This is a genomic window from Methylomonas defluvii (assembly GCF_033949435.1).
In the GTDB taxonomy this organism is placed as follows: Bacteria; Pseudomonadota; Gammaproteobacteria; order Methylococcales; family Methylomonadaceae; genus Methylomonas; species Methylomonas defluvii.
In genome coordinates, this window is record NZ_JAXARY010000001.1 from 575,182 (window position 1) to 632,689 (window position 57,508).

Genomic DNA, 57,508 nt, shown 5'->3' on the forward strand with positions numbered 1-57,508 from the left:
TTCCAGATTGTTGGCCTATCACAACGAACAGCAAGCGATTGCTACCTTGTGTGTGCGCCAATACGAGTACCAAATTCCTTACGGTGTCGTGAGATTGGAGCAGCAAAGAGTGGTGGGGATTGAAGAAAAACCCTTGCAAAGCTGCTTGGCCAACGCGGGAATTTATGTGCTGGATCACAGTTTGATTAATAGCATCTCAGCCCAGAAAAAGCTGGATATGCCGACCTTATTAAACCAGCAAGTGGCTGCAGGCGAGATAGTCTCTATGTTTCCGGTCAATGACTATTGGTTGGACATAGGACGCGAAGCCGATTTTCTAAGGGCACAGGGCGAATTCGCCAAGTATTTCTGAATGAGAGGGTTAAAGTTCTCCAAATTCGGGCCGATACATCATTCGAGTTTGAAACAAATCTTTTTAATTCAACACAACACAAAATCTTCGAAGCGCTGAACGTTCTCGAAATTTGGAGGGTAACATCATGGCAATGGTAATCAACACAAACGTCAATTCGTTGAACAGTCAACGTTTTTTAAATAAAACCAACGATTCACTGGCGACATCAATGGAGCGTTTGTCTTCGGGTTTGCGGATTAACTCTGCAAAAGACGACGCGGCAGGTTTAGCCATCAGCGATAAAATGACATCGCAAATTCGCGGTATGACCGTAGCAGTGAGAAACGCCAACGACGGCATTTCGATGGCGCAAACAGCTGAATCCGGGATGGGAGCTATTACCGATACATTGCAACGTATGCGTGACCTTGCGGTTCAAGCGGCCAACAGGGCTGCGGTGAGTGGTTCCGACCGGGACAAACTTCAAACCGAATTTAAACAACTGGGCCTTGAGATTAAAAGGATTATTCAGAATACCGAATTTAACGGTAAAAAAATCTTGAATGGCTCATTGGCGGGTGCTAACTTCCAAGTGGGTGCCAATACCACGACAGACAACCAAGTCTCTGTTACTGTTTCTAACTTGGAAAAAGTTAACAGTCTTAGTGCCTTGTTTGGCGCTGCGGGATATTCGATCGGCTCGGGTGCGGCTTCCGCCAAAGTGAGATCGGCAATTTCAGCTATTGATAGTGCGATCAAAAAGATCGATACTTTCAGGTCAACTTTGGGTGCTATTCAAAACAGGTTCACTACTACTGTAGCCAATCTGCAGTCTTCGATAGAAAACCAAAGCGCCGCCAGATCCCGTATCTTGGATGCCGATTTTGCCACAGAGACATCCAATTTGAGCAAAACGCAAATATTGCAACAAGCCGGTACAGCGATGCTGGCTCAGGCTAATCAGTCCGGTCAATCCGTGTTGAGTTTGCTAAGGTAGTTTTGATTGGGGGGTTGCGGACCGTAACCTCCCGTTTAATACGAAAAGCATAAGGTGAATGTCATGAACAGTGAGATTTCAAATGTGTTAAAGCTATCTCCCGTGACTGTTGCTAAAGCTGATAAGCAAACGGATGAAAAATCATTTGCGGGAGCCAGGGTCGAGGCTGACAAGCGTAACCCTGGTATTTCCGCGTTGCAAAATGACTCGACTGTGTCCTCTTCAGTTTCTAATCAAGATCAGGACAAACAGAATGAGGCCAAACCTTCTTTCGATTCGGTAAAAAAAGCGGCGGATAAAGGGAATTCGTTGCTCCAATCGGTTAACCGTAATCTCCAATTCAAAGTAGATGATTCAACCAAGGAATTAGTGGTGAAAGTCGTTGATAGTGAAACGGGTGATGTCGTGCGGCAAATTCCGTCCGAAGAAATGCTGGCGTTTATCAGAAGAATGCAGGAGTTAGATGGCCAACAAGGCTCTATGATTCAGGATCGTGCTTAGTAAGTTAGTCGGATGAGGAGAGTGTCATGAGCATAGTTTCGTCGACGGGTATTGGTAGCGGTATCGATATTGGCACCCTCGTGTCGCAATTGGTGACAGCTGAAGGTCAGCCGGCACTGAATGCGATACAGCGGCAACAAGACACAACGAATACGCGCTTGAGTGGGTTGGGGACCTTGAAAAGCGCGTTGTCCGATTTCCAGACGGTCGTAAGCAAACTTAAAGATGGGAATCTGTTTAAAACGCATAAAGCCGCGTCTGCCGACGAATCTATCCTAAAAGTCGCGGCGGGTGCAGGATCCGTGGCCGGGTCTTATGCCGTCGAAGTTACTCAGTTGGCGAAGGCGCAAAAATCTATTTCGGGGGAGTTTGCCAACTCGGCTGCCACCGTTGGGACTGGATCTTTGACTATCGCAACCACCGCCGGAGCTTCGTTCAATGTGACGGTTGCTTCGGGCAATAACACGTTGCTGGGAATCAGGGACGCTATCAACAACGCTTCCGGCAATACCTCCGTTACCGCAAGTATCGTTAACGTCGACAACTCGACCGGCACCGGCACGATTTCCAAGTTAGTCCTCACAGCCAAAAATTCAGGACTCGCCAACGCATTTACTGTGACGGGTACCGATGACGATGGTAACAACGCCGATACGTCAGGATTGTCACAAATTTTTTCTTCTAATTTGAGCGCTCAGACAACGGCTACCGACGCTATTATCAAAGTCGATGGTCAAACCGCGACACGAAGCACCAATTCCATAACCGATGTCATCCAAGGTCTGACCTTAGATTTGAAATCTGCTCAAGTGGGTACCAAAGTAAACGTCGATGTTAGTTTGGACAATGAGGCTGTCAATAAAACGCTGACAAGTTTCGTCACTGCGTACAACAAGTTACATACCACTTCCAAAGATTTGGGCAAATATGGTGGAGGTACTGGCGGTAGTAGTTCCGGAAATGGTGCGTTAATCGGCGATGCTACCCTGCGTTACGTGACTTCTCAAGTCAGGCAGGATTCGGCAAATCCGGTTTCTTCAGCAACGGGCAACTATAACTCGCTAGCCATGATCGGCATAAAAATAGATAAAGATGGCGTGATGTCATTGGATAGCACGCAGCTTAACACCGCATTGAGTGCCAGTTTACAATCTGTAAGTGACGTGTTTTCGTCGTCTGATGGCGTAGCGACCCGGCTTTATTCAAAATTGGATAACGTATTGCAATCGGGTGGGCCGTTGGATAGTCAGCAAACATCGCTGAAAAAACAATTGTCAGCATTGGATAGCCGTAAAGCCGACGTGCAGGTTAGGCTGGATAATTTGCAAAAGACTTTGCAAAAACAATTCACAGCCATGGACGTCAATGTAGGTAAATTTAAATCAACCGGTTCTTTTCTAAGTAACTGGATCAGCAAATTGTAATGAAGAGGTTTTCCCATGTACGTTGATGCTCATAGAAAAGGCGCTAGACAATACGCAGAGGTCCATACCTCCAGCAATTTTGGCGAGGAATCTCCCCATCGGCTGATTCAAATGTTGATGGAAGGGTTCTTGGCTCGAATCAATTCTGCTAAAGGTGCAATTACTCACGGGGATATGGAAGCGAAAAGTATCTATATATCCAAGGCAATTGGCATAGTTGGTGGTCTGAACGAGGTGCTTGACCTAGAGCAGGGTGGCGAAATTGCCGTCAATCTTCGCCAATTGTACGATTACATCAACTTTCGGCTGTTACAGGCAAGCAGTGAAAACAGCGAGGACATATTAAACGAGGTAACTGTATTGATGAAAGACGTCAAAGAAGCCTGGGATGCGATTGCCTGATGTCTCTTGATTTCCCGGATCCTAATTTCTTGGAGTGGCAGCAACAATTACAAGGTTTTGCCGACAATATCCAAGAGTGCATACTAAAGGCGGAATGGGAGGGTCTGGCTGATATTTTGGATAAAAGGCAAGTTTGTTTAGAACAGTTTTTTGCGGGCGTAGCGTGCTTGCCAGAGCATAAAAAACTACTTGTCAAGCAAGTAGCTCAGTCGATGCTTGAGCAGGATGCGGTTTTTATTTCTTATATCGAAGAGCAAAAGTCGCTCTCGGCTGCTCAGCAATCAGTTTTGGATCGAGGCCGCAAGGCAATGCAGGCTTATAACAGTTACTAAGTCATCTGATTCAGACTTATCCCCGTTTTCCCCCCCCGGGTCATCCCGTTCCAACACACTGTTCAGTGTATCGATATACCCCTTAATTTCTTGAATGTTGTTCTGGCGGCAATGAAATGCCGCTCCTCTGTGTGTTCTTCTAAGGTTCTCAATTGTTTGCCTGATTTCAGCTTGCAGCATTCTTCGACGTTTTTGTAATCCTTTCGTATATTGAAATAGCGATCCTCAAGTTATCTGATATTTATATATATTATTGATTTAATTTAATTTTTTGTATTTTTATTGGGAGTGTTTTGTATGCGGTTCTTCTAGGTAAAGTATTTCGGAGGGGAGAGTCAAAAAAATGTCGTTCTAATTGGCTTAAGGCTGTTTAATTGGCGAAACGGCCTTTGATCGGGTGTGTTTTAGCCGTTCTTGATGATGCTAATAGCGTATTATTTTTTTAATTATTGAATTTAAAAGGGATTTTTATACATTGGCATGAAAAGTGATTAATGTTTAGTGGCGGCAATAATGCCTATTCCATTTAGTATCAACCGGGAGAACGATCATGCCATCATCAATGGTCATCAATACAAACATCGCGTCATTGAATAGTCAGAAGTTTCTGACGCGGACTAACGATAGCCTGCAAATGTCTATGGAGCGCTTATCATCAGGTCTCAGAGTCAACAGTGCTAAAGACGATGCCGCCGGTTTGGCGATTGCCGACCGAATGACATCGCAAATTCGCGGTATGACTGTTGCTATGCGCAATGCCAACGACGGTATCTCCATGGCGCAAACTGCGGAAGCTGGGATGGGCACAATCACTGAAACGTTGCAAAGGATGAGGGATTTAGCAATTCAGGCGGCCAACAGAGCGGCTGTTAGCGGTGAAGATAGGCAAAAGCTTCATACCGAATTTAAGCAATTGGGTGCAGAGGTTAAAAGGATTATTCAAAATACCGAATTCAACGGCAAAAAAATTCTAAACGGTTCTTTAAAGAATGCGAACTTTCAAATTGGAGCTAACACGGCGGCAGACAATCAAATATCGGTTACGGTATCCGATCTGCTGGCTGTGACAAGTTTAAGCGCGCTTTTTGGTAATAAGCATTCAATTGGATCAGCGGCTACCTCGGGAAATGTGCGCTCAGCAATCAACGCTATTGACACGGCAATCAGAAGAATCGATACATTTCGTTCGAATTTAGGTGCAATTCAAAATCGGTTTTCCACCACTATATCGAATCTGCAATCTTCTATTGAAAATCAAAGCTCTGCACGTTCGCGGATCATGGACGCCGATTTCGCTGCCGAAACTGCGAATTTAAGCCGCAGTCAGATTCTGCAGCAGGCCGGTACGGCAATGTTGGCTCAGGCTAATCAGGTAACCCAAGGTGTATTGCAGCTATTGAAATAAAAGTAGCCGCAGTATTTAGTCTGAATTCACGGTGTATTTGAATAAAGGAATGCTAAGCTGATACATCGCTAGTGAGATTCCGTAAACTTTAATCAAGAAGTAGCAAATGGATGATGAACTTGATCAGGTGAGACAATATGACTTAGGGCCAATAAGCGTAAATAATTTTGGTGAAAAATATTTTTTCAACCTGAATAGAAACAGCTTCGATAGAGTGAGTGCTGGAGTATTGTTTGACGCGAAGTTTGGTAAGGATCTGTTTGCCGAAGATACGCTTAATGTGGTTATCGGCACGGATTCAGGGTTATTGCCAAAATACTTGCAAAGCAAGTTTTTACCAAAGGGTACGCGCTACCTCTTCATTGAGCCGGAAGGCGTTTTACAGGCTTTAAAGCAAAACCAATTGCTTGATGGCTTGGATGAGAAGATTCTGTGTGTTGGTTTGGAGCAATGGCCGGAGGCTATTAAAAATTTCAAAATAAACGACTATTTGTATATCAACGCAGTACGCTCCTACAATGCAATTTGTGCGCAAGACGATTATATAGAGGAGTATGCAGAGCTAAGTTGGCATATCACGGAAGTTCTATCGCAACTGCATTGGCAAATTAGCGTCGAGCTGGGTAGCGAGGCGTTTATTGCCAGACAGATTATTAACCTAGCCGATAACCAACGGCCGGCAAAAGTGCTGGAAAAGGCCTTTGTCGATAAGACAGTATTAATTTTGGCGGGTGGTCCCTCGCTTGATGAGGTTTTACCATGGCTCAGATCGCATCGGAACGACGTTGTGGTTTTTGCGGTTTCCAGAATTTCTCGCCAGTTATTACAAGCCAATATCGAGCCGGATTTTGTGTTTTCGGTGGATCCGACTGATCTGAGCTTTGATATCAGCAAGGAAATGCTCGAGTTCAGCAGCAAACCGATTTTTGTCTATTCCTACCACACTGTCCCCACTTTAGTTAACCAATGGCACGGTCTTGGGTTCTATCTTGGTCCGCGACTACCTTGGCCGTCGCCACTGAATGTAGCGAATATTGGCAGTGCGGGTCCGACGGTGACCAATACTGCGCTGAGCGTGGCGTATCATTTTGGCTTCAAAAGAATAGTGCTCGCCGGCGTAGACTTATGCTTCACCAAAGAAGGCTTCACGCATGCCAGCGGTAGCGACGAGCAACTGGCCGGGCCACGCTTTAATTTGACATCGTTGCAAGTAGAGACAAATGCCGGATTTATGGCGCCTACTAGTTGCGACTTTTCACAGGCTATTCTCTCGCTGGGTTTTCAGGCGAAACAGTTGTCTGGCATGGGATGTCGGATTTTCAATATTTCCGGTGGTTCTGCCAAAGTCGAAAATATCGAGTATTTACCCATATCCGAAATTGAATTTGGGGGTGGCTCCATTAATGTGGCTGAAATCGTAGCCGAGCGCGTTAGCGAATCCGCTGAACATAGTAAATATCACAAACAAATTCTTGATGAATTGGGGCGCGCCCAATTTCAGATCAAAGGAATTGCCCGTCTGGCGGAGAATGCGCGCCGTATCAACGACGAGATGTATAGTGCCGATGGGGTCATTGGAAACTATAAGGATAAAAAAAGACTGGATCAGATCGAGAAGAAGTTTAAGCGTGAACATAGGCATTACAGCAAGTTGGTAAAAAGCTTTGGTATCAGAAGTTTTATAAAGTTGACGAAGGCATTTAACGATGAGGCGTGGAGTGCTGAAGAAGCCAAGCAACTTGGCAATGTTTTCTACGATGCTTACCGGGAAGGTGCGGCGAAATTGATGTGTTTGTTGGATGACGCTGTTGAAAGAGTTAAGGCCAGGCAACAGGAATATGCGGATGTGCCGGATTTTGGTTTGATAATGGAGCAATATCGAAAAGACAGAAGTTTTGGGCGCGCAAGATTTTGGAAAGCTACTGCCGCTGAGGTGCCGGTAGATGTTCGGGCTCAATTTGCCGATTTTGAAAAACGCTTCTTAGATATTGTTCATGATAAACATACTCGGCATTTTGCGAAGGCCAAAAGCCAGGGAAATCTTTCAAGTCTAAAGCAAAGGGCGGGCTTGTTATTCAAGCATAAAAAAATCGAAGAATTGAGTGATTTGCTGATTAGTCTGAGTAAGCATCAGGATCAGCAGGCGGTTGAGCCGTATCGCCATTTGATTACTGGTTACTTGGCCGAATTGCAACACGCATCGGCCCAGGCGCTGGATGCATATCGACAAATTGTTGACGGTGGTGGTGTGTTGGTAGAGCAGGCTCTGATAAGAATTGCGGATATCGGTATCGATAGCGATGACGCTCATACCGCCAATTTAGCGTTACAGTGTTTGTCGCAATTGAATCCCGTCTACTTACCCTTATATGCGGAAATGCAAAGGCTGCATGGCGATGTGATGGTAGCTATAGACGCCTACAATAATTACATCGGCCAATTCCCCAGCGATACGTTGGCGCAAATAAAATTGGCTAACTTGTATACGGAGCAAGGAATCTATGATGCGGCTATCATGATGCTGGATTATATTTTGGCTCAAAAACCTGATCTGGAAGTTGCTCTCACCATGAAGGCTGCGTTGGTTTCCGCTGGATTTTAACTGCGGATGTGGTGCTGTGTGGTCTCGGGCTATTTTTAAAGGGTCAAACTTTTTTCAATATCAATTCCAAAACCAATTTACTGCCGAAATAGGCTAATAATAATGAAGTAAAGCCTATGAGGGTCCACTGAATTGCGCTTTGCCCACGCCAGCCATAGCGAATCCTGCCGAACAATAGTGCGGAAAAAATTATCCAGGCCAGTATCGATAATACGGTTTTATGAACCAAATGCTGCGCAAATAAATCCTCTACGAAAAAGAAGCCGGTGACCAAGGACGCGGTCAAAAACAGTAATCCCGTTGCAATCATTTGAAACAACAGTGATTCCATGGCTTGCAAAGGTGGTAAAGCCAACATAAAGCGTTTGGGGTGGCGATGACGCAATTGTTGATCCTGAACGGCCAATAAAATGGCTTGTAAGGCAGCGATATTTAATAGACTGAATGCCAATATCGATGTCAGTATGTGAGTGCTCATCTGCCAATTGTGGTTCACAATTAGGCGTGGCGTAGCTGGGTAATGAATATCTAAAGCCAGCATGGCTGCAGCGACTGGAAAAATCAACACGCCCAGTTTTGCCACAGGTTTGTCCAGCGAGGCAATTAACAGCAGAAGGCAAATAACCAAGCCTGCCAGCGATGCGGTACTGAAAAAACTGAAGTTGAATCCGTCATGGTTTTGTACGTTTAAGACGGTGTAGGCGCAATGCAAGCCTGCGCCAAGCCAAGCCAGTTGCATGGATAGCCGGTGCTGTTTGGCGCCAAAAATTTCTTTAACGATCAATGTTGCGGCAATCGCATAGCTTAATATCGAAAATAGGCCGGCGGGTGTGGTGTACATGGCGATGGCAGGGGAATAATCAAAAGGTGTTGCGATACGGTTATGTTAAACTAAGCAGACCAATTGTTGTAATCCGTTTGTGTTGGCAGACATCCGCCGGAACCCTAGAAAAATAAAGACGCAGCTATGTTTGATAATTTATCTGATCGCCTCAGTGGCACACTAAAAAAAATTAAAGGCCAAGGTCGTCTGACCGAGAGCAATATCCAGGACACCATGCGCGAAGTAAGAATGGCTTTGCTGGAAGCCGATGTTGCTTTGCCGGTGGTGACCGATTTTATCGATCAAGTTACTCAGCGCGCGTTGGGTCAGGAAGTGCAAACCAGTTTGACGCCTGGGCAGGCAATGATCAAAGTGGTGCAGTCCGAGCTGGTCAAGGTGATGGGTTCGGCTAACGAAGAGCTGAATCTACGGATCAACCCGCCGGCAATCGTATTGATGGCAGGTCTTCAGGGCGCGGGTAAAACGACTACGGTGGCAAAATTAGGTCGCCATCTAAAAGAAAAGAAAAAGAAAAAAGTCGGGGTGGTTAGTGTTGACGTTTATCGTCCTGCCGCGATTAAGCAATTGGAGACGTTGGCCGCCGATGTTGGATTAAAATTTTTCGAAAGCGATGTCAGCGAAAATCCTGTCGATATTGTCAACAGGGCTATAGATGCAGCAAAGCGCCAATTTTTAGATGTGGTAATTGTCGACACCGCCGGACGTTTGCATGTCGATGACGAGATGATGGCAGAGATCAAAGCTTTGCACGCCGCAATCAAGCCGATTGAGACCTTATTTGTGGTTGATAGTATGACCGGTCAAGATGCTGCAAACACTGCCAAGGCTTTTCATGATGCCTTGCCATTGACCGGTGTCATTCTGACCAAGGCCGACGGCGACGCGCGTGGCGGAGCGGCGCTTTCCATTCGGCATATAACCGGTAAGCCGATTAAGTTTATCGGTGTCGGCGAAAAAACCGATGCCTTAGAGCCTTTCTATCCTGATCGGTTGGCCTCGCGTATTCTCGGTATGGGCGATATGTTGTCGCTGATTGAGAATATCGAGCAAAATGTCGACAAAAAAAAGGCCGAGCAATTAGCCAAAAAGCTGCAAAAAGGCAAAAGCTTCGATTTGAACGATCTGAAGGAGCAGCTTGAACAAATGCAGAATATGGGCGGGCTTGGCGCGATGATGGATAAGCTGCCGGGTATGGGTGGAGTGCCCAAAGATATTAAGGATAAAGTCAACGACAAAGATCTGGCGCATCAGATTGCCGTAATCAACTCAATGACCAAACAAGAGCGGCGTTTTCCCGATCTGATTAAAGGCGGTCGGAAACAGCGTATCGCCGATGGTTGCGGCTTGGATTTGCAAGCTGTAAATCGTGTGTTGAAGCAGCATCAAATGATGGAAAAGATGATGAAAAAATTCAGCAAGGGTAATATTGCCAACATGATGCGCGGTTTGAAGAGCAATATGCGCGGCATGAGAATGTGATTATCGTAATTTGTCCTTCACTTATTGTAAAAATCGCGTAGAATAGTTTGATTAAGTTTTTTGATTCAATGTTATTTAAGGTATCCAAATGGTAAGCATTCGTTTGTCCAGAGGCGGCGCTAAGAATCGTCCTTTCTATCATGTTGTTGTTACCGACAGCAGAAGCAGTCGCGATGGTCGTTATATCGAGCGCGTAGGTTTCTTTAATCCGTTGGCTCGCGGTGGTGAGCAAAGATTGGTTTTGGATAGCGAACGCGTCCAATATTGGAAAGCCAATGGCGCCCAACCAACTGACCGCGTCGCTAGATTGATTAAAGACGCCGATAAAGTAGCCGCTTAATTTTAGCTTTGTCAGAAGGGGATTTTTTGAACGTTGGCCAAGTGTCCGGCGTTTTTGGTGTAAAAGGATGGGTAAAAGTCTATTCCTTCACCGATCCCCGTGAAAACATATTGCAGTATTCTCCATGGATTCTGCGAAAAAATAGCCACTTCCAAGAAGTTAAATTGCTTGGAGGTCGGCGGCAAGGCAGTTTGGTCGTCGCAGAGTTGCAAGATATTACTGACAGAGATGTCGCAGCAGGGTTGATGGGCGCGGATATTTTGATTCGCAAGCAACAACTACCCAAAGCGAGCGATGGCGAATATTATTGGGCGGATCTGATTGGGCTGGAAGTACGCAATTTAGAGGGTTGCCAATTAGGCAAAGTTGATCATTTGTTGGAAACCGGTGCTAACGATGTTCTGGTCGTAGTTGACGGGGAGTTAGAGCGTCTGATTCCGTTTTTGCAGCAGAGTACTGTTTTAAAAATTGATCTTGACGAAGGCTTGATTCTCGTCGATTGGGATCCGGACTTTTAACTAAAGGCATGCGTTTTGATGTTATCAGTCTCTTCCCTGAGATGGTATCCCATGCCGCTAGTTACGGAGTAACCGGCAGGGCGATTGAACGAGGCTTGGTCGGTTTGTCGGTTTGGAATCCCCGCGATTACACGCTCGATAAACACCGGACCGTCGATGATAGACCTTATGGTGGCGGGCCGGGAATGGTCATGAAATGCCAACCTTTGCTCGACGCAGTGGATGCAGCCAAACAGCATAATGTTTTGGTTAACCGCAAAGTAATTTGCTTGAGTCCGCAGGGGCGTTTGCTTAGTCAAGAGTTGTTACTGGACGCGAGTTGCTATGATCAATTGATCCTTGTATCCGGGCGCTATGAAGGTATAGACGAGCGTTTTATCCAGCATGCTTGCGACGAAGAATGGTCGCTGGGCGATTATGTCATCAGCGGTGGCGAGCTGGCAGCCTTGATAGTAATCGACGCGGTTACCAGGTTAATTCCTGGCGTACTTGGTGACGATGAATCTGCTAAACAAGATTCGCATTTTGATGGACTGTTGGATTGCCCGCATTACACGCGACCCGAGCATAGCGATATTGGTGACGTCCCTGATGTGTTGCTCGGCGGAAATCACGCCGACATCAAGCGGTGGAGGATGAAACAAGCGTTGGGGCGGACTTGGTCGAGGCGGCCGGATATGCTTGAAAAAGTAACATTAAGCGCAGAGCAGGATGCTTTGTTGAAAGAATTTAGAACTGAAGTTGTTTAATAGGGTGTGGTTATGAGTAAAATTATTGAAGAATTGGAAGCTGAACAGCTGAAAAAAGATGTACCGGAATTCGGACCTGGCGACACTGTCGTGGTGCAAGTTAGAGTAACTGAAGGCACGCGGGAAAGGTTACAGGCTTTTGAAGGCATTGTGATTGCAAAACGTAATCGCGGTTTGAATTCAGCATTTACTGTCAGAAAAATTTCGCATGGCGTGGGTGTTGAGCGTGTTTTCCAAACTCACAGTCCATCAGTTGGCAGTATCGAAGTAAAACGTCGCGGTGACGTTCGTCGCGCTAAACTTTATTATCTGCGCGATTTGGCTGGTAAAGCCGCTCGTATCAAAGAGAAACTTTCTTAATACGCTGCAATCTGGTTCGTTTATAGCGAATCAGGTAATGAGAAAAGGCGGCCTGCTCAGCTGCCTTTTTTTTTGCCGATAGCAAAAGAGAGATGTGATGCCTTTACATATCGTTTGGCAAAATGTTGCGGATGGTGAAGAGTCCCTGCTCGCCGTGCCACTACTCAATGCGGAATTGATATTAACCATGGCTGGTGAAATCATTACGGATGCATCTTGGCACGTTGGCGGAGAGTTAACTAAGACTTTGTCACCACATGCTGTTAGTGTGCAAAGTTATCTGTTAAACCCGATGCAAACCGAACTGCATGTTACCTTGCTAAGCCAGGGTAGCGTGTACGCTAATACGGTTTGGAGTGCGTTATTGGCTATTCCCATCGGGCAAGTGGAAACATATTCGGGGTTGGCGGAAACGCTGGGTTCAGGACCTAGAGCAATAGCGGGGGCTTGCCGAAATAACCCTTATGCCGGGATTATCCCGTGTCATCGGGTGGTGGCAAAGCGTGGCATCGGCGGTTTTATGGGGCAGGCCGATGGCGAGTTTGTGGCGCTTAAACACCGTTTACTCGAGTACGAGCGTGGTTTGGGATTGGACAGGGAATGAATTCGGCGCAGACCATAGAGGCATTCTTAAACGCATTGTGGCTGGAATTCGGATTAAGCGACAATACGCTATCGGCTTACGGCAGCGATCTTAAATTGTTTGCGAAGTGGCTGAAGGATAAGGATATAACCGCTGTTGACGACACGACGATCAAGAGTTTTTTGGCTAACCGACAGCAACAAGGTATAACCAGCCGTTCGTCGGCCAGAATTGTCTCTTGTTTGCGGCGCTTTTACGGTTATTTGCTGCGCGAAGGTAAGATTAATATCGATCCTACCCAATTAATAGACTCGCCACAGCTTGGCCGCACGTTGCCTGATTCATTGTCAGAAACCGACGTCGAATTATTGTTAAATGCTCCGGAAGTTGCCGACAAGTTGGGTTTCAGGGATAGAACGATGCTCGAAATGCTTTACGCCACAGGGCTGCGGGTGTCCGAGTTAGTCGAACTCAAGTTTAGCCAAATTAATTTTCGGCAAGGTTGTGTGCGCATCGTCGGTAAAGGCGATAAGGAACGCCTGGTGCCGGTTGGTGAAGAAGCCATGGATTGGGCGGAACGTTATCTGAATACTGCCAGACAAGCAATCCTGGGAAATAGGCAAAGCGACTATTTGTTTGTTACCACCCGGGGCACTTCTATGACCAGACAGGCTTTTTGGCACATTATCAAACGCTATGCTGTGCGGGCAGGTATCGATAAACATTTGTCGCCGCATACGCTGCGTCATGCGTTTGCCACGCATTTATTGAATCATGGCGCTGACCTTAGAGTGGTTCAGCTACTGCTCGGCCACTCGGATTTATCCACTACCCAAATTTATACGCATATTGCCCAACACCGTTTGAAAGTATTACATACCCAACATCATCCAAGAGGCTAACCATGACTGCATCGATTCATCCCACCGCTTTTATCGAAACCGGCGCCATGTTTGGAGAAAACGTCAGCGTTGGCCCGTTTGCGGTGATAGAGGCGGGTGCGGTAATTGGCGCGAATAGTCGAATAGGTGCGCATGCCGTAGTGCATGCGCATGTCAAAATGGGCGACGGTAATGTGTTACACCCGCACGCTGTACTAGGCGGCTTACCTCAAGATTTGGGGTTTGATGCGCAAACCGAGTCGTGGCTAGAGATTGGGGACAATAACGTATTTCGAGAAGGATTTACCGCCCATAGGGCTACAGTAGCTGGCAGCGCTACCAGGATCGGTTCAGGTTGCTATTTCATGAACAACAGCCACGTTGCCCATGATTGCGCGGTTGGTGACAAAACGATTTTTGCCAATAATGTGGCGATTGGCGGTCATGTAGAGGTGGGGCATAACGTGTTTATGGGCGGGGCGGTAGTTGTGCATCAATTTTGCCGGATCGGCGCTTATGCTATTGTGCAAGGCACTACGGGGATCAACATGGACGTGATCCCGTTTATGCTGATAGGTGGCCGGCCCGCGAAACATTATCGGCTCAACATAGTGGGCTTACGGCGAGCCGGTATAGTAGGTGAGAATTACAAAGTGCTTTCCGCCGCGTTCAGATTGTTGAAAAATAAAAAAAGCCTCGAAGAATTGCAATCTACCGAAGAGCTGCAATACTTAAGGCGTTGGCTGGCGGTCGATTCCAAGCGTGGATTACACGGATTTATCGATGTTACCAACTGAATTCAATAGTCAGGGGCAATGCCGTAGGAATTTAACAAATTAGTTCCGGAGGTCAAAGTGGCAAGCCAGTCAGCTAACAGACAGCAAGATTTATCATGAAAATACAAGTAATCGATAACATCGACCAAATCCAGCCACTGATGTTGATGGCGGAAGCGGATGTTGCGTTTTATTCGGATGAGATCCAAGCTCTTAATGCTGCCGAACAGCTCCAACCCAACATCATTTTGCTGAATTTTGCGTTGCGCGGTAGCCAAACGCCCGACTATACCAACTTGTTATTGGCGGCCAGTCCGACCAGTAATATCGTGATCATCGGCGATGACTTGCATGAAGAGCAAATTCTGCACTGCGTGTTGGCCGGCGCCAAGGGCTATCAGAATAGTCAGTCGCTGGCGGCCTATATCAACAGAATGATCCACGCAGTCGCTACCGGCGAGGCTTGGTTGAGCCGTAAGATCGTTGCTTATCTTCTGGATGCCATCCACCGGAATTATTCGCTGCAAGCAAGCAGCTAAAAGTGTAAACCAGCCTCGAAATAAAAAGTTTGTCCGGCGATGGGCAAATTATAAGGATAACTGGAGGTAGCCGGTTCTTTGCCGTGGCTATCGAACAGGTTCCGAGCCGATGCCGTCAGATCCAGATATCCCATCAGTTTTTTCGCATTTAAAGTTAGGTCGACCGTTTCATAATCTTTTAAAACTCGCGTATCTTCCGGACTGCTAAGGCGGTGACCTATCCAGTTAATTTGGGTTTGAATCTGCCATTTCGGCATAAAATTCCAGGCGAGTGCGGTGTAAACATGATGCTCGGGGACATTGCTAACCCGGGTGTGCGTCGCTTCGCTGCGTGCAAATTGCCAAGCGTAGTTGCCGCGTAGATTCCAATCTGCGTGAAACTTCCAATCCCATTCAAACTCGCTGCCATAGCCGTCTTGACCTGACGTGTTACGCTCGGTTAGCGTGCCGGCGCCGGAAATCGGGCCGCTAATCAAATCGCGGATCTCATAATGGTACAAATTCAACGCGGTTCTCAGATTTTTCGTTGGACGATAATCGAATGCCAGCTCGGTAGTTGAGATGGTTTCCGGGCTCAAAGACGGGTTGCCAAGGAAAAGCGGACTGTTTTGCTGATATTGTTCTACGAAGCTTGGCGCTCTGTAAGCTTGTCCATAGAGCAATTTAGCAGTCAATTCAGAATTGATGTTCCAGACCAACGCAGCGCGGGGGTTCAATGTGCCGCCAAAGTCGGAATAGTGGTCAAAGCGCAAACCGGTGGTCAGGTGCCAGTCCTTGGCAAATTGCCATTCGTCTTGTATCGCCGCGGACCAGATGTCGCGATGATGGTCGTCAATGAATGTGAGAGGGGTTCCAGTTAAGTCTTGTAAACCGCCGGCAACATTGATGGCGGGAAATGCCGATAGCCCGGACCCGTTGATAACACCTACGCCGTAATTGCGCGCTTCCTGAGTGTTCATCTCCTCATAGCGGAAGCCGGCGATCATGCGGATTAAATGATCGGAAAAGCCTTTGTAAATACTGGTTAACTCAAAACTGGGTACAGTATTTTTAAAACCGGCGACAAAGCGTAGCCCCTCTGGAAATAGCACCAAGCCCCTAGTCGATGCCAACTGCTCGGTGACGTTGCCGTCCGCGCCAATTGGTAATATTGCACCGGCTGGAAAACCGTATATATCGGCTGAGACGTCAGTATGCAGAAAGCTGGCGTGGGCTTGCAGTTCCCAGTTCTCTATATCATCCTCGGTCGAATAACGCACATCAGCCAGATAGCTGGAGCCATTACCCTTGCCTTTGTTATCCAGGGCGCCGAATGTGCCGGAGCGAAACCCGTAATCGCTTTCGTTAAAAGCCCAAAATCCCAAATCCCAATGTTTGCGCTGTAAACTGAGATGGCCGTTCCAGCGTTCGTTTTGGGTTTGCATGGGGCCGGGAGCGAGCGATATATTCGTTCCCAACGCTTGGTCGACTTGGGTTTGCGCGTCGGCAGTGATGATTCGCTCGGGATCGACCCCGTTATGGCTATATTGCAGGCTACCCGCCACATCCCAGCCTTGCCATTTACCGCCGTATTGGCCCCAAGTGCTTTTCGTATCGGCATTGCCGCCGCGTGCGCCGACCGTGACACCATCAATATCCGCGGCCTTTTTGGTGACGATATTAATCACCCCCGCGAAGGCGTCCGCCCCGTATAGCGCGGAGCCCGGCCCGCGAATCACCTCGACACGTTGAATATTTTCGACGGGAATAATCATTCCCGCCATATGCGTACCCTGGTAGGGCACGGAGAAACGTGTGCCGTTGAGCATCAGCAAGACTTCGGCATTGGTTTCATTGCGCATGCCGCGCATCGTGTAACTATAGTCGTTAGTCACCGGTTGGATCGTAACATGCATGCCAGGTACGGTTTCCAGCACCTCGTGCAGATCGGTAGCGCCCATCGTGGCAATTTGCTCGGCGGTGATAACGGTGGTCACCGCTGCCGATTGCGATACCGATTTGGCGGTACCCGAGGCAATACTCACTGAGATATTAGCTAATTCCGCTGGCGATAAATCCAGAAAATCGTTGACGGTTTGGTCGGCATAGGCCTGCTGACCAATGAGGCTAAGGACTAGAGAGTGTTTGAAAAGCCGCTTCTTCACTGTTTTCAGCATAGGATTTCTCATAATTCCCGCAGGGGTACCGGCTTGGCAATACCGTAGCCTTGCGCGTAATTCACTCCCAAGGTTTGTAGTAGATCGAAAATACTCTGGTTTTCCACAAATTCGGCGATGGTTTTTTTGCCCATCACGTGGGCCACCTCATTGATCGCTTTAACCATAGTCAAATCCACCCGATCATCCAGTATGTCTTTTACAAACAGCCCGTCTATCTTTAAATAATCGACCGGTAGGTTCTTTAGGTAAGCGAAAGACGATAGGCCACTGCCAAAATCATCCAGGGAGAACGAGCAGCCTTTTTGGCGCAGCGAATCGATAAATTGCCGGGCATAGGAAAGATTGCTAATGGCGGCCGTTTCGGTGATTTCGAAACAAATCTTGTGGGTGGGTATCTGCCATTTGCGGAATTGCTCGTCGATAAAGCCCAGCATGGCTTGGTCCGACAGCGACAAACCGGACAGATTGACCGAACACATTTCCAGACGGTCCAGAAAGCCTGGTGTCGTTGCCAAGTGCTCGAACAAACGGGAGATCACCCAACGATCTAAAGGCGAAGCCATATTGTAGCGTTCTGCGGCAGGTAGAAAAGCACCGGGCGGAATCACCTTATCTTGATCGTCTCGGTAGCGGATTAAGGTCTCGAAATGCAGACCACCACGATTAGCGGCTATGGGTACGATCAATTGACCGAACAGCTGGAAGCGGTCTCGCTCGATTCCCAGGCGGATTTTTTCCACCCATTGCATTTCGCCTTGGCGCAGCGTGAGTTCTTCGTCGTCCGGACTGAATATATGTACTCGGTTGCGGCCTTTTTCCTTGGCGGCATAACAGGCGGCATCGGCTTCTTTCAATACATCAACAGCATTGCCGCAGGCGCGATTGATCGGGGCGATACCAATACTTACGCCGATATTGAAACTGCGATTTTCCCAGGCAAATTGGAAGTCGCATACCGCATTACGTAACTTTTCGCCGGTGATGATGGCTTGTTCCAGAGAACAATACGACATCAGGATGCCAAACTCGTCGCCGCCCAGTCTAGCCAATATGTCCATTCTGCGTACTTGTTGGCGCAGTACTTCGCCGAGTTGCCGTAGTAGCTCGTCGCCCGCCAGATGGCCGCAGGTATCGTTGACGATTTTGAATTGATCCAGATCCAAATAACACAAAACGTGATGGCTGTCGTTGGCTTGCGCCTCCAACACCAAGTTTTGAATATGGATGTCGAATTGGCGGCGGTTGACTAGGCCGGTCAATTCGTCGTGGCTGGCCTGATAAGCGATTTTTTCCGAGAGGCGTCGGGTTTCGGTAATGTCTTCGCAAACCAGCAACAGGTGCGAACGATTGTTTTCGTCTTTCACCAGACGCGCGGTTTCCCTGGCCCAGATGATGTTGCCGTTGCGGCAGATGATGCGGCTTTCCAGCTTATGTACTTGTTCGGGATGATTACGGCAGATTTGGAAGAACTGGTTGCAGTTGCCTATATCTTCGGGATGGGCGAAGTTGAAAATAGAGCAGCCTTGCAGTTCTTCAACGCTCAAACCCAGCTGGCGGGCGCCGAAGCGGTTTACCGAGATGATTTGCCCTTGCATATCCAGGTTAAACACCATGGTCGGGTTGTTGTCGTACAAGGCCTGGAAGTTATTTTTGACACTAATCAAGGCTTTGTTTTGAATCTCCACGGTATCCAGCATACCGTTGAACGCATCGACCAAAATGCCCATTTCATCATTGCTGTGCTTGGCTGCGCGCAAGGAATAGTCGTGTTCCTGGCTGACTTTCTGCGCGGTTTTAGCCAGTTGGGCGATGGGTTTCGCCACCCGGTTTAATAAGGGGGCAGTCAGCAAAAAGGTAATGGATAAAGCCACAAACAATACAATCAGCACCACACCGATAAATTGCAGTTCTCGCCAGAAGGCCGCACTGAGGTCGGAGGATAGAAAAATTCCGCCGACAATTTCGTCATCCAGGCGCATGGGCTGATAAACATAAAGGTTGAGTTTATCGAAATAATTACGCAAGCCATGCGATACGATCGGGCAGGTGGCGGATTGCTTGTCCAGCGAGGTGAACAGCTGACCTCTTTTGGTGTAAACGCACGCGCTGCGCAAATCAGGGAGATTATTCAAGGACACCAAGTTTTCCTTGGCCAAATTGGCGTCGTCGAACATCACTGCAGCCACACTTCGGTTGGCGATCAGGCTGGCTACGGCGATTAAGTCGCTTTGGGCCTTGCGCTTTACTTCGGTGACGTTCACCGTTACCAAAATCACCAAGGCCAACAGCATGGAAAATAGGCTGGAGGTTATGGCGATGCTGAACAATTTGCCTTTGATGGATAGCCGCGAGAAGAATCTACTCATGCTCGCCCCCCTCCACCAGCGTGGCAACTTCGATGAGTTTGGCGCTGACGTTAAAACCGCTTTGCTTCAAAGCCTTGAGGTTAAGGTGCAGTTTGACTTTGCCGTCGTCGAGTGCAAAGCCGATCATGCCGCCGGATTCGGCAAAAAACGGCTCACTACTGACCGTCAGTGATTTTTTCAGCGATCCGACCAGTAATACACCGGGTAAAGCAAGGTCCGCCCGCTGTTCGGGATTGTCGAAATAGACGATGTCGCAATCTTTCGCCTGTTTGGGCGCATCGAATTTGAACAAGCGAATCGGTTTTTCCTGAACGGTCTTGCTCTCCAGCGGGCTCAGCAGACTGCCGAAAGGGTCGTGGCCGATGATACAGATATTAAAGGTGGGGCTGGCTTTTTCCGGCCAAGTGATGAATTTGGTGAAGTTATAGAGATAGGCAGCCTTGACCTTATATTCCAGGTTCAGTTCGTCTGCCGACGACGGCTGACTGACAACGCAACATAGGATTACCCACTTTACGAGCTCAAAAGCGCGCCGCAACGACAATGCGTCATCAGTGGAAAAGACGGAAACCAAGGTTATTCCCTACCGGATAAAATCATCAGGCAAGGATAGTTGAAAAATTATCGGTTGCTGAAAAATCCCCGCAAGGCCCGAATCATATAGGCATGGTCGAGTACGCCGGCACTTTCGCGAATGCTGTGCATGGCCCACATAGGGGAGCCGACATCGACACTGCGGATGCCTAATTTCGCCGACGCTATCGGGCCTATCGTACTGCCGCAAGGTAGGTCGCCGTGATGCGCGTATTTTTGATAAGGCACGCCGGCTTGCTGGCAAACGCGGATGAAAGTCGCCTCTGAAATGCATTCGGAGGCATAACGATGGTTAACATTTACCTTGATGACCGGCCCGTGGTTGACGATAACTTTGTGGCCGGGTTCGTAGGCACCGGGAAAGTTGGGTTGATAGGCATGCGCCATATCCGCGCTAACCATAAAACTATTAGCTAGCGAACGCCGGTAGTCGTCCGGGTTACTGCCTACCGCATTGGCGATACGCTCAAGCACATCCGGCAGGAAACTGCCGGCCGCGCCTTTGCAGCTTTCGCTGCCTATTTCCTCGTGATCGAAAAACGCACAGACCAACGTGCTGTCGGTATCCAGTGTCGGCGCATCCAGCAAAGCCGTCAGTCCGGCATGGCAAGACGCTAAATTATCCAATTGGCTATCGGCATAAAACAGCTGCCCGTCACCCCACAGAGTGCCTTTTTGGGTGTCGTAGGCATTGAGCTCCCAACTTAAAATTCGCTCGGCGGCAATGTTGCCGGCTTGTTCCAGCAATTGCCGAAACCGGTCGGCCGGTAATTGTTGCTCGACACTGGCCGAGAAAATGAGTGGCAACTCACTTTGTTTTTTTAGCTTCAGGCCGTCTTCGTTGACGCCGCGGTTCATATGAATCGCCAGATTCGGCAGACGCAGCAACGGTTCTTCGAAGCGCAGCAGCCGGCTGGCAATGTTGCCGTTTTTATCCAGGTAGGCAATACGGCCTGCCAGACTCAGATCACGGTCAGTAAACGTAGCGAGAATCGGGCCACCGTATACTTCAACAGCCAAACGCAACAGATTGTCCGAGTCGAGCAGCGGCTGCGGTTTGACGCGCAGCCCCGGCGAATCGGTATGGGCGCCAAGTATTTTGAAGCCGGTTTTCGCCAAGGCTTGTTTACCGATGACGAATGCGGCAATTGAAGAATCGTCTCTGATCACATAGTAGCGCCCGCCGCTAGCCAATGACCATGCATCGCTTTCCTGGATGCGTTGGAATTGATGCGCCTGCAATCGTCCTTCTATGCTGGCAACCGCATGCCAAGGGCTGGGGCTGGCGTCGATGAAGTCCAGCAAATCTTGCACTTGTTGCTGAGCGGAGATCATGATTTTTCCAGTGTCAGCGCCACGGAATTAATGCAATAGCGCAGGCCTGTTGGTTGCGGTCCGTCTTCGAATACATGGCCAAGGTGAGCGCCACAGGACTGGCAGGTCACTTCAATTCGCCGCATGCCGTGGCTGTTATCGGGGTGCTGATCCAGGCTTTCCGAGCTCAGCGGATTCCAAAAACTGGGCCAGCCGCAGCCGGAATGGAATTTATGTTCAGAAGTAAACAGGGCGTGACCGCAGCAGACACAGCGGTACACGCCGGCTTCGTCACAATCGGTATATTTGCCGGTAAAGGGCGGCTCGGTACCTTTTTCCCGGCAGACATGATATTGCTCGGGAGTTAGCTTCTCGCGCCAGGCTTGTTCAGTATCGTGTTTCTCGGTCATGGTAGTGTTCCGCATGCTGTAATTAGTGGGCATTGTACCCAGTCTACCTCGGCATCAAAAGCAATCAAAAGCCGGGAATATTTCAGTTCATTGCATCAGGAGGTCCTAATGTTCTTGAGCCGTAAGGTTTTGAAGCATATAACACCACTATAAAAATAATTAATATGCAGAGTGTGTTCATCTAAACAGCAGCGAGGAGAAGGTCATGGCAAGAATTGTAGTGTTGGGTGCGGGGATCGGCGGTGTGCCGATGGCTTACGAAATGAAGGAAACAGTGGGGAATGCGCATGAAGTCGTGGTGATTTCCGATTCGCCGACTTTCCACTTTGTGCCGTCCAATCCCTGGGTGCCGCCGAAATGGCGCAAACCGGAGGATTTGAAAATCGAGCTGGCGCCGGTGATGGCGAAAAAAGGCATCAACTTCATTCAAAAGGCCGCGACCAAAGTCGATCCGGCCAACAACAAAATTGATCTGGCGGATGGCTCTTCGGTTGAATACGACTATTTGATTATCGCAACTGGTCCACGCCTGGCCTTCGATGAAGTACCGGGTTTGGGGCCGCACGGTGGGCATACCTCGTCGGTCTGCCATGTCGATCATGCTGCATTGGCTGCCGAGGATTGGGACAAATTTATGGCCGATCCCGGTCCAATTGTGGTTGGCGCGGTGCAAGGAGCGTCCTGTTTCGGCCCGGCTTACGAATATCTGATGATTCTGGAAACCGAACTGCGTAAACGCAAAATCCGCGACAAAGTGCCGATGACTTTTGTCACCTCCGAGCCATATATCGGCCACCTGGGCCTCGGCGGGGTCGGCGACACCAAGGGTTTGCTGGAAAGTGCGCTGCGCGACAAAACCATTAAATGGATCACCAACGCTAAAGTCGACAAAATCGAAGCCGGCATGATGTATGTCACCGAAGTGGATGAAGACGGTAACGACAAGAAAAAACATGAAGTGCCGTTCAAGCATTCCATGATGCTGCCGGCGTTTACCGGCGTAGATGCGGTGCGCCATTGCGGCGCGGAAGGTTTGACCAATCCGCGGGGATTCGTGATCGTAGATCAACATCAACGTAATCCCACCTACAAAAACATTTACTCGGTCGGGGTCTGCATCGCCTTGCCGCCGGTGGAGAAAACCCCGGTGCCGACCGGTACCCCTAAAACCGGTTACATGATCGAATCCATGGTGACGGCTACCGCCCACAACATCCGCGACGAACTAGCCGGCAAACAGCCGTCGGACATGCCGAGTTTAAGCGCTTTGTGCCTGGCGGACTTGGGCGACACCGGCGTGGCGTTCTTGGCCGTGCCGCAAATCCCGCCCCGAAATACCACTTGGTCCAACCATGGCAAATGGGTGCATCTGGCCAAAATCGGTTTTGAGAAATACTTCATGCGCAAGATTAAAAACGGCATCAGCGAACCATTTTATGAACGCATGATCTTGAAATTCCTCGGCGTGGTGCGTTTGAAATAGCAGGCTATATGTCTATTGATCGTCTGGTAATGGCGTTTGCCGGCTCGTTCGTTCTGATCAGTCTGGCGCTGCGCTGGCGCACTGGCATTCGCCGAATGGGCTGTGGTTTACCGCGTTTGTGGGGGCTAATTTAGTGCAAGCGTCGTTCAGTGGTTTTTGACCGCTAGCGATTATTTTGAAGAAGCTTGGGTTTAAATCGGGCTGTGCATTCTGATAGCTTGGGTCAAAGTGCCGGATCGTTGCCAGACGGCGATTCGGCTGTTTTCTGTTCGGCCTAATCAAACTTAGTCCTCGCACAGAGCATAGCGGTCTACTTTAAATAGGCCGCTACTGTTCGCGACTCCCAACCCCCTTCCGGCAATTCACCCGGTGGATTGACCAGCCAATCCCAACAGGCCAATTGATCGGCATTTTGAAGATAGTCACTCAAAACGGGCCGGTAATCCGTTCGATCAAGCAAGCCGGCGCGGCTATGGCGTTGATCCGCAATTTCCGTGATCAGACAAACCGGCGTTTGCCAGCTATCCAGCCAATATAGGTGGGCAAGCATCAAGGCCTGGCCGAAAGCTTCCAATTGTCGTGGCTCGGCGGCGGTATTTGCCAACCAGTCCAGCGGAAGCAGAGGCAATTGTGTCAGGCAATTGACCGACGCGACCCAACGCGGTTTGACCGCTAACTCGGGCGCTATAGGATTCCGCACCAACGCTGCTGGCGGGATTTGCCGATGCTGAGCCAGCCAGTCCACGATGCCGGTGGCGTCATGCGAATGACAAAACACCCGGTTTGACCAATATTTGGCAAGGCGTCGGCTTGGGTAAGTAAAGGCGATGTCCAGCAACACTATCTGATCGAAATACCGCAATAACTCGGCGATGGGTAGATCGTGTGCGCTGCCACCGCCGATAATCAGGGCTGCGCCACCCGTATCGCCTAGCAATTGTGCGGCACTCAGCAAAGCCTGCTGAGTGGCTTGGATATGCGGTCGCCAAGCCTGGCGACAGCGGCGGTGCCTGACTTGCAAAGCGGCCATTTCCCGAGCGTAACCCAATAAGCGCGCTTCGCGGCTGGCGGTGCGCACGCCCAAATAATGCCAAAACTCTTCCAGCATTAGCTGTGTTGCGTTACAGGTAGTTTAAGGGATAGCGCAGCCACTATTCGTCCAAGCGATGCCCGCAATACTTGCAATGCGCCGCGTCGAAATCGTGGCTGGCGGCGCCGCAATCCGGGCAGGCGCGGTTATCCAGATTCTGGTTTTTGCGGGTGTTGAGCAATTCGGCGCTATAAATGCCGGTCGGCACGGCGATAATGCCGTAGCCCATGATCATAATGGTAGAAGCGATCATCTGCCCGAACGGTGTTTTCGGCGCGATGTCACCATACCCGACCGTGGTGATGGTGACAATGGCCCAGTACACGGCTTTGGGAATACTGGTAAAGCCAGCGATCGGACCTTCGACGACATACATCAAGGTGCCGAACACCACGACCAGGGTCAGCACCGCGTATAAGAACACGGTGATTTTTCGTACGCTATTAACCAAAGCCACCACCAGAATGTCGGCTTCTTCCAGATATTCGGAAAGCTTTAGCACTCGGAAAATCCGTAATAGCCGCAAAATCCGCAAAGTCAGCATGTATTCCGCGCCAGGTAGCAGTAAGCCCAGGTAAGCCGGCAGTATCGATAACAAGTCAACAATCCCGAAAAAGCTGCGGGCATACAGCCAAGGGCGCCGTACGCAAATCAGACGCAACACGTATTCCAACGTAAACAAACCGGTAAACAGCCATTCCGCCCAGAACAGCGCCGTCGCGTAACGTTGTTGAAAATCGGCCACACTGTCCAGCATCACTACCACGATGCTCAGCAAAATCGCCACGATCAAGGCGATATCGAAGCGCCGCCCGGCGGCGGTTTCCGAACCAAACACAATTTGGTTCAGCGCCTCGCGCCACGCGGAAAGTGTCGTGCCTTGATTGTAGCGGTGCTGGCGTTTGGGCTTAGCGGTCATGGTTCTCGATGGTGAACGGTAGGGGAGTGCTGCTTGGCGGGCAAAGTATAAATCCGCCCCGATGGTCGGGCTAACTCAGACAATATTTTGTTTGGCGCCAGCGGTCGATTGTCGGGTTTGCTACAAATGAGCTTGGCTCAAAGCATAGAAAATTCAAGCGTTTATAAGTTGGCACAACCGTTGCAAAAGCATTATTAAAAACGTGAGGTTGTGTTATGAAATCGACCAAAGATATTGCGGAACTGCTGGACGAACCGGCTTGCGAGCATAACAAGAAGGAAAAGTCCGGCTGCGCCAAACCTAAACCCGGCTCGGCGGCGGGCGGCTGCGCTTTCGATGGCGCCCAGATCGCGTTGTTGCCGATTGCCGACGTGGCCCATATCGTCCACGGTCCTATCGCTTGCGCGGGTAGCTCTTGGGACAACCGCGGCACCCGTTCTTCCGGCTCGGAATTGTACCGAATCGGTATGACCACTGATTTGACCGAACAAGACGTGGTGATGGGACGTAGCGAAAAACGCCTGTTTCATGCGATTAAACAAGCCATCGAAACCTACAATCCGCCGGCGGTGTTTATCTACAACACTTGCGTACCGGCTCTGGTGGGCGACGACATCAACGCGACTTGCAAATCCGCCGCCGAACGCTGGGGCGTGCCGGTCGTACCTATTGATTGCGCCGGCTTCTATGGCACCAAAAACCTGGGTAACCGCATCGCCGGCGACGCGATGGTCAATCACGTGATCGGTACCCGCGATCCTGATCCGTTGCCACCCGGCACCGAGCGCCCCGGTATCAAGGTACATGATGTGAATCTGGTGGGCGAATACAACATCGCCGGCGAGTTTTGGCACGTGCTACCGCTGCTCGACGAAATGGGCTTGCGGGTATTGTGTACCTTGTCCGGCGACGCCCGCTTCCGCGAAGTACAAACCATGCATAAAGCCGAAGTCAATATGATGGTGTGCTCCAAAGCCATGGTCAACGTCGCCCGCAAACTACAACAAAGCTATGGCACGCCGTGGTTCGAAGGCAGTTTTTACGGCATCACCGATACCAGCCAGGCTTTGCGCGATTTCGCCCGAGTGATTAACGATCCTGATTTAATCGAACGCACCGAAGCCATCATTGCGCGCGAGGAAAACCGCATCCGCGAAGCACTGGCGCCCTGGCGAGAAAGGCTAAAAGGCAAGCGGGTATTGTTGTTTACCGGCGGCGTGAAAAGTTGGTCGGTGATTTCGGCACTGCAGGATTTGGGGATGGTCGTGGTGGCTACCGGCACCAAGAAATCTACCGAAGAAGACAAAGCGCGGATTCGTGAATTAATGGGTGAAGACACGCTGATGATCGAAGACGGCAGCCCGAAGGCGCTGTTAAAAGTCGTTGCCGATTACAAAGCCGACATTCTGATCGCCGGCGGCCGTAATATGTACACCGCGTTGAAAGCGCGGATTCCGTTCCTGGACATCAATCAAGAGCGCGAGTTCGGTTACGAAGGTTATCAAGGCATGCTGGAACTGGTCCGGCAACTGGCTTTGACTTTGGAAAGCCCGGTTTGGGAAGCTGTGCGGGCGACACCGCCCTGGCGCACCGGAGGCCTGAAAAAATCGGCCACTATCGAGGCGCCAGCAGAGCCTTTAGCGGCTCAGGCGGCATAGCATGGCCGACATCGTCAAACGCAATAAAGCCCTGTCGGTCAATCCGCTAAAGGCCAGTCAACCGACCGGCGGTTCCTTGGCCTGCCTGGGCTTTGATCGGGCGATTCCGATGCTGCACGGCTCGCAAGGTTGCACGGCGTTTGCCAAGGTGTTTTTCGTGCGGCATTTCCGAGAGCCGATTCCGCTGCAAACCACTGCCATGGATCAAGCCAGCTCCGTGTTGGGTGCCGACGAAAATGTCATCGAAGGCATCAAAGCGATTGCCGAAAAATCCAACCCGGCCTTGATTGCGGTACTGACCACCGGTTTGGCGGAAACTCAAGGCTGTGACGTGCACCGTAACGTCCGCGAATTTCGCGACCGTTATCCGGAATACGCTCACGTCGCCGTGGTCGCGGTGAACACGCCCGACTTCACCGGCTGCGTGGAAACCGGCTATGCGGCGACGATTTACGAAATTATCAAAGCTCTGGTGCCGGACGCGGAAACCGCAGGGACCAAGCCGGGCAATCGTCAGCGCCAAGTCAATTGTCTGGTCAGCCCTATGCTGACGCCCGGCGATCTGGAGGCTTTGCGCGATTTGATCGAACAGTTCAATTTACGCCCCGTGCTGGTGCCGGACTTGTCCGACTCGCTGGATGGCAGCCTGACCGACGACGATTTTTCGCCGGTCACCATCGGCGGCACGCCAGTGTCGGAGTTGGTGACTTTGGGTGAAGCTAAAGCCAGCTTGATAATCGGCGCGTCCTTACGCAAGTCCGGTGAGTTGTTGCAGGAAAAAACCGGCGTCCCCAGTTTCTATTTTGATCATCTTTATGGCCTGCAGGCTAACGACGCCTTGATCACTACGCTAGCTGACATCAGCGAAATGCCGGTGCCGCAAAAGATTGAACGGCAGCGCGCGCAATTGCAAGATGCGATGTTGGATACACACTTCATGCTCGGCCAACTGCGGGTGGCTATCGCTGCTGACCCAGATCAACTCAACGCCTTGATTCATCTGGTACAAGGCATGGGTGCGGAAGTGGTGACCGCGATTTGTGCCGGAAATACACCAGTGCTGGCGACGGCACCGGTGGACAGCATCAAGATCGGCGACCTGGAAGATTTGGAAGTTATGGCTAAAGAACGCAAGGCGCAATTGCTGATCGGTAACTCGCATGCCGTGGCTAGCGCCGAACGCTTGGGCATACCGATTCTGCGTATCGGTTTTCCGTTGTACGACATCATCGGCGGTTATCAGAAAACCTGGATAGGCTATCGCGGCACTCGGCAAACCTTGTTTGATTTAGCCAATTTGGTAATCAACTTTGCCCACGAGGAGATCGAGCCTTACTACTCGCCGTATGCGCAAAAACCCGAATCCGAACGTCAAGCGTGCTCGCCGTCATGTCATTAGCCCGCCGCATGCACGTTTTGCATACCCACGAACAGAGGATGCCTATGGAAACCGCTATTAAAGTCGCATTTGCCACTACCGACATGGTGCACGTTGATCAGCATTTTGGCTCAGCCAAATCGTTTGCTGTGTACGCAGTGGATCCGGAGCAGTCCGAATTCATGGAAGCCGCGCAATTTGGCGAACTCGCGCAGGACGGTAACGAAGACAAGTTATCGGTGAAGATTCAGTTGCTGGAAGGCTGCGCGGCCGTGTATTGCCTGGCGATTGGTGCCTCTGCAGTGAAACAAATCGTCGCGCAAGGCATTCAGCCGGTCAAAGTCCACGAAGGCAGCACCGTCAAGGATCTGATCGCGGATTTGCAAGCCGAAATGAAAGCTGGGCCATCCAGCTGGTTGGCCAAAGCCATCAACCTACACAAAGGCCCCAATCCGGAGCGGTTTAACGCGATGGAAGAGGAGGGGTGGGATGAATAGATTGTGCTTAGAGAGCGAGGACGCCTGTAAATAGATGCTTAGGGTGGGCACGGTTTTTGTGCCCACACCGAAAAGAGATTTTGTGTCGCTATCGCGACGGGTTGTTTAGAAGTCGGGTCTCGGCCCGACAACCGAGATACTTTTCTTTGCTTGTCCAAAGAAAAGTATCCAAAAGAAACGACACCCGAAATGCCGCTTTGACCCTGCGCGCCGAAGCGTTTATCGAGGGTCGGCAGAAGGGGCTTCCCAGCCCCTCCGCCAACGCAACGCATCCATGCGCTGCCCCTTCGGGCTGATCTCGATAAAAGCTCGGGTGCTCGGCGCGGCATACGGGATTTAGCGCCTAGCGCGATTAAATGTATTCAAATTGATCAAACATTAAATTAGGAGAACCACCATGGCCCAACCCGCATTAGTCGTCGAAGCAGGCGACCCGTTCATGAACTCGGAAATCGTCGTCGAGATGGTCAAACAACTGCGTGCACTCGATACCTACGACACCTACGAAGGTTGGTCGGAAGAGAAAATTATCGATCCACTCGTGATGACTAAAGAACGCAAACGCGAGATTCCGATTATTGGCGATCCGGACGAAATTACTTTGGCGCGGGTCAAAGCCTATTACAACTCCATTGCCTCGCTGATTGAGAAGAAAGGCGGCTTGATGGCGGTACCGGTCATCAACATCACCCACGAAGGTTTCGGCCGGGCTTTGGTATTGGTCGGCAAATTGATAGTCGTCGATAAAGTCTTGCGCGACGTGCACCGTTTTGGTTTTCCCAGCCTGGAAGATTTGGCCGCCAAAACCGATGCAACCATTGAGAAAGCGCTGGGTTTGATCACAACCTATAGAGAAGTAGCCGAAGCTTGAGGTGTGCGATGAGCGACGAAGAACTGAAAGTATTGGAAAAAGACGTAAAAAAAGCCAAGCGTATTGCTAGTGAGGCTGCCTCGGTATTGCACGATTTGATCGAAGACAGATTGCCGGATGCCTATGGCGAACTGATGGGTATTGCGCAAGCCACTTACGACGCCTGCAAAGCCTGGGATGATGCCAACAAGAAGTTCTTGGCTGCCAGCAAAGAAACGGCTTAGGAGACGATCATGAGCGAATTTGTAACCGGCGTGACCTTTGGCGGCACCGTTTGGATACCGTCTTACGTTACCGACATTAATCAGCGTACTTGTATCGGTTGCGGCCGTTGTTTCAAGGTTTGTCCGCGCGACGTATTTGATTTGGTCGAAAAAGACGAAGCCTTATCAGCCGAAGATTTTGGCGACGATTACGGCGACTTTGAGGACGATGACGATAACAGCATGGTGATGAGCTTGAAAAATGCTGCTGACTGTATTGGTTGCGAGGCGTGCTCCAAGGTTTGTCCTAAGGATTGTTTTACGCATCAGCATAAGGCGGCTTAGCTTGTGTCGCTGGCGCGACGGCCTTTTTAATGTCGGTTCTCGGACCGACAGCCGAGTGACTTTTCTTTGCTTGGCCAAAGAAAAGTCACCAAAAGAAAGGCCACCCCGATGCCGCTTTGATCCTGCGCGCCGCAGCGTTTATCGAGGGTCGGCAGAAGGGGCTTCCCAGCCCCTCCGCCGACGCACCGCATCCCTGCGGTGCCCCTTCGGGCAATTCTCGATAAACGCTCCGGTGCTCGGCGCGGCATAGGGGGGGGAACACCGTCTCTGTGTAGCTGGATTGGATTGCTGTTCTCGAATTGAAAGATTGTTTTCCAGGGGAAGGGTGTGGTCCCGTATTTCGACCCCGAGCATCGCAGTTTTTTGCGGGATTCGCCCGGAGGGGAGCGGCAGGGATGCCGCTCGTTGGCGAAGGGGCAGGAAGCCCCTTTCGCCAACCCCTGCAAAAAACGAGAAGCGCAGGATCAGGGCGAAATCCGGGTGGCTTTTCTTTTGGCTACTTTTCTTTGGCCAAACAAAGAAAAGTAGCCCGCTTGTCGGTGCGGGAACCGACATTAAATACGCCGTCGCGATAGCGACACCTCATTTAAAGCGAACCAAAATAAGGATACTCATTATGCCTCGTCCCGATAAACACGTATTCGTCTGTACTCAAGCTCGTCCGCAAGGCCATCCGCGCGGCTCCTGCACTGCCAGTGGCTGTGCCGAGGTGATGAACGAGTTCATGAACCAAATTCAAGTGCGGAATCTGTTCGAGAAAATCGGCCTAACCAACACCGGTTGCATGGGGCCTTGCATGCTCGGACCCAGTGTGCTGGTCTATCCCGAAGGCGTCATGTACGGCAAAGTGACCAAAGATGACGTCAAAACCATCATCGATCAGCATTTGTTGGGTGGCGAGCCGGTCGCCGCCTTGGTCGCGCCAGCCGAGGTTTGGTAAACCATGAGTCAGCTCGGCTTTTTTGAAGAACGGGTTTTATTCAGTCCGGATGTGCCGGAAGAGGTGAATAAGCTGTTGCAGATGGCGGTGGCCGCCAGTCATGCCGACAAGCCCTTGGCGGAAAAGTATTTCAGACAGGCGCAAGCCTTGGATGGTACTTGTCTGCAAACCTATTTTGCCTTGTATAAGTTCTATTTTTACCAAGGCCGTCTGCTGGAAGCCGAGCTTGAAGTGATGGCGGCACTAAACGAAGCGGCTCGGCAGGGCGGTTTTCCGGCCGACTATCGGCAACTGGGCCGGGAATTGGCGCAGTGGGATATGTACGCCAGCGAAGTCGCGCTGTTTTATCTCTACAGTTTAAAAGCGCTGGCCTTTATCAAACTGCGGCGGCAATTGGATGCGGAAGCCCAGTCCATACTGGTGTTGATGCGCGCGCTCGATCCGGAAGACCGTTCCGGCGCCTCGGTGATTATGGATTTGGCGGATGCAGTGCTGGAGGATGCCGCATGACCAGCGAACAGGTTGCCGAGCAGGTCTCGGCGCGGCGGGCTTTCGGCGAGACAGTCTGTCAACGCATTATAGAAAATATCGTCAAGCTGGGCTTTCCGCTGCAAACCGAACTCAGTTTGCCGAAATTCGATAGCGCCGAGTTCAGTTTAGTCACCGACCCGTTTACCCAAACCCAGGATCTGGTGGGTTATTGGTACAATGCCGGTAAGCAGCGCATCGGTCAGATTAAATTTCATGGCGACGGCAGTTTTTATGCCGAATACGATGTTGTGCAGCCGCACCCGACCAAAAAACAATGGTTCGTCGAGGCCATTAATGCCTGGGGCCAGCAAGACAACATCAAAACCGAAGCAAAATTGCTAGACATCCCGCAATAAGGGGGGGCAATGGCTAACCCAAAACGCTTGTACGAACTGCTGCTGGACTATTGCAGCAGCGATGCCGTGGTGGACAACCTGATGATCGGTTTGGTCTGGACTGTGTGCCAAAGTCAGGGCCGGGCGACCGCCGGCTTGGCGATGAGTCCGGGGCAGAACACGCGCACCTTGCCGTGGTCGGGCACCTTGGTGGGCAAACCGGTGACGGATTTAGCCGCCTGGATTACCGAATGGGAACCGTATAAAGCCACGGTTGCCATGGCAGCTATCAACAGTTGCATCAACGCTCGGCCTTTACCGGATTCGCTGGTGTTGGACAGTCACGACGAACACGCCAATCTGGCGGTGTTCGAGCATTTTTTGCCGCAGCTGAATGGCAAAAACGTGGTGGTGATCGGCCGTTATCCGGGCATCGAACGCTATCAAGACAAAATGCATTTAACTATTTTGGAGCGACAACCGTCCGCCGCCGATCTGCCGGATTCCGCGTGCGAGTTTTTATTGCCGCAAGCCGACTGGGTGTTTTTGACCGCCAGCAGTATTCCGAATAAAACCTTTCCGCGCTTGGTGGAGCTATCCTGTCACGCCAAAACCGTGTTGATGGGCCCCACCGTACCGTGGCTGCCGCAGTTGCATGAGTTTGGCATCGATTATCTGGCCGGGGTGGAAATTGTCGATCAAGCGGCCTTGTATCACACCGCCGCGCAAGGTGGCGGCGTGCGGATCTTTAATAACGGCTTACGCTACCGCGTGGCGGAACTGGCCCCGCAAAGCAGTATTAGCTGGTTGAAGCAGCAAATCGCCGATTGTTTCAACGAAAGAACCCAACTGACCGAAGCGATGGAGCAATGGTATCGCGACGGCAATAAGGCGCGTTTTCCGCAGTACTCGCTGTTGGACCAAATCAACAGCCGGCTGTCGCGCTTGGATAGCAGCTTTAAATCGTTGTGGGACAATTGTGCACCTGGCTAAGCAATGAATAATGCAGTGCCGGAGGCGTTTAATAGCCACCGATTGTTATTGATGTACAAAGGCGATATTAGTGCCTTAACTTTGTTTGCCCAGCAGTCCGGCGGTAGCGTGTGCTTTCCGCAGTCCTTGCCGCCGCTGTCGGTTGCCTTCGATGAAGATGCGACGGTAAACGACGGAAAAATCACCGTGCACCCGGCAACGCTGGTTAACGCCATCAATCGTCTGCTGGGGTTTGATAACGACTTACTCTATGCCGAAGCCGGTTTTAAGGAATACGTCGATACCCCAAAAGGCACCGTCACGGTGTATATGGCGCGTTTCAAGTTGCTGGACCCGCCGCACCGCTTGATGCAGGCTCTGGGATGCCATATGCGCACTTTGCCGGAGTTACGCGGTCGGCCGCCAGCCGAAATGGAGTTGTTGCGCCGGGCTTACACCAAAATGATGGAGGGCTAACATGTTCGATATGATGGATTTTGGCATGGGCGAATTTACGGGCGATAACGGCTCACAGTCACCTGCACCCAACGGTCCGTATATCCCGGAAGCCAGTGAATGCATGCGCTGCGGCATGTGTGTCAGCAGCTGCCCGACCTTTCGCTTGTTCGAAATCGACGCCGAAACGCCCCGGCAACGCATCCGCACCATCAGCAAAATTTTGGTTGAGGATGCGCCGATTAGCGCCGAAGAGCGCACCCATTTGGATAATTGCCTGCAATGCCGCGCTTGCGAAACAGCCTGTCCCAGCCGGATGCGTTACGGCGCGCTGTTCGATCAGGCCCGAGCGAAATTGCAGGAGGCGGCGGCCCACCCTTGGTTAGCCAAGTTGGCGATGTACTTTATCGAACACAAACGCCGGCGGCGGATGTTGTTGCCCTTGCTGTCTTTGTATTTACGTTCCGGTTTACGAAAACCGCTGAGAGCCAGCGGCTTGTTGCGTAAATTAAAATTGGCTACCGCCGAAAGTTTACTTAACGAGCCGGCCTTGGGCAGCTTGGCCGGGATTTATCCGGTCGGCAGGCGGCAGCGTCAGCGCGGACGGGTCGCTTTGTTTACCGGCTGTCTGGCGGAGCATTTCGACCGCGCCACCCAACGGGCCGCAATCAAACTGCTCAATACCATAGGCTATGAAGTGGTGGTGCCGGAAGGCCAAGGCTGCTGCGGCGCCATTCATCAGCACAACGGCTGTTCCGCGCAAGCCTTGAAAGAGAAAAATATCGAAGCGTTTTACCAATTGGAAGTGGACGCGGTGATCTACGTGGCCAGTGGCTGCGGCGCGATGTTGAGTGAGTACGAAGGCGATAATAGCGAAACCGCCGGTTGGTTTGCCAAGCGCCTGCAGGACATCAACGAATTTTTATTGGAACATTGGCCGAAGAACTTGGAGCCTGCTGCGTCCAATATGAATGTGGCGGTGCACGAGCCGTGCAGCCAGCGCAATGTGTTGAAAAACGGCCGTGCCGTGCATGAGCTGCTGCGGAAAATCCCCGGTTTAAATATCGAAGCCCTGCCGGATAATCAACTCTGCTGCGGTGCCGGCGGCAGCTATATGCTCAGCCACCCGGACAACGCCCAGCAACTGCGCCACGCCAAGCGCCAAGCCATCGAAGGCTCCGGTGCGGATGTGGTGGTTAGCAGTAATTTCAGCTGCGCGTTTTACCTCAATGCTGATCGCGCCGAAACCGCGCGCAAGCTAGTGCATCCGATACGCTTGTTGGCGGACAGGGTGTAGGTTTACCACTTCATACCTTGGCTTCATAGCCAATCTTGGCACTGTAGAGTAGCCAACCGCCTAGCGGATACTGCTCAGGTTGCAGTTTGCTAGGCGGGCTGGATCACTGGTAAAGTGGCTGCGCAACCTCTTCAGCGCTCCCTATGACCTGTTTCGATGACCCAAGATGACCGGTAACTATCGATTCCACTTGTACGCGGTGGTTTTGGTCGGCCTCTTTGAGACGTTAGAGGCCTCGGCCGATGTCCTGATTCAGGGCATAGACGGTGAGTTATTAAGGAATGTTGAAATCAGCTTGTCTTTGCGTGAACAGGACTGCAAGGCGCCTGATTGGAAAATCAATAGTCTGTTCCTCAAGGCCGATCAGGAGATCGACGATGCGTTACGCGCGTTAGGTCACTACCACGTCAGCCTAGAAAAAAATCTGGATATTAAGCCCGATTGCTGGCAGGCGCGCTTTGTTATTACGCCCGGCGAGCCGATGCGCGTGACCGCGATTGACCTGCAATTTCTCGGTGAAGCGGTTGACGATCCGGCATTCGCGAGCTTACGGGAAAAGTTATCCGCCAAAGTAGGCAGCCCGCTGCATCACGGGCATTATGAAGCCTTAAAAAAACAAATCGAGGCATTGGCCTTAGAGCGTGGTTACTTGCAAGGCCGCTTTGCCACGAGTCAATTGCGCGTCGATCCTTCTCAAGATCGGGCCGATATTGTGCTGCATTACGATGCGGGGCCGCGTCTTTATTTTGGCGAAGTCAAGATTGACCAGGCTGTTCTTGATCCCGCGTTTGTTGCCAAGTTGGTCAAGGTCAAAACCGGCGAGTATTACGATAGTCATAAGCTAGCCGATACGCACAATGCGCTGTCCAACAGCGGCTATTTCAAATCGGTGGATATTCATCCGGATTTAGCCGGCATAGCCGATAGGCAGGTGCCCGTCATGCTGAGTCTGTATCCGAACAAGCGCCATCATTACGGGATGGGTTTTGGATACGACACCGATAAGGGGCCTTTGGTCAGTGGAACTTATCTCAATCGTTTGATCAATCCGCAGGGCCATTATTTCAACGCCGAACTGGATCTATCGCCGGTCTTGGCTACAGCCGGCGCTGAATACACCGTACCGCTGGATGATCCGCTCAACGACTCCTTGAGCTTTGGTGCGGGTGTGAAACGCGAAGACACGACCAGTTATACCTCGTGGGCAGGGAAATTATCGGCGCGCTTGAAGCACGCATTCACCAGTGGCTGGAAGCAGACATTGTTCATCGACTACAGTTACGAGAAGTATACGGCGGCGAATACGACCGACACGACGCTATTGCTGTTACCCGGCGGCAGTTGGTTGCGTTCGGTATCGGACAATCCGCTTCGACCGACACGTGGCTATCGGTTGGAGTTCTCAGTGGATGGCAGCTACAAAAGCCCGCTGTCCCATATCAGTATGCTGCAAGGGTCTGTGGCGGGCGTGTGGATGCACCCCGTTGGCGACGTGGGACGCATTGTGCTGCGTGGCGAGCAAGGCGCTACGCTGGTGGATAATTTCGATAAGCTACCCACTACCTATCGTTATTTTGCCGGCGGTATGAACAGCATACGTGGTTACAATTACAAAGAACTGGGACCTAAGGACGCTACGGGCGCGGTGGTGGGTGGGCGCTTTTTGAGTGTGGTCAGTGTTGAATATGAACATTCGGTGCTCGACAATTGGGGGGCCGCCGCTTTTATCGATGCCGGCAATGCCTATAATTTGGACGGCATTCAAGTGAAGACCGGTGTGGGTTTGGGGGTGCGTTGGTACTCGCCGATTGGTTTGGTCCGCCTGGATTTTGCGGTGCCCCTGCAATCCGCCGACTCCTCGTTTCAAATCCATTTTGCCGCAGGGACACGTTTGTGAGCCTGTGGCGCTGGTCGATGAGGTGTCTGCGGGGGCTACTCCTGGTACTGGCGTTGCCGTTGCTGCTGTTGGCGGTCGTGCTGGCTATGGCCAACAGCCAGTCGGGAAGTCGCTGGCTGATTCAGCAAGTACTGCCGACCGAGGCCAGTATTACTGACATCGAAGGTACCCTGCTGCATCGTTTGCAGTTGGCAGGGGTGCAGTACCATGCCGATGGCACTCAACTCAAACTCCGCTACCTCTCGCTGGCTTGGTCTCCGCTCGCTTTGTTGAAAGGCGCATTGCAGATCGACGAGATCGCCACCCAAGGCCTGGAATTGACCCTGGAGCCGGATACTCAGAAGGCTGATAACAGCAGCCATTTTGATCCGGAAGCCTCGCTACCCCTCCCGCTGGCGCTGCGCTTGGATAGGTTGACGGTTGACGATAGTACATTCATCCAGTCTGGTCAACGCCACGATCTGCGCAATCTCACGTTGTCTGCCAACACCGAAGGCGGCCGCTTGCATTTGACCCATATGGTCGCTGAGGCAGCGGATTATCAGCTTGGTCTAAATGGTTGGTTGGGCTTGGGCGGTGGCTATCCACTCGTACTAAACGCGACATGTCAGTTTCGTTCGATCGAATATGGCAACTGGCAGGCAGCCAGCAAATTCAGCGGCGATCTGAAGCGCTTGGTACTGGACATCAGTGCCTCAGGCCCGTTCGCTGCGACCTTGCACGGTCAGATTGATGAGCTGTTACAAGCCCCCGGCTTTGCATTGCAAGGCGATTGGGTCGATGCGCGCTGGCCCTTGGTCGGCGATCTTCCGCATTTGACAAGTCCGCAGGGTTCGCTGACGGTGCAGGGTAATCTCTCAGCCTATCAGGCCAAGTTGACCGCCGATGTGCGGCGAGCCGAGTTGCCGGATGCACACGTGGATTTGGTGATGGACGGTGCGCCGACGTCTGCCAAACTCCAACGATTCCTGGTGGCATCCAAGGCAGGCAGCTTGGCTGTTGACGGTACGATTGCCTGGCAAGACGCTGTCCAATTTGCTTTGCATGCGCAAGCCAGAGATTTTAACCCGGCGGTATTGGTGCCGGATTTGCCGGGGCGCTTATCGCTTGATGGGGATGTCGAGGGACGTTTGAACACGGGCGTACCGCAGCTTAAGGCCCAACTGCATCGGCTGGATGGGCAATTGCTCGGTAAACCCTTAAGCGGAGGGGGGCAATTTACACTGGATGGACAGGTCGTGGCGGTCGATCAGTTACAACTGTCGTCAGGTAGCAATCGGTTACACGCTGATGGCCGTTTGGGTCCGGCAGAATCCGCGCTTCGCTTTGATTTGCATACGCCGGCTTTAGCCGGTTTGTGGCCCGGTCTGCGCGGCAAAGCGCATGTTAACGGTCTTCTGCGCGGCGATTGGCATTTGCCGGATATTGAGTTGACGGCGCAGGCGGCGGGGCTTGGCTATGCGCAACAGCAAGTCGGCGCATTTGATCTGACCTTGGATTTTCAGCCAAACGCCCTTAGCCAGTTACAAATGCATGCCCAACATGTACTTAGCGGTCACGACCCAATCGACAGCGTGGCGATAGCCGCCAGCGGCAGTTCAGCAAAGCACAGCGTTAGCCTGGATGTCCGTGCGCCGCAGGGGCAATTGGCGCTGGCGCTGGCCGGCGGCTGGCAAGCACCGCGCTGGCAAGGGGCGTTGCAGGCTTTATCCTTGCAAGTCCCTCGACTCGGTGCCTGGGAATTGCGGCAAGTCGCTGTCTTGACGATAGAGCAGCGGCCTGCCGGTGCCGATGTGCGCCTGGCCGATACCTGTCTGACGCAAGCGAATGCGTTAATCTGTTTGCAGGGCGATTATCTGGCAAATGGCGATCTGAGCGGTCAGGGGCGGGTTAGAGACTATCCGTTGGATTTGCTAAGCGCGTATCTGCCGGCGCATTGGCGACTTTTTGGCAGCTTGGCCGCGACTGCCGAGGTTCGCAAACGCGGGAGCGGTTTGCAGGGTGATTATCGATTGGCGCTGGCAGACGCCGGCGTGTCGCTGCCGGTGGGTCAGAACGGGTTGGTGGTGCCGTTTCGTAAGGCCATTCTGTTCGGCAATCTCGCTGGCGAGCGCTTGACTGCCGATCTTGATTTGGCGACTGACGGTAGCGACTTTATCCGCGCTCAGTTGCAACTGGATCAAGGTCTCGGACAGGGCTTGGCCGGAAACTTCGCCGCAAAAATCAACGATCTTGGTTTGTTTCAAGGTCTGGTGCCTAATATGTCCGGGCTTAAGGGACGATTCGGCGCCGATCTAAAACTAGGGGGCTCGTTGCCTCAGCCAGTTGCACAGGGGCGTCTGAGCTTGGAGGATGGCCGCTTACAAATTGATGAACTGGGTATTGTTTTGTCCGATATTCAGCTGCATGCCGATGCCGTGAATGATGATCAGCAACTTCAAGTACACGGCAGTCTTCGCTCTGGCGGCGGTCGGCTTGCCATCGATGGTTTGTTGGGCCTGGATGGCACTGCCGATCTTGATGTGCTGGGTAATGACTTTGAGGTGGCTAAGTTGCCAGAAGCCGAAGTGACCATCGCGCCGCATCTTAAGCTGGGCCGCTCGGCCCGTGGTGATGCCAAAGTGACCGGGGCGTTGGGAATTGACAAAGCCATGGTTAAAATCAAAGAGCTGCCGGCCAGTGCGGTGGCGGTCAGTCGCGATGAGGTGATCGTCGGCAAAACGGACTCGGAGCAGGCTATCGAAGCGCCACCGGGTATCGACGCTGACGTGGCGATTCAGTTGGGGCAGCAAGCCAGTTTTTCCGGGCTTGGCTTGGATACAAAACTGACCGGGCAACTGCAATTTCTGAAAGTTGATAGACGTCTTGCCTTGCATGGCGCCATCGATATGGCTGACGGCCGTTATCGAAGTTATGGACAAGACCTTAAGTTGCGTAAGGGCCGGTTTTTATTCAACGGCCCGATTGATCGCCCGTGGCTGGACGTCGAAGCCTATCGGGTTTCCAAGGATCAGAAGGTGACGGCCGTGTTGCAGGTCAGCGGTTCGGCCACTGCGCCGCAGACCAAGATTTATACCGAGCCCAGCCTGCCGGAGTCCGATGCGCTGGCGTATTTGATTACCGGGGCTTCGCTGAACCAAGCCGGTAAGGATGAAGGCAATATGATCGCGAGCGCCGCTTTATCCTATGGCGCAGGGCGGCTGTCGTGGCTGACCGAGAAACTGGGTATAGACGAGTTTGAAGTGCAGCAAGGCAAGTCGTTTGCCGATACGCTGGTCACTGCAGGACAGTATCTGACGGCTAATACCTATGTGGGCACCAAACTGGGCCTGTTCAGCAAGCAGGCGCTGCTGGTTTTGAAATACAAACTCACCGATAGCATCAATCTGGAAACCCAAACCGGCACATCGCAGCGGGTCAAAGTCAATTATGAGTTTGACACTGACTAAAGCTCGCTGCGTCATTGGCCATAATTCATTCGCTTAAAATCCCTTTCATCCAAAGTTAAGCAGTTTCTAATACATTCTTAATTAAACCCTCAGGCTTTCTCTCATCTTGTCTCGGTAATCTACTACCCAAGCGAATAGGGATTAACAACCCGTTCGTATCAGGTTGGGTTTCCAGGGACGGTGACCCTTAGTCATTGGATCAAGACGATTTAGGGGTTAAGCCATCATGCCACTCGGTTTGGGAAATATTTTCAACGGGCTTTTTAAACAGTACGGTCACACGGTGATTCTGTTGCTGCGCGTCATCGACGTCGCCATGTTGTTTGCTGCCGCTTGGGTGACTCACTATTTTTGGTTGCGCGAGTACGTTGTCGATCAGGATTACCGGATCGTCATCGCGCTGGGCATCCTGGGTGCCATCATCTTCTTCGAAATCGGCCAGGTGTATCGGCCTTGGCGTAACGATGCGATGCGCGGCGAAATTGCCCGTATCGTCAGGGCCTGGATTTCGGCGTTAGTGGCAGTGGTGTCTATCGTCGCCTTAATCAGATTGCATTTTTGGTTCGGTTCCAGTTACCGCTGGATTGCCTCCTGGGGCGTGCTGGGTTTGGTGTTTGTATTGGCGGCGCGCGGGGTGTTGTCGCAAGTGTTGCGTTTCTTGCGAGCTCGCGGATGGTCGCAGGGCCGCATCGTCATGGTCGGTTTGAATCAAATGGCGGTGGCGGTGGCGCGGCAGTTGAATCATTCATCTTGGGCTGGGCTGCAAGTAGTCGGGTATGTAGACGATAGGGGCGATGATAGAACTTCAATTAATGATTTCGCACTGCCGCGTCTGGGTAAACTGGAAGACCTGCCGGGTATCATCTCGGCTCAAGCGATTGATGAAGTGTGGGTGGCCTACCAAGGCGAATCGTTGACCGAACGCGCCCAATATCAACTGCGTCATCTGCCGGTCAGCATCCGATTAGTGATCGACTGCTTCGCTTTCAAACAAAGCAAATTCCTGAGCTTGAATACTGTGGCCGGTATTCCGACCCTGGATTTCTCAGTATCGCCGTTGCATGGCATCAATCGTTACATCAAAGAAATAGAAGATCGGCTTTTGGCTTTGATTTTGTTGCTGCTGATTAGCCCGCTGATGTTGGTTTTGGCAGTGGGTGTGAAGCTGAGTTCGCGGGGCCCGGTGTTTTATCGTCAGGAGCGGGTGGGTTGGAATAACCGCTCGTTCACGATGCTGAAATTCCGTTCGATGCCGGTGGATGCTGAAGCCAAAACCGGCGCGGTCTGGGCCAAGCCTGGTGAGAATCGCGCCACGCCGTTCGGCGCTTTCCTGCGCAAAACCAGCCTGGATGAACTGCCGCAATTGATCAATGTGTTGCGCGGCGATATGTCGTTGGTTGGCCCACGCCCCGAGCGTCCGGATTTCGTCGAAGTGTTCAAGGACCAAGTCCCCAACTACATGAAAAAACACATGGTGAAAGCCGGCATCACCGGTTGGGCGCAAGTCAATGGCTGGCGCGGCGACACCGATTTGAACCGCCGCATCGAACACGATTTGTATTACATCCAGCATTGGTCGCTGTGGTTTGATCTGGAGATCGCCTTCCGCACCGTGCTGACCGGATTTATCAATAAAAACGCCTACTAAGGAAACGCTTACATGTTTAGATTGATTCCCATCATGCTGATTTTAACCTTGCCCGGTTGTTTCCTGGCGCCGGGCATGGATATGAATACTGATAACGGTCTGACCGAAATCGAGATGCCGATGAAAAAAGACGGGCAATTGGTCAAGGAGAAAGTCCGCATCGTGCCGATTACCGCCGATTTGATTATCGAACGCGAGGCGAACCGTCGCCAGGCTATTAACAATTTGCCGCCGGTGGACCCCAACAAAACCAGCTACCGTATCGGTCCACAGGATCGATTGCAAATTACCGTTTGGGAACATCCGGAACTGAACGATCCCGGCGGCGAGAAAATCATGCCGGAACTGGCCGGTAAAGTGGTGGACGAGAATGGTGACCTGTATTACCCCTACGTCGGCAGTATCCACGTGGCCGGTAAAACCGTCAGCGAAGCCCGCGCGGATTTGACGCGCGAGCTGTCCAAATATTTCAAAAAGGTCAAACTCGACATTCGCGTGCTGTCCTTCCAGGCGCACCGAGTCGCGGTGGTGGGTGAAGTCGTGCGTCCCGGTGTGCAAACCATGAACGAAACGCCATTGACGGTCGCTGAAGCCATCACCCGCGCCGGTGGCTCGACCAAGGACTCCGATTTTGCCAACGTAGCGCTGGCCCGCGACGGCAAACTCTACAAGCTGGACGTGCAATCGATGTACGAAAAAGGCCTGACTACCCAGAACCTGCTGTTGAAAGACGGCGATGTGTTGAATGTCGGCGATCAAAAAGACAGCAAAGTGTTCGTGATGGGCGAGGCCAATCGCCAGCAAGCCATCCAGATCAACAAAGGCCGGATGAGTTTGTCGCAAGCTTTGGCCGAGGCGTCTGGGGTTGATTTTAATACCTCGCGGCCCGGCGATATTTATGTCATTCGCGCCGGTGACATGCATCCGGAAATTTTCCAACTGGATGCCGAATCGCCCGACGCGATGATTCTGGCCGATCAGTTTCCGCTACAAGCCCACGACACGCTGTTCATCGGTACCGCCGGTGTCACGCAGTGGTCGCGGGTGTTGAACCAAATCTTACCCGGCTCGTTTACCGCAATCATGTCGCAAGCCGCGATGATGGGGATGTAATGTTTGACTTCCCCCCTTTTAAAAAGGGGGATTGAGGGGGATTTATTTAATTACAAATCTCCCCTAGCCCCTCTTTTTCAAAGAGGGGAATTGATCTTTTTCAAACGAATGGGTTATGAAAAGTATGTATTCACAAAACGAAGCCACGCCGGTCTTGCAACCGTTGAATCAGTCGCGAATGCCCGAGCCTAGCGTCAGTATTCGCGACTACGTCGATTTGCTGATCGAAGGCCGGAAAACCATTTTTATCGCGCTATGTTCGGTGTTGCTGGTCACCACGGTTTATTTGGTGTTGGCCCCGCGCACCTACAAGGCCGATGCCTTGCTGCGGATCGATAAAAACAAGGCCTTGCTGTCCGCGACGCTGCGCAGCGAAAACAATCAAGCGCCTGCGGAAGCGGAAAGCCCGCGCGCACAGCGGGAAGTGGAGATTTTACGATCGCGTTCGGTGTTGGGCAAAGTCGTGGATAACTTGAATTTGACCATCGAAACCGAGCCTTACTTTTTTCCAATAATCGGCGAAACCCTGGCTCGCAAGCACGATGCGCATGACGGCATAGCAGATGCCTGGTGGGGGTTCAGTCGCTGGGCTTGGGGTGGCGAAAAGCTGAAAATCGCTGCGTTCAGCGTGCCGGATCGTTATCTGGAAACAGAGTTTACCTTGATCGCGTTGGAAGCCGGGCGTTTTCAACTGCTCGACCCGCGCGGCGACGAATTGCTGGCTGGCCAGGTGGGCGAGGTGTTGAGCGCCGAGATCGGCGAGAAAACCCCGGTGACGATTAAAGTCGAAACCCTGGAAGCGCATCCGGGTACGCATTTTGAATTAACCCGCCGCACCGCGCTGTCGGCCATCGAAACCTTGCAAAAAGCTTTTGCAGTCAAAGAAGTATCCAAGGATACCGATATTCTGAGCGTGGAATTGAAAGGCCGCGACCCGGAGCAGTTGGCTAAATCGGTCAACGACATTGCGGCGATTTACGTCAACGCCACCGTCAATTGGGAGTCGGCCGAAGCTTCGCAAAAACTGAGTTTTCTGGAAAGCCAGTTGCCCATCGTCAAGGAGCGTCTGGAAAAAGCCGAGCAAGGTTTGAGCGCCTATCGCCAGCAACACGGCGCGGTGGATATTTCCGCCGAAGCCGAGATTCTGTTGAAACAGGCCTCCGATATGGAAACCCTGGGCATTCAGCTCAAGCAAAAATACGACGAACAAAGCCAGCGTTTGGAATCCGAGCATCCGGACATGATCTCCACCAACGCTCAGATCAAGCGCGTGAATAACAAGCTGGCTGCTTTGGAAAAGCGCATTAAAGATCTACCGAAAACCCAGCAAAACATGGTGAGTTTGTCGCGCGACGTGCAGGTCAACACTGAGCTGTACACCTCTTTATTGAACAGCGCTCAGGAACAACGCATCGCTGCCGCAGGTTCTTTGGGCAACTCACGCATCGTCGACTTCGCGGTGACGCCGGAAAAACCTTACTGGCCTAAGCCTGGTTTGTTGTTGGCGATAGCCGGTTTGCTGGGCTTGAGCTTGGGCTCGGCCTTGGTTTTTCTGAGACATTCGCTGCAACGCCACGACAACTATCCGGCCTTGCTGGAATATCAAGTGGGCTTGCCCTTGTTTGCGGCGATTCCGCATAGCAAAAAGCAGCATAAATTGGGGCGTTTGCTGGGGAAGGATAAAGACAACGGTATTTTGGTCTCTCAGGATCCTTTGGATATTTCCGTCGAGTCGCTGCGCGGTCTGCGCACCACGCTGGAAGCCACGTTGGCTCAGCATGAAAGCAAGGTGATCATGGTCAGCAGCCCGGCGCCGGGCATGGGCAAGTCCTTTGTTAGCTCTAACTTGGCGGCCTTGTTGGCCAGTATCAAGAAACGAGTGCTGGTGATCGACGCCGACATGCGCAACGGCCGTTTGCACGATACCTTTTCGATAGGCAAGCAACCGGGTTTGTCGGATTTGTTGTCAGGCCGGGCAACGCTGGGCGAAGTGATCGTCAGCTTACCGGATGTGGGTATCGATTTGATCCCGCGCGGCAATATGGTGCTGAATCCGGCGGAATTGCTGGTGCTGGGCGAATTGTCGGAAACGCTGGAGCAGCTGAAAAGCTTTTATAACCACATAGTCATCGACTCGCCGCCGATTCTGGGCGCGACCGACGCGGCGATTCTCGGTAAGCATGCCGACGCCACCTTTCTGGTGGTGAAAGAGGGCCGCTACACCGCGCAGGAATTGGAAGTCAGCGCCCGCCGTTTCCAACAGGTTGGTATCAAACCTAACGGTTTCATCATCAACGATATGAAGGAAGGCTCGTCTTACTATCCGTATTACGGTTACGCCTACCAACGCGCGGATCAGGAACCGAAGGACGAATCGAGCTGGAGCGATAAATATCAAGCGGTAGGGGATTGGCTGGGTAAGCAGTTGGACAGGGAGCTGTTACCGGTTCCTGCCGAATCCGACGAGCGGGTTTAAATAACGCCGATGAGAATCCGCCTGGAAAAAGACCTGCCGGTGCTGTTGATTGCGCTGGTCGGCGCGTCAACGGTGGCCTCGCTGCCGCAGGTCGAATCGGCTTGGGCCGGTATCAAGGAAGTCTACGGCGAGCAGGAAATGGGTTTGCGGATTCTGCGCGAGGCTTTGTTGGGGGTGCTGATCGTTTACGCCTGGCTGGAACCGCGTTTGCGTAACGGAATTTTCACCAGCTCGGTGTTGGCGTTTCTGGGCGTGATTTGCAGCTATGTGTTGTTTGAAGTGGGCTATGCCTTGTATCTGGATTTACCGCTGGTCGTACCGCTGACCGGCCTGCGGGTGTTCGAATATCTGCCGGTGGCCTTGATCGGTTTCGTCACCAGTCGTTTGGGTGCCGGCGATTACGTGTTGTACAAATTCGCCAGCTACCTGCGCTATTACCTGGTGTTGCAAACCGGTTTGGCCCTAGCCCAGGCTCTTTGGGCGCCACCGTTGTTCGGCGTGTCGATGTTGGGCGGCGGCCGGCCGTTCGGCACCTTCGTCAGTCCTAATTTGTTTGGCGCGACGATGGCGACTTGCGCGTTGGTATTTGCCTTGGTGCCGGGCATGCGCCGTTGGTTAGCGCTGAGCGTATTTTTAGCGTTGTTGAGTGGCTCCCGCACCGCGTTTATCAGCTCGTTGCTGGTGGTGTTTTTTCAAGTTTATGCCGCATTGCGGCCACGTGATCGCTGGGCTTTAGTGATGCCCGCGCCGATTTTGGCGGTGGGCGCGTTGATTTTGGCTTCCAGCCCCTTATTGAGCGGCCGCGACGATGCCGATCCCACCCAGGACGGCAGGATCGATTTGTGGCAGCGGGTGTTTACCAATCATGTGCACGATCCGATGGATGTGCTGTTCGGTTGGGGCTTGGGTTTGAGTTCCAACACCGTCAATCTGTTGTTCGGTGCCGAATATTTTCCCGGCCAGTTCGATTCCGACAGCCTGTATTTATTCTTGTTGAACGGCTACGGTGTGATTGGCTTGCTGGCTTATCTGACGTTTTTATGGATCACGACAAGGATGTCTATCCACCCAAACAAAGGCTTGGTGGCGATGTTTATCTTCGCCGCCGGCCTGACTTTTAATATGTGGGAGTATTTTCCGCAGAACGCCTTGTTAATGATGCTGTGGGGTATGGTACTGGGCTGCACGGCTAAAGCCGGGGCAATGGTTCAGCCCATGCAGCCCAGAACCGATTATTCCCCGCGTTTACCTTAGGAAATTTGCGATGTTTGCTGCATTGAAACAGAGCAAATTATTTGGCGATGCTTTCTGGGCTTTGTTTGGTCAGGCGGCCTCGGCCTTAGCCTTGCTAGTGGGTACGCGCTTATTGACCGAATTGGTTAGCCCGGCGGTATACGGCCAAGTGGCCTTGTTGAACGGTTTTGTCGCGCTGGGTGTAGCGGTGTTTTCCTATCCGTTTATCTGCGCCGGCATGCGGATGGTCACGGAATGCGAAACCGCCGGCCAGCGCAGCGGCTTGCATGCCGCCGTCGCCGGTTTGACACTGCAAGCCACTATGTTGGCGATTGGTTTGCTGGTGTTGGGTGGCTTTGCTTACGGCTATTTTGCCGATGCCAGTAACGTGTTGTTTTTGCTGACCGGCGTGTTGTTGGCGATGACGGTGCAGCGCGAACTGGGCATACAGTTGGCGATAGGCGAGCGTAAACAGCGCCTGGCTAGTCTTTGGCAAACCAGTGACAGCGTGTTGAGGCCGGCTTTGGCGATAGCGCTGGTCTGGTGGTGGGGCGGCAATCCGGAATGGGTGTTGCTGGGTTACATCCTGGCCAGCTTGCTATCCAATCTGATTTGGATCGTGGTGAAGCGTCGCAACACGGTGCGGACGTCAGCGACGGCTAGCCGGTCTTTTCGGCGTGAAGTCTGGGTCTACGCCTTGCCCTTGATTCCGATGGAATTGATTTTCTGGATCAACGGTCTGGGCGATCGTTATGTGATCGGTTATTTGTTGACTGCTGCCGACGTCGGTTTGTATGCCGCTACTTATTTGATCGTCAACGAGGCCTTTAACCGCAGCGCGATGGTGCTGCTGCGCACCTTTCAGCCTGCCTATTTTCAAGCTTTCTCAGCACAGCAATTGCAAAAGGCCTTTTCGATTTTATGGGTCTGGATAACCAGCGTCGCTGCCCTGGGTGCGCTTGGTTTGTTGCTGTTACTGCTGACTAAGGATTGGGTGGCTTCATTGGTCTTGGCAAAATCCTATCACGCTGCGGTGGATTTAATGCCGGCCATGGCGCTGGGCTGTGCTTTGCATGCCTTGGGTACGGCGCTGGCGCAACCGCTGCTGGCGTACAAACATACCAAAACCTTGTTGAAAGGACGCTTGTGCGGCGCGGTAGCGGCGGCGATTACTATTCCCGTGCTGGTCAGCCAATACGGTTTGCCCGGCGCGGCCTGGGCCAATCCGGTTTATTTCGGCATCGAAGCCGTGGTATTGGCAATCTTGGCAAAACCTTGGCAAGCCGACCGCCGCGCCAAGTCCGAAACGATTCAAACATTGAGACAACAACCGCTCGCGGCGGATGCTTAAAAGTGACAACGGTGAACACGATGACATACGCAACAATGACAACAGAAATCTATGGCGAAGTGCTGCGCGCCTGCGTAGCTTGCGGCGCGGAAAAAATCGGTTTTTGGCGGGAAAAAGACTATCTGTATACCGATAGCGCCAGCAGAAAAGCCTTCCGGATTTACCGCTGTGCCTGTTGTGGTACCGGATTTTTGAATCAACCGCCGCATCGGCAATGGTTGCAAGCCATCTATCAATACTCCGGGCAGGCGTTGACGCAAGCGATTACGCTGGACGAAGTGATGGGCCGCGAGGCGGCGTTTCCTAACTGCACCGTCGATGCCAAGCGCATGGCGCTGCAAGCCGACCAGTTGAACAAATCCGGCAATCACCGGGCTTTGGACATTGGTTCCGGGTTTGGCTTTTATACCCGCGCCCTGCGCTTGTTGGGTTATCGCACCGTCAGCATCAATCCCGGCCAGTATGAAAACCGGGTGTTCCAGGACTTAAACGGCGACGAACCGTTACCGATCATGTTCGAGCAGTATCAGCCCGAGCAGGTATTTGGCGTGGTAGTGATGTCGCAAGTGTTGGAACACATACTCGAACCGGACCGCACTATTGCCAAAGTGGCCGATCTGCTGGAGAGCGGCGGCGTGCTGGCCTGTGCGGTGCCTAACTATGCGTCGTTTTTGGTCAAACTGCTGGGTACCAAGGAGAACGCCTGCTTGTGGGTGCCGGAACACGTCAATTACTTTACCGAAAAAGGTCTGAAAAGTTTGTTGGAGCGGCACGGCTTGCGGGTGGTTAAAACCGAGCAAGTCACCCGGATTCAGTACAACGCGCTATCCAGGCGCTTGGGCCTGACCGGCAGCCTGGCCAAGCTGGCCGACACCTTGGTGAAGTATGCGCAAATACCGTTTGCTGGGTTAATGGATACCTTGGGTTTGGGCATTTACCTGAACGTCTACGCGGTGAAGCGATAAGCCATGTTGACCGTCGTTATTCTGACCCAAAACGAGGAAGCCAATCTGCCGCGCTGTTTGGCCGGTATCCCCGAACGCTACCCCATCGCGATTGTCGACTCCGGCAGTACCGATAACACGCTAACAATTGCCCAAGAGCGGGGCTGCGCGATTCATCGTAACCCCTGGCCGGGTTTTGCAGAGCAACGCAATTTCGCGATTCGTCAATGCGGCATAGACACGCCGTGGATTTTGTTCGTCGATGCCGACGAAATTTATCCGCAGGCCTTTTACGACTGGTTTGAAGCTAAATTATCCGAAACTCACAGTATCGACGTGTTGATGGTGCCTTCGGTGTTGTATCTGCGTGGCAAACGCTTGAACCAAGCGCCCGGTTATCCCATTTATCACCCCCGACTGGTGCGCCGCGAGACTACCCGGTTTGTACGCAACCACACCGGGCATGGCGAAGCGGTGTTGGATAGCTGCCGGATAGGCTATTCCGATATTCCTTACGAGCATTATTTTTACCACGGCGAAATTATCGAGTGGATGCACAAGCACGTCGGTAAGGCTGCGCAGGAAGTGCAATTGCAACCCACCGCCGGGGCGGTGATGACCACGCGCGGCCGCTTAAGTGTTTTGCTGGGACGCTCCTGGCTGCGCGTGCTGGCGCGGTTTGTTTATCACTATTTGTTACGCGGTGGTTTTTTGGATGGTGCGGCAGGGTTGGAGTTTGCGCTGATGTTTACTTGGTACGAAGCCACGATTTATTTGCAAGCAAAAGCCGGTAACTGGGCGAGGAGTGCGGTATGAAAATTTCGTTGGTGTTGGCAACCTTGGGCAGGGACGCGGAAGTCTTGGATTTTTTGAAATCGCTGCTGTTTCAGACCTATAAAAACTTCGAGCTGATCGTTATCGATCAAAATCGCGACGGCAAGATCGACGCCATTTTGGACTCTTACCGAGCGTTGATGGACATCAAGCATGTCAAAGTGCAATTCACCGGCAACGCCCGGGCCAGGGATTACGGTATCGGTTTGGCGCAAGGCCGCATCGTCGCGTTTCCCGACGACGATTGTGCCTATGACCAGGATGTGTTGGAAAAAGTGGTCGCGGAATTTAAGCAGCGCGCAGATTTGGCCATTCTGGTGGCAGGTTCCTACGACTTTTCCGCGACCCGGTTCAGCATTGGCGTAAATAGCCACAAAGCCGGCTATTTCAATCGCTTTCGGATGATGGGCGTGGAGTTTACTCAGTTTTTTGATCTGCAACGGGTCGATAGGCAGCAGTTTCATCTGGATCACGATTTTGGCATCGGTTCCAAATATTCCGGTGCCGAAGGTTTTGAGCTGCTGTACCGCTTGCTGCGCGCCGGCGGCAATGCGTTTTACACGCCGGAGATCAAGATTTTTCACGCTAACAAGGATCATTACACACTTGGCACGGCCAGGATGTTGATGTATTCCACCGGCATCGGCGCTTATATCCGCAAGTTTACCAATCAGCATGATGTGTTCATTTGGTATTACATCGTCCGCAAGATGATGGTCGCGCCGGTGTTGAAAATGGCTTTGGCGCTGCTCACCGTCAATCCGCAAAAACTGGCGTATTCGTTTTACAACCTGGTCGGAATCTGGCGCGGGTTTTTGACCTACGGCAAATCGGAAAAATGTATTTAAAGACTGTTTCAGGAGAAATGAAATGGATGTAGGTATTGTCACGACGCATGTGCCGCCGGCCAAAGGCTATGGCGGCGTATCGGTCACTTGTGGCGTGTTGACCAAAGCTTGGGCGGAGCGCGGCCACAACATGGCGCTGGTCGCCGCCGACGAGTCGATAGACGGTCGCTTGCGCGCCGAGGATGTCAAGCTGGGCAAGCAAGTCGATGTCAGGCTGTACCGCTGTTACAGCTTTCGACGCTGGGGCTTTGGTTTGGGCGCCATGCCAAAGATTTTCAAGCTCTGTTGGCAGGCACCCCGGATCTATATCCACGGCATTGCCACCTGGCCTTCCACGCTGGCGGCACTGTTTTGCGTATTGCTGCGCCGGCCTTTTATGGTAGCGGTACACGGCGGTTTGATGCCGGAACATGTGGCGCTGATTCGACGGCAGAAGCCGCATAAATGGTTGTTTTATAAGTGGCTGACGTTTCCGACCTTGCGCCGGGCCATTGCGGTGCATTGCACCAGCGATACCGAAGCGGTGGGCGTCACCGACGTGTTGGGGCCGGACGCCAAGGTTTTATTGGTACCCAACGGTATCGACAGTCGCGAGTTTCAAGTCGCCGGCTATCCGGGAGGCGAGGGCACTCAATTGTGTTTTCTGGGTCATGTGCAGCAAGAAAAAGGCATCAATGCGTTTATCCGGGCTTGGTTAAAAACGCGCCGGCCAAATGACCGTTTGGTGGTCGCCGGCCGCAGTGTCGATGGTGCTTATTTTGAAGAATTTCAAGCCTTGTTGGCACAAGCAGAAGGTGCAATCAGTTACAAAGGCTATTTGCCGGTTGCCGAAGTGAAGCAGTTGTTGGCCGACAGTCATTTCCTGGTGTTGCCGTCCGGTTTGGAAGAAACCGGCGGTATGCGCGAAAATTTTGGCAATGTGGTTGCGGAGGCCATGGCAGCCGGTCGACCGGTGCTGGTCGCGAAAGGTTTGGCTTGGGATCATTTGGCAATGTATGGCGCCGGTTTGGTGTTCGAGCGCAATGAGGCTTCGGTTTGTGCGGTGTTGCGGCAAACGCAAGTGGTGACTCAAGCGACTTGGCAAGACATGGCGCTGCGTAGCCGTGAATATGTCGAACAGCAGCTGGACCCGGTTAAATTAGGCGATAAAGTCTGGAAAGTGATGACAAAAGCCGATCACGTTAAATTGCCGCAGTCCTTAATAGAAGGTTCGTCTTATGAATAAAAAAGTGGGTCTGATCGTGCCGACTCTGAATGCCGGCGAGCTTTGGGAATCGTGGTTACAAGCCTTTGCCGCACAAACTGTGAAGCCTGATTATTGGCTGCTGATAGATTCCTCATCCGCCGACCACACAGTGGCTTTGGCTCGCGACGCGGGTTTTGAGGTGCAAGTGATAGCCAAGTCCGAGTTTAATCACGGCGGCACCCGGCAATTTGGCGTGAACCGGCTGGCGGATGCCGATATTCTGGTGTTTTTGACTCAGGATGCCTTGCTGGCCGAGCCAGAAGCCATCGAAAACTTACTGGCGGCATTTACAGACGACAGCGTCGGCGCGGCTTACGGCCGGCAATTGCCACACCGCAATGCCGGGCCTATCGGTGCCCACGCCCGTTTATTCAATTATCCGCCGCAAAGCCAGTTGCGCGGCTTGCAGGATAAGGCGCAATTCGGCATCAAGACCGTGTTTATTTCCAATTCGTTTGCCGCGTACCGGCGCAGTGCGTTGTTGGGAGTGGGCGGGTTTCCGCTGAATACCATCATGAACGAAGATACTTTTGTGGTCGGCAAGATGTTGCTAAACGGCTGGAAAGTGGCTTATTGCGGCGATGCCGCTGTGTTTCATTCCCACGATTACGGATTTGCCGACGAATTTAAGCGCTATTTCGATATTGGCGTTTTTCACGCTCATACGCCTTGGTTGCAGCAGACCTTTGGCGGTGCTTCCGGCGAAGGCTGGCGTTTTGTCGTGTCGGAGTTGAAGTATCTATTGAAAAATGCGCCCTGGCTGCTGCCTTCGGCCTGTTTGCGCACCGGTCTGAAATGGCTGGGCTATAAAATGGGCGGGGGGATGCACGCTAGAATGCCGCAGAGCTTGAACAGACGCTTTAGTTTGCATAAAGCTTATTGGGCGGGCGCTATTTCTGAAAATAGCCTTAACGGCAGATCGTAAATCGATGATTTCCTCATGACGACTAAGCCAGTATTTCCGCGGAATAACGGCAAAACTGGTTCTAAAATTAATCCAATCTTCATCTTATCCTAATCTAAATTACAGTTTTTCTTCATCTTGACTCTGTAGATTCCTAACCAACATTGTGTTTTTCCGGTCAGAACCGGTTTTTTTTGTTTATTGTACGTAGGCGTCGCGCCGGTATGGTTCAGCAAAAATTCGGAAAAAAATACAAGGTTGGATGTGCAAAAGACCGACAGGGTCTTTCACCGATAGAGCGGGGATAACAGCAACATTTGTTATCAATTCTTTGAGTTTGAAGAGTAGTGCCCGGATGTTTAGGGAATTTGATTAATTACGTTATGGAGTTTCATCTTGATTTCTGAAAAGCATTCATTTGATAGTTGTTTTGAGGTTTTTTTAGCTGACACGCCTGAAAGCAAACGCATTCATTACAACCTCAGATACCAAGTTTATTGCGACGAAATGGGGTATGAGGACAAAGAAAATTTTCCGGAACAAATGGAGTTCGACGAATGGGACCGCCATTCCGTGCATTTCATGGTTCGGCACCGATACACCGGGCAATGGTTGGGCGCGTTACGCTTGGTTTATCAGAACCAAGCCGTTTTCCCTTTCGAAGCCAAGTGCGTTCCCGACCAGCCTATAACCCCTCAGCAATACCAACAATCCATAGAAATATCCCGCCTCTGCGTATTGAGAGAAGCCAGACGCTTTGCACCGAGGGCTTTTCCGCAACAGGAGCAAGACGCTGAACAAGTTGCCAAGGACAGCGGTAACATCCGTTATCTGCATACCATTAAAAATCAGACTCGCAGCATTATGTGGGGTTTGTATCGGGCGGCGGTTGTCTACTCGGCGCGGAACGATATTAAACAGTGGTACATATTGGTAACGCCGTCTTTGGCTTACGCGGTTAAGAAAGAGGGGTTTGAAATGCAACAGGTAGGCGGCGCCTGCGACCATCGCGGTCAGCGTATTCCTTATGCATTGGATGTTGAGCATATTCTTGCCAATCCTTTGTGGCAAAAAGATTATCAGTTGGATTACCGCAAATATTCAGAACTGCTAGAGCAATCGGTGGCTAAGCGGCAAAGAGCTTAAAGTATCGGCGCGCGATCATGCCCAGTTTCAGATACTAAGCGGTTTGCAGGGCAACTTTATCGCATCCAAAAAAAGCCCGGTTTGCGCTGGCGATCTATTAAATCTGGGCGGTGCGGCTGCCGGATTGGAGTAAGCTGCTAGTGTCGGTATTGATGCCGTACACCATAGCGCGAAAACAGCCCTAAGTCATGCGGCAGCGGGCGTGTCTGCGTTGTTTAAACCCCCCGCGCCGCTTATTCCCGGAAACTTCCCTCTTCTGAAAGCCATTAGGTCGCGGCTCGTCGTTAAGCCTTTACTTTCCCCGTTCCTCTAAAGCCAGACCGAGTAGGCTTGAGCTGTTTAATTAGCGCCAGCCCAAAAGAACCACGCGCCTCAAACCGAAAACTTGATGCCTCAGGTCCAGCCGTACCGGGAATCTACATAAGATAGAGCCCGGACATAAACAATCCATTTTGAATTTGCCAAGGCTGCCGGCCACCGTTGCAGACACTGTGCAGCCGTTTTTTTGGTGGGCGTTTTTCTGTCCTATTCCAGCAGCTTACGGTAAAGTTGCAGAGTCAAACTGATATACTGGCTTTCGTCTGTCTCAGCTTAGCTATCTGCTGTTCCGGGTCGGAAACCTACGTCATTATTATAAAAACTATATTAGCCAGGATTATTTATGGAAGCTTATTTGCCCATGATTCAAAGCATACTGTCGGATTGGTATCGATTTACGCTGGAAAACCAGGAATATGCCGGCGCTTTAGCGCTTGCCGTGTGGTTGCTGACGGCAATGTTTTACAGTATCAGGATTTATTTTTTAAAAAAAACCAATGCCATCAATTTAAAAGCGCGTCTTGCCTTGCAAGCCGATTTCGATGCGGCGCAACAGCAACAGCAAGCCTTGCAAGAGCAATTGACTGCCAATACCGAGCAGCTGGAAGCTGCCAAAGCCATTGCTGATAATGAAACGCAACGGGCTGCCAGTCTGGAAGAAAAACTGGTACAGGCAAATCGGCAGGTAATCGACAGCGTCAAAACCTTGGCCACCAGTTTTGAATTGACCGAGCCGGCCTTACCGGCTGCTAACGATCTGCAATCGACCGAATTGTGGCCACGCTATTTCGCGCTTACCGCGCAAATTACCGAACGCTTTAAAGCCGAACAACAAGGTAAAACCGAGCTGCAACTGGCCCTGTGGGCGGAAACCTCCAAAGTCGCTGAAAAAGACGCGCTATTGGGGCCGCTCCAATTACGTTTGGAATCGCAAACCGAACAGTTGAATAAACTGGAGTTGGCGGTGGAAGAGCAAAAAATTCTGCGCGAACGCGAACAAGCCAACGCGGAAAAACTGCTGGCGGAAGCCCAGGCAAAACATCAAGCCGAACTGGCACGTTACGCTGACTCGGCCAAACATTCGGCCGCGCCTGCGCCTGTGTACTCGCAGCCGGTATCTCAACCCGAGCCCAAAGTAGTTATCAACGAAGCTCCCGCCGTTATCCATCCCTCGCCGGCTGTTGTTGCTGAACCTGTTGTGATTCAGGCGCCTTTAGAGCCGCCAAAGCCAGTGGAGCGTGAAATTGCGCAGGTTGTAGATAATCCGAAACCTGTAGTTGCCGAGCCGGCACCGGCGAAACAGTCGTCCGTTGATAAATTGGCCGAAAAAAGCGGCGGTTTCGGCAAGTTCAAGCAAATGTTGAACAACACCATGCAGCAAATGGCCAAGTTGGATCAAAAGCTGGGAACACAGACAGAAGTTGCTGCCGAGGCTATCCGGGAAGAGTTGGAAGAGGTCGCCGCACCTGTCGTGGAGGCGGCCGCTGAACTTAAGGAAAATGTGGTGGAAATCGCGGAAACTGCCGCGGAAGCGATCAAAGAACCGGCCGCCGGCGTTGGCGGTAAGCTGAAAGGTTTATTCGGTAAAAAATCGGCAGAGCCTGCCGTTGCGCCTGAGCCGGTAGCATCGGAACCCGAGCCGATTCCCGAAGCAGTTGCCGCAGTCGAGCCCGCCAAGCCTGCCGGGTTAAAAGGGCTGCTTAAAAAGTGGAAATGATAGTTTCCGCTGTTTAAACATCAGCCGGGTGAGCGTTGTTTGTCCGGCTGATCAATCTGTCTGCGTATTCCAATAAATCCGCCAACGATTCCTGATTCTAAACTGCAGGTACTCCAAATCGAAGCCCACCGTTGGCAGTGATCGGCCAAAACTCACCTTGCCTCAAGGAACGAAACTTTCAATGGTAAATGTCCAGCAAAAGCGGGTGTAGGGTGAGTTACGAACCGCACTAATCGCGAACGATACGCTTCACACTGTTCAGCACATCCTATGACCCAGGTCTTGCGTAGCGTTGATGCAGCGTTAGCGGAATCGAGAGTGTTGACCATCCGTCATCAGACTAACCTCGCCAAATTTTAAGGGTGTTGGCCTTCGACTCCTCGATTCCATCGAGGCTACTTGCTGCGCCGCCATGCGTAAGCTCATTCACCTGGCTTTCGCTATCTTGAAATCCGGGAAACCTTTTGATCCTGATTTTTCGCTTGCATGAACGGGGTTAAAACGGTATCTATCTGGCTTCATTGAGAAACCCAAGCTTGATTAGCCGCAGCTTTACTACGGTTCGCGAAACCTGGAACATTTTCATCAGAGGAGCTGTTACTTTATGAAATGTATCGATATTGCATCGCTGGTCATCTAAATACAGCAACCCGAACCCGCGATCAGAGAGCTCATATCTCTGTGCTTGCCAAAATACCTCTTTCTCAAATTGTTCTTTTGGCAATAACAAGCATGAGGCAAAGTAATTTGCTTGCCACTCCAAACGGCGAATATCTTTTAAGTCGATGGCATCGAAATCATCAATGGCTATATCTTCTTCATGGCAACTTTCTCGCGCCATAAACTTGCCATGCTCCAACAGATAGTGACCTAGCTCATGAGCTAGTGTAAACCGAGTTCGTTCGTTTGTTGACGCCTGATCATTGTCGATGGAAATAATGTCTGGTCCAAACGCAATCTGGCCGAGGACTCCGCTGGGTAGGTTTGCGTTTGTCTTCACAACAAGCGTCGAATTTACTTTTAGGTAATCACAAATAGAGTTAATTGAGACAACGCCTGACACGTACTCTATTTCAGAAAGAATGGCAACAGCCCGACTTTCTACCTCTTCCCTCTCCAGATATGGCACGCACAAGCGAGATTCCTTCGTTGATTGCTCAACTGCTGCAAGCGCTTTGAGGAAATCTGGATCAGCGTCGGTTCGAGCTAAAGAGGAAAAAAATTGGTTTGATGAAACTGTATATGTATCGTTTACACAACCATAAAAATCAAAATACCTGCTACCGAAAGTCTCATCATGGAGAGCTTGATAACTATTGGACCGTTCCGATGAAGCAATCGAACTTGACGCCATACTTGACGGAGAACGGGTAAGCACCCATTCCAGCCGCTCTTTACTAAAATACCTAAGCAGGCCAATCCCTTTTGACCTAGAGAATTTGAAGGCTCCATCTTGAAAAGAATTTGTAGATACAATAATTCCTTTAGCACCCGCACCCG

General features: G+C 51.6%; 54 protein-coding genes (2 of these 54 running past the window's edge). 45 read left to right on the forward strand and 9 right to left on the reverse strand.

Annotated features, from left to right (window positions below; all coding sequences use genetic code 11):
• The 8 genes from QLH52_RS02660 to QLH52_RS02695 all read left to right on the forward strand — a co-directional run.
• Positions 1-352: the final stretch of a nucleotidyltransferase family protein gene (locus QLH52_RS02660; RefSeq protein WP_033157181.1), read on the forward strand. It extends 701 nt beyond the left edge of the window; 352 of the gene's 1,053 nt are visible here — the last part of the coding sequence; its start codon lies beyond the left edge, outside the window; it ends in the stop codon at positions 350-352.
• A gap of 127 nt (positions 353-479) precedes the next feature.
• Positions 480-1,331, forward strand: a complete 852-nt coding sequence (locus tag QLH52_RS02665; RefSeq protein WP_020484854.1) for a flagellin domain-containing protein — start codon at positions 480-482, stop codon at positions 1,329-1,331.
• A gap of 63 nt (positions 1,332-1,394) precedes the next feature.
• Positions 1,395-1,832: a flagellar protein FlaG gene (locus QLH52_RS02670; protein WP_033157180.1), complete on the forward strand. Its 438-nt coding sequence runs from the start codon at positions 1,395-1,397 to the stop codon at positions 1,830-1,832.
• A 26-nt stretch (positions 1,833-1,858) separates the two neighbouring features.
• Positions 1,859-3,256 (forward strand): flagellar filament capping protein FliD, encoded by a 1,398-nt coding sequence (gene fliD, locus QLH52_RS02675; protein ID WP_033157179.1) that lies wholly within the window; start codon positions 1,859-1,861, stop codon positions 3,254-3,256.
• A 15-nt stretch (positions 3,257-3,271) separates the two neighbouring features.
• On the forward strand, positions 3,272-3,658 hold the full coding sequence (fliS, locus tag QLH52_RS02680; protein ID WP_026602079.1) for a flagellar export chaperone FliS: 387 nt from the start codon (positions 3,272-3,274) through the stop codon (positions 3,656-3,658).
• Positions 3,658-3,990 (forward strand): hypothetical protein, encoded by a 333-nt coding sequence (locus tag QLH52_RS02685; RefSeq protein WP_319960454.1) that lies wholly within the window; start codon positions 3,658-3,660, stop codon positions 3,988-3,990. Before fliS ends, QLH52_RS02685 begins: the two co-directional genes overlap by 1 nt.
• Positions 3,991-4,540: 550 nt before the next feature.
• Positions 4,541-5,395, forward strand: a complete 855-nt coding sequence (locus tag QLH52_RS02690; RefSeq protein ID WP_033157177.1) for a flagellin N-terminal helical domain-containing protein — start codon at positions 4,541-4,543, stop codon at positions 5,393-5,395.
• 106 nt (positions 5,396-5,501) lie between these two features.
• Entirely contained in the window at positions 5,502-7,997 is a 2,496-nt protein-coding gene (locus QLH52_RS02695; protein ID WP_319960455.1) for a 6-hydroxymethylpterin diphosphokinase MptE-like protein, read from the forward strand.
• A 43-nt stretch (positions 7,998-8,040) separates the two neighbouring features.
• On the opposite strand, the gene QLH52_RS02700 is transcribed toward QLH52_RS02695, so the two are convergent.
• Complete coding sequence (locus tag QLH52_RS02700) at positions 8,041-8,838, reverse strand: cytochrome C assembly family protein (protein ID WP_319960456.1); 798 nt, start codon at positions 8,836-8,838, stop codon at positions 8,041-8,043.
• Positions 8,839-8,964: 126 nt separating this feature from the next.
• On the opposite strand from QLH52_RS02700, the gene ffh reads away from it, so the two are divergent.
• The 9 genes from ffh to QLH52_RS02745 all read left to right on the forward strand — a co-directional run bounded on the left by ffh (position 8,965) and on the right by QLH52_RS02745 (position 15,066).
• Positions 8,965-10,320: a signal recognition particle protein gene (ffh, locus tag QLH52_RS02705; RefSeq protein ID WP_033157174.1), complete on the forward strand. Its 1,356-nt coding sequence runs from the start codon at positions 8,965-8,967 to the stop codon at positions 10,318-10,320.
• Positions 10,321-10,408: 88 nt separating this feature from the next.
• A complete protein-coding gene (rpsP, locus tag QLH52_RS02710) occupies positions 10,409-10,660 on the forward strand; it encodes a 30S ribosomal protein S16 (protein WP_319960457.1) in 252 nt (83 codons plus the stop codon).
• A gap of 26 nt (positions 10,661-10,686) precedes the next feature.
• A complete protein-coding gene (gene rimM / locus QLH52_RS02715) occupies positions 10,687-11,178 on the forward strand; it encodes a ribosome maturation factor RimM (RefSeq protein WP_319960458.1) in 492 nt (163 codons plus the stop codon).
• Between the two features lie 8 nt (positions 11,179-11,186).
• A complete protein-coding gene (trmD, locus tag QLH52_RS02720) occupies positions 11,187-11,927 on the forward strand; it encodes a tRNA (guanosine(37)-N1)-methyltransferase TrmD (protein WP_319960459.1) in 741 nt (246 codons plus the stop codon).
• Positions 11,928-11,939: 12 nt separating this feature from the next.
• On the forward strand, positions 11,940-12,287 hold the full coding sequence (gene rplS, locus QLH52_RS02725; protein WP_020484866.1) for a 50S ribosomal protein L19: 348 nt from the start codon (positions 11,940-11,942) through the stop codon (positions 12,285-12,287).
• Positions 12,288-12,384: 97 nt separating this feature from the next.
• Entirely contained in the window at positions 12,385-12,891 is a 507-nt protein-coding gene (locus QLH52_RS02730; protein ID WP_319960460.1) for a methylated-DNA--[protein]-cysteine S-methyltransferase, read from the forward strand.
• Entirely contained in the window at positions 12,888-13,772 is an 885-nt protein-coding gene (gene xerD / locus QLH52_RS02735) for a site-specific tyrosine recombinase XerD (RefSeq protein WP_319960461.1), read from the forward strand. The genes QLH52_RS02730 and xerD overlap by 4 nt, the downstream gene beginning before the upstream one ends.
• Before the next feature lie 2 nt (positions 13,773-13,774).
• Complete coding sequence (gene lpxA, locus QLH52_RS02740; protein ID WP_319960462.1) at positions 13,775-14,548, forward strand: acyl-ACP--UDP-N-acetylglucosamine O-acyltransferase; 774 nt, start codon at positions 13,775-13,777, stop codon at positions 14,546-14,548.
• Between the two features lie 95 nt (positions 14,549-14,643).
• Positions 14,644-15,066 carry a transcriptional regulator gene (locus tag QLH52_RS02745; RefSeq protein ID WP_205453398.1) on the forward strand — a complete coding sequence of 141 codons (423 nt, stop codon included), beginning with the start codon at positions 14,644-14,646 and terminating at the stop codon, positions 15,064-15,066.
• Here the strand turns inward: QLH52_RS02745 and QLH52_RS02750 are convergent.
• From QLH52_RS02750 to msrB, 5 genes are read right to left on the reverse strand one after another with little or no spacing between them, the layout of a single operon-like run.
• Entirely contained in the window at positions 15,063-17,222 is a 2,160-nt protein-coding gene (locus tag QLH52_RS02750; protein ID WP_319960463.1) for a TonB-dependent receptor plug domain-containing protein, read from the reverse strand. The genes QLH52_RS02745 and QLH52_RS02750 overlap by 4 nt on opposite strands.
• An 8-nt stretch (positions 17,223-17,230) precedes the next feature.
• Complete coding sequence (locus QLH52_RS02755; RefSeq protein WP_319960464.1) at positions 17,231-19,591, reverse strand: EAL domain-containing protein; 2,361 nt, start codon at positions 19,589-19,591, stop codon at positions 17,231-17,233.
• Positions 19,584-20,165 carry a YfiR family protein gene (locus QLH52_RS02760; RefSeq protein WP_101051784.1) on the reverse strand — a complete coding sequence of 194 codons (582 nt, stop codon included), beginning with the start codon at positions 20,163-20,165 and terminating at the stop codon, positions 19,584-19,586. Before QLH52_RS02760 ends, QLH52_RS02755 begins: the two co-directional genes overlap by 8 nt.
• Positions 20,166-20,212: 47 nt before the next feature.
• A complete protein-coding gene (locus QLH52_RS02765) occupies positions 20,213-21,520 on the reverse strand; it encodes a M18 family aminopeptidase (protein WP_101051783.1) in 1,308 nt (435 codons plus the stop codon).
• Positions 21,517-21,909, reverse strand: coding sequence for a peptide-methionine (R)-S-oxide reductase MsrB (gene msrB / locus QLH52_RS02770; RefSeq protein WP_205453401.1), 393 nt, complete (start codon positions 21,907-21,909; stop codon positions 21,517-21,519). Before msrB ends, QLH52_RS02765 begins: the two co-directional genes overlap by 4 nt.
• A gap of 205 nt (positions 21,910-22,114) precedes the next feature.
• On the opposite strand from msrB, the gene QLH52_RS02775 reads away from it, so the two are divergent.
• Both QLH52_RS02775 and QLH52_RS02780 read left to right on the forward strand, forming a co-directional pair.
• Entirely contained in the window at positions 22,115-23,392 is a 1,278-nt protein-coding gene (locus tag QLH52_RS02775; RefSeq protein ID WP_101051781.1) for an NAD(P)/FAD-dependent oxidoreductase, read from the forward strand.
• Between the two features lie 8 nt (positions 23,393-23,400).
• A complete protein-coding gene (locus tag QLH52_RS02780; RefSeq protein WP_415879986.1) occupies positions 23,401-23,526 on the forward strand; it encodes a hypothetical protein in 126 nt (41 codons plus the stop codon).
• Positions 23,527-23,702: 176 nt separating this feature from the next.
• On the opposite strand, the gene QLH52_RS02785 is transcribed toward QLH52_RS02780, so the two are convergent.
• Together QLH52_RS02785 and QLH52_RS02790 are read right to left on the reverse strand one after the other, a co-directional pair.
• Entirely contained in the window at positions 23,703-24,500 is a 798-nt protein-coding gene (locus QLH52_RS02785) for a hypothetical protein (protein ID WP_319960465.1), read from the reverse strand.
• Positions 24,501-24,543: 43 nt separating this feature from the next.
• On the reverse strand, positions 24,544-25,401 hold the full coding sequence (locus QLH52_RS02790) for an ion transporter (RefSeq protein WP_319960466.1): 858 nt from the start codon (positions 25,399-25,401) through the stop codon (positions 24,544-24,546).
• A 215-nt stretch (positions 25,402-25,616) separates the two neighbouring features.
• On the opposite strand from QLH52_RS02790, the gene nifE reads away from it, so the two are divergent.
• The 26 genes from nifE (at position 25,617) to QLH52_RS02920 (ending at position 56,008) form a co-directional block, all read left to right on the forward strand.
• Entirely contained in the window at positions 25,617-27,059 is a 1,443-nt protein-coding gene (gene nifE, locus QLH52_RS02795) for a nitrogenase iron-molybdenum cofactor biosynthesis protein NifE (protein WP_033157159.1), read from the forward strand.
• A gap of 1 nt (position 27,060) precedes the next feature.
• Positions 27,061-28,458 (forward strand): nitrogenase iron-molybdenum cofactor biosynthesis protein NifN, encoded by a 1,398-nt coding sequence (nifN, locus tag QLH52_RS02800; protein WP_319960467.1) that lies wholly within the window; start codon positions 27,061-27,063, stop codon positions 28,456-28,458.
• A 44-nt stretch (positions 28,459-28,502) separates the two neighbouring features.
• On the forward strand, positions 28,503-28,934 hold the full coding sequence (gene nifX, locus QLH52_RS02805) for a nitrogen fixation protein NifX (protein ID WP_319960468.1): 432 nt from the start codon (positions 28,503-28,505) through the stop codon (positions 28,932-28,934).
• A gap of 397 nt (positions 28,935-29,331) precedes the next feature.
• On the forward strand, positions 29,332-29,805 hold the full coding sequence (locus tag QLH52_RS02810; RefSeq protein ID WP_033157156.1) for a NifX-associated nitrogen fixation protein: 474 nt from the start codon (positions 29,332-29,334) through the stop codon (positions 29,803-29,805).
• Between the two features lie 8 nt (positions 29,806-29,813).
• Positions 29,814-30,029: a CCE_0567 family metalloprotein gene (locus QLH52_RS02815; protein ID WP_020484884.1), complete on the forward strand. Its 216-nt coding sequence runs from the start codon at positions 29,814-29,816 to the stop codon at positions 30,027-30,029.
• Positions 30,030-30,038: 9 nt separating this feature from the next.
• Entirely contained in the window at positions 30,039-30,353 is a 315-nt protein-coding gene (gene fdxB, locus QLH52_RS02820) for a ferredoxin III, nif-specific (RefSeq protein WP_319960469.1), read from the forward strand.
• A gap of 616 nt (positions 30,354-30,969) precedes the next feature.
• Positions 30,970-31,293, forward strand: a complete 324-nt coding sequence (locus tag QLH52_RS02825; RefSeq protein ID WP_319960470.1) for a (2Fe-2S) ferredoxin domain-containing protein — start codon at positions 30,970-30,972, stop codon at positions 31,291-31,293.
• A gap of 3 nt (positions 31,294-31,296) precedes the next feature.
• Positions 31,297-31,803, forward strand: coding sequence for a hypothetical protein (locus QLH52_RS02830; RefSeq protein WP_319960471.1), 507 nt, complete (start codon positions 31,297-31,299; stop codon positions 31,801-31,803).
• Entirely contained in the window at positions 31,800-32,180 is a 381-nt protein-coding gene (locus QLH52_RS02835) for a hypothetical protein (protein WP_171696453.1), read from the forward strand. The genes QLH52_RS02830 and QLH52_RS02835 overlap by 4 nt, the downstream gene beginning before the upstream one ends.
• 9 nt (positions 32,181-32,189) lie before the next feature.
• Positions 32,190-33,152: a DUF364 domain-containing protein gene (locus tag QLH52_RS02840; protein ID WP_319960472.1), complete on the forward strand. Its 963-nt coding sequence runs from the start codon at positions 32,190-32,192 to the stop codon at positions 33,150-33,152.
• A 3-nt stretch (positions 33,153-33,155) separates the two neighbouring features.
• Positions 33,156-33,608, forward strand: a complete 453-nt coding sequence (locus tag QLH52_RS02845) for a hypothetical protein (protein WP_319960473.1) — start codon at positions 33,156-33,158, stop codon at positions 33,606-33,608.
• 1 nt (position 33,609) lies between these two features.
• Positions 33,610-34,884 carry a (Fe-S)-binding protein gene (locus QLH52_RS02850; RefSeq protein ID WP_319960474.1) on the forward strand — a complete coding sequence of 425 codons (1,275 nt, stop codon included), beginning with the start codon at positions 33,610-33,612 and terminating at the stop codon, positions 34,882-34,884.
• Positions 34,885-35,050: 166 nt separating this feature from the next.
• Positions 35,051-36,781 (forward strand): autotransporter assembly complex protein TamA, encoded by a 1,731-nt coding sequence (locus QLH52_RS02855; RefSeq protein WP_319960475.1) that lies wholly within the window; start codon positions 35,051-35,053, stop codon positions 36,779-36,781.
• Entirely contained in the window at positions 36,778-40,230 is a 3,453-nt protein-coding gene (locus QLH52_RS02860) for a translocation/assembly module TamB domain-containing protein (RefSeq protein ID WP_319960476.1), read from the forward strand. The genes QLH52_RS02855 and QLH52_RS02860 overlap by 4 nt, the downstream gene beginning before the upstream one ends.
• A 226-nt stretch (positions 40,231-40,456) precedes the next feature.
• On the forward strand, positions 40,457-41,878 hold the full coding sequence (locus QLH52_RS02865; protein ID WP_319960477.1) for an undecaprenyl-phosphate glucose phosphotransferase: 1,422 nt from the start codon (positions 40,457-40,459) through the stop codon (positions 41,876-41,878).
• A gap of 12 nt (positions 41,879-41,890) precedes the next feature.
• A complete protein-coding gene (locus QLH52_RS02870) occupies positions 41,891-42,991 on the forward strand; it encodes a polysaccharide biosynthesis/export family protein (protein ID WP_319960478.1) in 1,101 nt (366 codons plus the stop codon).
• Positions 42,992-43,106: 115 nt separating this feature from the next.
• Complete coding sequence (locus tag QLH52_RS02875; RefSeq protein WP_319960479.1) at positions 43,107-45,467, forward strand: polysaccharide biosynthesis tyrosine autokinase; 2,361 nt, start codon at positions 43,107-43,109, stop codon at positions 45,465-45,467.
• 9 nt (positions 45,468-45,476) lie between these two features.
• Positions 45,477-46,721, forward strand: a complete 1,245-nt coding sequence (locus QLH52_RS02880; RefSeq protein ID WP_319960480.1) for an O-antigen ligase family protein — start codon at positions 45,477-45,479, stop codon at positions 46,719-46,721.
• A gap of 10 nt (positions 46,722-46,731) precedes the next feature.
• The gene (locus QLH52_RS02885; protein ID WP_319960481.1) at positions 46,732-48,051 is read left to right on the forward strand and encodes a lipopolysaccharide biosynthesis protein; all 1,320 of its coding nucleotides are present in this window, start codon (positions 46,732-46,734) and stop codon (positions 48,049-48,051) included.
• Between the two features lie 20 nt (positions 48,052-48,071).
• Entirely contained in the window at positions 48,072-49,016 is a 945-nt protein-coding gene (locus QLH52_RS02890; RefSeq protein ID WP_319960482.1) for a class I SAM-dependent methyltransferase, read from the forward strand.
• A gap of 3 nt (positions 49,017-49,019) precedes the next feature.
• Entirely contained in the window at positions 49,020-49,811 is a 792-nt protein-coding gene (locus QLH52_RS02895) for a glycosyltransferase family 2 protein (protein ID WP_319960483.1), read from the forward strand.
• Complete coding sequence (locus tag QLH52_RS02900) at positions 49,808-50,677, forward strand: glycosyltransferase family 2 protein (protein WP_319960484.1); 870 nt, start codon at positions 49,808-49,810, stop codon at positions 50,675-50,677. Before QLH52_RS02895 ends, QLH52_RS02900 begins: the two co-directional genes overlap by 4 nt.
• Positions 50,678-50,699: 22 nt before the next feature.
• Positions 50,700-51,902: a glycosyltransferase family 4 protein gene (locus tag QLH52_RS02905; RefSeq protein WP_319960485.1), complete on the forward strand. Its 1,203-nt coding sequence runs from the start codon at positions 50,700-50,702 to the stop codon at positions 51,900-51,902.
• Positions 51,895-52,848 (forward strand): glycosyltransferase family 2 protein, encoded by a 954-nt coding sequence (locus tag QLH52_RS02910; protein WP_319960486.1) that lies wholly within the window; start codon positions 51,895-51,897, stop codon positions 52,846-52,848. The genes QLH52_RS02905 and QLH52_RS02910 overlap by 8 nt, the downstream gene beginning before the upstream one ends.
• A 375-nt stretch (positions 52,849-53,223) precedes the next feature.
• On the forward strand, positions 53,224-53,973 hold the full coding sequence (locus QLH52_RS02915; protein WP_033157138.1) for a PEP-CTERM/exosortase system-associated acyltransferase: 750 nt from the start codon (positions 53,224-53,226) through the stop codon (positions 53,971-53,973).
• A gap of 661 nt (positions 53,974-54,634) precedes the next feature.
• The gene (locus QLH52_RS02920; protein ID WP_319960487.1) at positions 54,635-56,008 is read left to right on the forward strand and encodes a hypothetical protein; all 1,374 of its coding nucleotides are present in this window, start codon (positions 54,635-54,637) and stop codon (positions 56,006-56,008) included.
• Positions 56,009-56,516: 508 nt separating this feature from the next.
• Here QLH52_RS02920 and QLH52_RS02925 read toward each other — a convergent pair.
• On the reverse strand, positions 56,517-57,508 hold the 3' portion of the coding sequence (locus QLH52_RS02925; protein ID WP_171696439.1) for an ImmA/IrrE family metallo-endopeptidase. 292 nt of this gene lie beyond the right edge of the window; 992 of the gene's 1,284 nt are visible here — the last part of the coding sequence; its start codon lies beyond the right edge, outside the window; it ends in the stop codon at positions 56,517-56,519.

What these genes read in the sequence shown, in the direction of transcription:
- QLH52_RS02665 (WP_020484854.1), top strand. Translation starts at nt 480, where the DNA reads ATGGCAATGGTAATCAACACAAACGTCAATTCGTTGAACAGTCAACGT.
- QLH52_RS02670 (WP_033157180.1), top strand. Translation starts at nt 1,395, where the DNA reads ATGAACAGTGAGATTTCAAATGTGTTAAAGCTATCTCCCGTGACTGTT.
- fliD (WP_033157179.1), top strand. Translation starts at nt 1,859, where the DNA reads ATGAGCATAGTTTCGTCGACGGGTATTGGTAGCGGTATCGATATTGGC.
- fliS (WP_026602079.1), top strand. Translation starts at nt 3,272, where the DNA reads ATGTACGTTGATGCTCATAGAAAAGGCGCTAGACAATACGCAGAGGTC.
- QLH52_RS02685 (WP_319960454.1), top strand. Translation starts at nt 3,658, where the DNA reads ATGTCTCTTGATTTCCCGGATCCTAATTTCTTGGAGTGGCAGCAACAA.
- QLH52_RS02690 (WP_033157177.1), top strand. Translation starts at nt 4,541, where the DNA reads ATGCCATCATCAATGGTCATCAATACAAACATCGCGTCATTGAATAGT.
- QLH52_RS02695 (WP_319960455.1), top strand. Translation starts at nt 5,502, where the DNA reads ATGGATGATGAACTTGATCAGGTGAGACAATATGACTTAGGGCCAATA.
- QLH52_RS02700 (WP_319960456.1), bottom strand. Translation starts at nt 8,838, where the DNA reads ATGTACACCACACCCGCCGGCCTATTTTCGATATTAAGCTATGCGATT.
- ffh (WP_033157174.1), top strand. Translation starts at nt 8,965, where the DNA reads ATGTTTGATAATTTATCTGATCGCCTCAGTGGCACACTAAAAAAAATT.
- rpsP (WP_319960457.1), top strand. Translation starts at nt 10,409, where the DNA reads ATGGTAAGCATTCGTTTGTCCAGAGGCGGCGCTAAGAATCGTCCTTTC.
- trmD (WP_319960459.1), top strand. Translation starts at nt 11,187, where the DNA reads ATGCGTTTTGATGTTATCAGTCTCTTCCCTGAGATGGTATCCCATGCC.
- rplS (WP_020484866.1), top strand. Translation starts at nt 11,940, where the DNA reads ATGAGTAAAATTATTGAAGAATTGGAAGCTGAACAGCTGAAAAAAGAT.
- QLH52_RS02730 (WP_319960460.1), top strand. Translation starts at nt 12,385, where the DNA reads ATGCCTTTACATATCGTTTGGCAAAATGTTGCGGATGGTGAAGAGTCC.
- xerD (WP_319960461.1), top strand. Translation starts at nt 12,888, where the DNA reads ATGAATTCGGCGCAGACCATAGAGGCATTCTTAAACGCATTGTGGCTG.
- lpxA (WP_319960462.1), top strand. Translation starts at nt 13,775, where the DNA reads ATGACTGCATCGATTCATCCCACCGCTTTTATCGAAACCGGCGCCATG.
- QLH52_RS02745 (WP_205453398.1), top strand. Translation starts at nt 14,644, where the DNA reads ATGAAAATACAAGTAATCGATAACATCGACCAAATCCAGCCACTGATG.
- QLH52_RS02750 (WP_319960463.1), bottom strand. Translation starts at nt 17,222, where the DNA reads ATGCTGAAAACAGTGAAGAAGCGGCTTTTCAAACACTCTCTAGTCCTT.
- QLH52_RS02755 (WP_319960464.1), bottom strand. Translation starts at nt 19,591, where the DNA reads ATGAGTAGATTCTTCTCGCGGCTATCCATCAAAGGCAAATTGTTCAGC.
- QLH52_RS02765 (WP_101051783.1), bottom strand. Translation starts at nt 21,520, where the DNA reads ATGATCTCCGCTCAGCAACAAGTGCAAGATTTGCTGGACTTCATCGAC.
- msrB (WP_205453401.1), bottom strand. Translation starts at nt 21,909, where the DNA reads ATGACCGAGAAACACGATACTGAACAAGCCTGGCGCGAGAAGCTAACT.
- QLH52_RS02775 (WP_101051781.1), top strand. Translation starts at nt 22,115, where the DNA reads ATGGCAAGAATTGTAGTGTTGGGTGCGGGGATCGGCGGTGTGCCGATG.
- QLH52_RS02780 (WP_415879986.1), top strand. Translation starts at nt 23,401, where the DNA reads ATGTCTATTGATCGTCTGGTAATGGCGTTTGCCGGCTCGTTCGTTCTG.
- QLH52_RS02785 (WP_319960465.1), bottom strand. Translation starts at nt 24,500, where the DNA reads ATGCTGGAAGAGTTTTGGCATTATTTGGGCGTGCGCACCGCCAGCCGC.
- QLH52_RS02790 (WP_319960466.1), bottom strand. Translation starts at nt 25,401, where the DNA reads ATGACCGCTAAGCCCAAACGCCAGCACCGCTACAATCAAGGCACGACA.
- nifE (WP_033157159.1), top strand. Translation starts at nt 25,617, where the DNA reads ATGAAATCGACCAAAGATATTGCGGAACTGCTGGACGAACCGGCTTGC.
- nifN (WP_319960467.1), top strand. Translation starts at nt 27,061, where the DNA reads ATGGCCGACATCGTCAAACGCAATAAAGCCCTGTCGGTCAATCCGCTA.
- nifX (WP_319960468.1), top strand. Translation starts at nt 28,503, where the DNA reads ATGGAAACCGCTATTAAAGTCGCATTTGCCACTACCGACATGGTGCAC.
- QLH52_RS02810 (WP_033157156.1), top strand. Translation starts at nt 29,332, where the DNA reads ATGGCCCAACCCGCATTAGTCGTCGAAGCAGGCGACCCGTTCATGAAC.
- QLH52_RS02815 (WP_020484884.1), top strand. Translation starts at nt 29,814, where the DNA reads ATGAGCGACGAAGAACTGAAAGTATTGGAAAAAGACGTAAAAAAAGCC.
- fdxB (WP_319960469.1), top strand. Translation starts at nt 30,039, where the DNA reads ATGAGCGAATTTGTAACCGGCGTGACCTTTGGCGGCACCGTTTGGATA.
- QLH52_RS02825 (WP_319960470.1), top strand. Translation starts at nt 30,970, where the DNA reads ATGCCTCGTCCCGATAAACACGTATTCGTCTGTACTCAAGCTCGTCCG.
- QLH52_RS02830 (WP_319960471.1), top strand. Translation starts at nt 31,297, where the DNA reads ATGAGTCAGCTCGGCTTTTTTGAAGAACGGGTTTTATTCAGTCCGGAT.
- QLH52_RS02835 (WP_171696453.1), top strand. Translation starts at nt 31,800, where the DNA reads ATGACCAGCGAACAGGTTGCCGAGCAGGTCTCGGCGCGGCGGGCTTTC.
- QLH52_RS02840 (WP_319960472.1), top strand. Translation starts at nt 32,190, where the DNA reads ATGGCTAACCCAAAACGCTTGTACGAACTGCTGCTGGACTATTGCAGC.
- QLH52_RS02845 (WP_319960473.1), top strand. Translation starts at nt 33,156, where the DNA reads ATGAATAATGCAGTGCCGGAGGCGTTTAATAGCCACCGATTGTTATTG.
- QLH52_RS02850 (WP_319960474.1), top strand. Translation starts at nt 33,610, where the DNA reads ATGTTCGATATGATGGATTTTGGCATGGGCGAATTTACGGGCGATAAC.
- QLH52_RS02855 (WP_319960475.1), top strand. Translation starts at nt 35,051, where the DNA reads ATGACCGGTAACTATCGATTCCACTTGTACGCGGTGGTTTTGGTCGGC.
- QLH52_RS02865 (WP_319960477.1), top strand. Translation starts at nt 40,457, where the DNA reads ATGCCACTCGGTTTGGGAAATATTTTCAACGGGCTTTTTAAACAGTAC.
- QLH52_RS02870 (WP_319960478.1), top strand. Translation starts at nt 41,891, where the DNA reads ATGTTTAGATTGATTCCCATCATGCTGATTTTAACCTTGCCCGGTTGT.
- QLH52_RS02875 (WP_319960479.1), top strand. Translation starts at nt 43,107, where the DNA reads ATGAAAAGTATGTATTCACAAAACGAAGCCACGCCGGTCTTGCAACCG.
- QLH52_RS02880 (WP_319960480.1), top strand. Translation starts at nt 45,477, where the DNA reads ATGAGAATCCGCCTGGAAAAAGACCTGCCGGTGCTGTTGATTGCGCTG.
- QLH52_RS02885 (WP_319960481.1), top strand. Translation starts at nt 46,732, where the DNA reads ATGTTTGCTGCATTGAAACAGAGCAAATTATTTGGCGATGCTTTCTGG.
- QLH52_RS02890 (WP_319960482.1), top strand. Translation starts at nt 48,072, where the DNA reads ATGACATACGCAACAATGACAACAGAAATCTATGGCGAAGTGCTGCGC.
- QLH52_RS02895 (WP_319960483.1), top strand. Translation starts at nt 49,020, where the DNA reads ATGTTGACCGTCGTTATTCTGACCCAAAACGAGGAAGCCAATCTGCCG.
- QLH52_RS02900 (WP_319960484.1), top strand. Translation starts at nt 49,808, where the DNA reads ATGAAAATTTCGTTGGTGTTGGCAACCTTGGGCAGGGACGCGGAAGTC.
- QLH52_RS02905 (WP_319960485.1), top strand. Translation starts at nt 50,700, where the DNA reads ATGGATGTAGGTATTGTCACGACGCATGTGCCGCCGGCCAAAGGCTAT.
- QLH52_RS02910 (WP_319960486.1), top strand. Translation starts at nt 51,895, where the DNA reads ATGAATAAAAAAGTGGGTCTGATCGTGCCGACTCTGAATGCCGGCGAG.
- QLH52_RS02920 (WP_319960487.1), top strand. Translation starts at nt 54,635, where the DNA reads ATGGAAGCTTATTTGCCCATGATTCAAAGCATACTGTCGGATTGGTAT.